At 66.3% G+C, this 56,702-nt stretch carries 50 protein-coding genes (1 of these 50 running past the window's edge); 33 read left to right on the top strand and 17 right to left on the bottom strand.

From position 1 onward, the window contains the following. The 6 genes from xylF to ACQY46_RS01485 form a co-directional block, all read left to right on the top strand. On the top strand, positions 1-916 hold the 3' portion of the coding sequence (gene xylF / locus ACQY46_RS01510) for a D-xylose ABC transporter substrate-binding protein (protein ID WP_428698559.1). 113 nt of this gene lie to the left of the window's left edge; 916 of the gene's 1,029 nt are visible here — the last part of the coding sequence; its start codon lies off the left edge, out of view; it ends in the stop codon at positions 914-916. Between the two features lie 131 nt (positions 917-1,047). Beyond that, positions 1,048-2,343, top strand: coding sequence for a sugar ABC transporter permease (locus ACQY46_RS01505; protein ID WP_428698558.1), 1,296 nt, complete (start codon positions 1,048-1,050; stop codon positions 2,341-2,343). 24 nt (positions 2,344-2,367) lie between these two features. Then, on the top strand, positions 2,368-3,132 hold the full coding sequence (locus tag ACQY46_RS01500; protein WP_336623137.1) for an ATP-binding cassette domain-containing protein: 765 nt from the start codon (positions 2,368-2,370) through the stop codon (positions 3,130-3,132). Between the two features lie 84 nt (positions 3,133-3,216). Continuing rightward, the gene (otsB, locus tag ACQY46_RS01495) at positions 3,217-3,972 is read left to right on the top strand and encodes a trehalose-phosphatase (protein ID WP_428698557.1); all 756 of its coding nucleotides are present in this window, start codon (positions 3,217-3,219) and stop codon (positions 3,970-3,972) included. Next, positions 3,969-5,765 carry a glycoside hydrolase family 15 protein gene (locus ACQY46_RS01490; RefSeq protein WP_428698556.1) on the top strand — a complete coding sequence of 599 codons (1,797 nt, stop codon included), beginning with the start codon at positions 3,969-3,971 and terminating at the stop codon, positions 5,763-5,765. Before otsB ends, ACQY46_RS01490 begins: the two co-directional genes overlap by 4 nt. Positions 5,766-5,852: 87 nt before the next feature. Next, positions 5,853-7,241, top strand: coding sequence for an alpha,alpha-trehalose-phosphate synthase (UDP-forming) (locus tag ACQY46_RS01485; RefSeq protein ID WP_428698555.1), 1,389 nt, complete (start codon positions 5,853-5,855; stop codon positions 7,239-7,241). 102 nt (positions 7,242-7,343) lie between these two features. On the opposite strand, the gene hppD is transcribed toward ACQY46_RS01485, so the two are convergent. Then, positions 7,344-8,456, bottom strand: a complete 1,113-nt coding sequence (gene hppD / locus ACQY46_RS01480; protein WP_428698554.1) for a 4-hydroxyphenylpyruvate dioxygenase — start codon at positions 8,454-8,456, stop codon at positions 7,344-7,346. A gap of 149 nt (positions 8,457-8,605) precedes the next feature. Between hppD and ACQY46_RS01475 the strand changes: the two genes are divergently transcribed. The 8 genes from ACQY46_RS01475 (at position 8,606) to ACQY46_RS01440 (ending at position 18,363) form a co-directional block, all read left to right on the top strand. Beyond that, positions 8,606-9,082: an Lrp/AsnC family transcriptional regulator gene (locus ACQY46_RS01475; protein ID WP_428698553.1), complete on the top strand. Its 477-nt coding sequence runs from the start codon at positions 8,606-8,608 to the stop codon at positions 9,080-9,082. 90 nt (positions 9,083-9,172) lie between these two features. Beyond that, positions 9,173-9,898 (top strand): tellurite resistance TerB family protein, encoded by a 726-nt coding sequence (locus ACQY46_RS01470; RefSeq protein ID WP_428700385.1) that lies wholly within the window; start codon positions 9,173-9,175, stop codon positions 9,896-9,898. A gap of 77 nt (positions 9,899-9,975) precedes the next feature. Then, positions 9,976-11,583, top strand: a complete 1,608-nt coding sequence (locus ACQY46_RS01465) for a GMC family oxidoreductase (protein WP_428698552.1) — start codon at positions 9,976-9,978, stop codon at positions 11,581-11,583. Positions 11,584-11,682: 99 nt separating this feature from the next. Continuing rightward, positions 11,683-13,494: a sensor histidine kinase gene (locus ACQY46_RS01460; RefSeq protein WP_428698551.1), complete on the top strand. Its 1,812-nt coding sequence runs from the start codon at positions 11,683-11,685 to the stop codon at positions 13,492-13,494. A gap of 63 nt (positions 13,495-13,557) precedes the next feature. Next, a complete protein-coding gene (locus ACQY46_RS01455; RefSeq protein ID WP_428698550.1) occupies positions 13,558-14,913 on the top strand; it encodes a sigma-54-dependent transcriptional regulator in 1,356 nt (451 codons plus the stop codon). Between the two features lie 247 nt (positions 14,914-15,160). Then, on the top strand, positions 15,161-16,162 hold the full coding sequence (locus ACQY46_RS01450) for a DctP family TRAP transporter solute-binding subunit (protein ID WP_428698549.1): 1,002 nt from the start codon (positions 15,161-15,163) through the stop codon (positions 16,160-16,162). 164 nt (positions 16,163-16,326) lie between these two features. Further along, positions 16,327-16,947: a TRAP transporter small permease gene (locus ACQY46_RS01445; protein ID WP_428698548.1), complete on the top strand. Its 621-nt coding sequence runs from the start codon at positions 16,327-16,329 to the stop codon at positions 16,945-16,947. Between the two features lie 9 nt (positions 16,948-16,956). Then, the gene (locus tag ACQY46_RS01440) at positions 16,957-18,363 is read left to right on the top strand and encodes a TRAP transporter large permease (RefSeq protein ID WP_428698547.1); all 1,407 of its coding nucleotides are present in this window, start codon (positions 16,957-16,959) and stop codon (positions 18,361-18,363) included. A 129-nt stretch (positions 18,364-18,492) separates the two neighbouring features. Here the strand turns inward: ACQY46_RS01440 and ACQY46_RS01435 are convergent, their stop codons facing one another. The 3 genes from ACQY46_RS01435 to ACQY46_RS01425 form a co-directional block, all read right to left on the bottom strand. Next, positions 18,493-18,774, bottom strand: coding sequence for an SCP2 sterol-binding domain-containing protein (locus ACQY46_RS01435; RefSeq protein ID WP_428698546.1), 282 nt, complete (start codon positions 18,772-18,774; stop codon positions 18,493-18,495). A 149-nt stretch (positions 18,775-18,923) separates the two neighbouring features. Further along, on the bottom strand, positions 18,924-20,723 hold the full coding sequence (locus ACQY46_RS01430; protein WP_428698545.1) for an IlvD/Edd family dehydratase: 1,800 nt from the start codon (positions 20,721-20,723) through the stop codon (positions 18,924-18,926). A 106-nt stretch (positions 20,724-20,829) separates the two neighbouring features. Next, complete coding sequence (locus ACQY46_RS01425; protein WP_428698544.1) at positions 20,830-23,097, bottom strand: heavy metal translocating P-type ATPase; 2,268 nt, start codon at positions 23,095-23,097, stop codon at positions 20,830-20,832. A 458-nt stretch (positions 23,098-23,555) separates the two neighbouring features. On the opposite strand from ACQY46_RS01425, the gene ACQY46_RS01420 reads away from it, so the two are divergent. Then, positions 23,556-24,203: a DUF5701 family protein gene (locus tag ACQY46_RS01420; RefSeq protein WP_428698543.1), complete on the top strand. Its 648-nt coding sequence runs from the start codon at positions 23,556-23,558 to the stop codon at positions 24,201-24,203. Between the two features lie 104 nt (positions 24,204-24,307). Here the strand turns inward: ACQY46_RS01420 and ACQY46_RS01415 are convergent, their stop codons facing one another. From ACQY46_RS01415 to ACQY46_RS01385, 7 genes are all read right to left on the bottom strand, one after another. Next, complete coding sequence (locus tag ACQY46_RS01415) at positions 24,308-25,333, bottom strand: ABC transporter ATP-binding protein (RefSeq protein ID WP_428698542.1); 1,026 nt, start codon at positions 25,331-25,333, stop codon at positions 24,308-24,310. Next, positions 25,330-26,316: an ABC transporter ATP-binding protein gene (locus ACQY46_RS01410; protein WP_428698541.1), complete on the bottom strand. Its 987-nt coding sequence runs from the start codon at positions 26,314-26,316 to the stop codon at positions 25,330-25,332. Before ACQY46_RS01410 ends, ACQY46_RS01415 begins: the two co-directional genes overlap by 4 nt. Before the next feature lie 27 nt (positions 26,317-26,343). Continuing rightward, the gene (locus ACQY46_RS01405; RefSeq protein ID WP_428698540.1) at positions 26,344-27,312 is read right to left on the bottom strand and encodes an ABC transporter permease; all 969 of its coding nucleotides are present in this window, start codon (positions 27,310-27,312) and stop codon (positions 26,344-26,346) included. Positions 27,313-27,321: 9 nt separating this feature from the next. Then, on the bottom strand, positions 27,322-28,299 hold the full coding sequence (locus tag ACQY46_RS01400; protein WP_428698539.1) for an ABC transporter permease: 978 nt from the start codon (positions 28,297-28,299) through the stop codon (positions 27,322-27,324). A 182-nt stretch (positions 28,300-28,481) separates the two neighbouring features. Beyond that, the gene (locus ACQY46_RS01395; RefSeq protein WP_428698538.1) at positions 28,482-30,065 is read right to left on the bottom strand and encodes an ABC transporter substrate-binding protein; all 1,584 of its coding nucleotides are present in this window, start codon (positions 30,063-30,065) and stop codon (positions 28,482-28,484) included. Positions 30,066-30,328: 263 nt separating this feature from the next. After that, the gene (gene argE, locus ACQY46_RS01390) at positions 30,329-31,489 is read right to left on the bottom strand and encodes an acetylornithine deacetylase (protein WP_428698537.1); all 1,161 of its coding nucleotides are present in this window, start codon (positions 31,487-31,489) and stop codon (positions 30,329-30,331) included. Positions 31,490-31,506: 17 nt separating this feature from the next. After that, positions 31,507-33,183 (bottom strand): adenylate/guanylate cyclase domain-containing protein, encoded by a 1,677-nt coding sequence (locus ACQY46_RS01385; protein ID WP_428698536.1) that lies wholly within the window; start codon positions 33,181-33,183, stop codon positions 31,507-31,509. Positions 33,184-33,336: 153 nt separating this feature from the next. Between ACQY46_RS01385 and ACQY46_RS01380 the strand changes: the two genes are divergently transcribed. Next, a complete protein-coding gene (locus ACQY46_RS01380) occupies positions 33,337-33,684 on the top strand; it encodes an ArsC family reductase (protein ID WP_428698535.1) in 348 nt (115 codons plus the stop codon). Between the two features lie 10 nt (positions 33,685-33,694). Here the strand turns inward: ACQY46_RS01380 and ACQY46_RS01375 are convergent, their stop codons facing one another. The 3 genes from ACQY46_RS01375 to ACQY46_RS01365 form a co-directional block, all read right to left on the bottom strand. Continuing rightward, the gene (locus ACQY46_RS01375; protein WP_428698534.1) at positions 33,695-34,498 is read right to left on the bottom strand and encodes a creatininase family protein; all 804 of its coding nucleotides are present in this window, start codon (positions 34,496-34,498) and stop codon (positions 33,695-33,697) included. Between the two features lie 165 nt (positions 34,499-34,663). Further along, positions 34,664-36,007: an 8-oxoguanine deaminase gene (locus ACQY46_RS01370; RefSeq protein WP_428698533.1), complete on the bottom strand. Its 1,344-nt coding sequence runs from the start codon at positions 36,005-36,007 to the stop codon at positions 34,664-34,666. Between the two features lie 206 nt (positions 36,008-36,213). Next, positions 36,214-36,600 (bottom strand): RidA family protein, encoded by a 387-nt coding sequence (locus tag ACQY46_RS01365; RefSeq protein ID WP_428698532.1) that lies wholly within the window; start codon positions 36,598-36,600, stop codon positions 36,214-36,216. 471 nt (positions 36,601-37,071) lie between these two features. On the opposite strand from ACQY46_RS01365, the gene ACQY46_RS01360 reads away from it, so the two are divergent. The 8 genes from ACQY46_RS01360 (at position 37,072) to ACQY46_RS01325 (ending at position 44,504) form a co-directional block, all read left to right on the top strand. Beyond that, positions 37,072-38,097 (top strand): ABC transporter substrate-binding protein, encoded by a 1,026-nt coding sequence (locus ACQY46_RS01360; RefSeq protein ID WP_428698531.1) that lies wholly within the window; start codon positions 37,072-37,074, stop codon positions 38,095-38,097. A gap of 61 nt (positions 38,098-38,158) precedes the next feature. Next, the gene (locus tag ACQY46_RS01355) at positions 38,159-38,977 is read left to right on the top strand and encodes an ABC transporter ATP-binding protein (RefSeq protein ID WP_428698530.1); all 819 of its coding nucleotides are present in this window, start codon (positions 38,159-38,161) and stop codon (positions 38,975-38,977) included. 76 nt (positions 38,978-39,053) lie between these two features. After that, entirely contained in the window at positions 39,054-39,932 is an 879-nt protein-coding gene (locus tag ACQY46_RS01350) for an ABC transporter permease (RefSeq protein WP_428698529.1), read from the top strand. 4 nt (positions 39,933-39,936) lie between these two features. Next, positions 39,937-41,256 (top strand): cytosine deaminase, encoded by a 1,320-nt coding sequence (locus ACQY46_RS01345; RefSeq protein WP_428698528.1) that lies wholly within the window; start codon positions 39,937-39,939, stop codon positions 41,254-41,256. Between the two features lie 2 nt (positions 41,257-41,258). Further along, positions 41,259-42,659: an FAD-binding oxidoreductase gene (locus ACQY46_RS01340; RefSeq protein WP_428698527.1), complete on the top strand. Its 1,401-nt coding sequence runs from the start codon at positions 41,259-41,261 to the stop codon at positions 42,657-42,659. An 8-nt stretch (positions 42,660-42,667) separates the two neighbouring features. Further along, the gene (locus ACQY46_RS01335) at positions 42,668-43,249 is read left to right on the top strand and encodes an NAD(P)H-dependent oxidoreductase (protein ID WP_428698526.1); all 582 of its coding nucleotides are present in this window, start codon (positions 42,668-42,670) and stop codon (positions 43,247-43,249) included. Beyond that, complete coding sequence (locus tag ACQY46_RS01330; RefSeq protein ID WP_428698525.1) at positions 43,249-43,836, top strand: NAD(P)H-dependent oxidoreductase; 588 nt, start codon at positions 43,249-43,251, stop codon at positions 43,834-43,836. The genes ACQY46_RS01335 and ACQY46_RS01330 overlap by 1 nt, the downstream gene beginning before the upstream one ends. A 197-nt stretch (positions 43,837-44,033) precedes the next feature. Further along, positions 44,034-44,504 carry a MarR family winged helix-turn-helix transcriptional regulator gene (locus ACQY46_RS01325; RefSeq protein ID WP_428698524.1) on the top strand — a complete coding sequence of 157 codons (471 nt, stop codon included), beginning with the start codon at positions 44,034-44,036 and terminating at the stop codon, positions 44,502-44,504. A 59-nt stretch (positions 44,505-44,563) separates the two neighbouring features. Here the strand turns inward: ACQY46_RS01325 and chrA are convergent, their stop codons facing one another. Beyond that, entirely contained in the window at positions 44,564-45,892 is a 1,329-nt protein-coding gene (gene chrA / locus ACQY46_RS01320; RefSeq protein WP_428698523.1) for a chromate efflux transporter, read from the bottom strand. Positions 45,893-46,088: 196 nt separating this feature from the next. Here chrA and ACQY46_RS01315 point away from each other — a divergent pair, with 196 nt between their 5' ends. From ACQY46_RS01315 to ACQY46_RS01300, 4 genes are all read left to right on the top strand, one after another. Next, the gene (locus ACQY46_RS01315) at positions 46,089-47,033 is read left to right on the top strand and encodes a DMT family transporter (protein WP_428698522.1); all 945 of its coding nucleotides are present in this window, start codon (positions 46,089-46,091) and stop codon (positions 47,031-47,033) included. A gap of 90 nt (positions 47,034-47,123) precedes the next feature. Beyond that, on the top strand, positions 47,124-48,251 hold the full coding sequence (locus ACQY46_RS01310; RefSeq protein WP_428698521.1) for a LacI family DNA-binding transcriptional regulator: 1,128 nt from the start codon (positions 47,124-47,126) through the stop codon (positions 48,249-48,251). 48 nt (positions 48,252-48,299) lie between these two features. Beyond that, positions 48,300-49,265 (top strand): 2-hydroxyacid dehydrogenase, encoded by a 966-nt coding sequence (locus ACQY46_RS01305; protein ID WP_428698520.1) that lies wholly within the window; start codon positions 48,300-48,302, stop codon positions 49,263-49,265. Positions 49,266-49,489: 224 nt separating this feature from the next. Continuing rightward, complete coding sequence (locus ACQY46_RS01300; protein WP_428698519.1) at positions 49,490-49,930, top strand: hypothetical protein; 441 nt, start codon at positions 49,490-49,492, stop codon at positions 49,928-49,930. Between the two features lie 18 nt (positions 49,931-49,948). On the opposite strand, the gene ACQY46_RS01295 is transcribed toward ACQY46_RS01300, so the two are convergent. Continuing rightward, positions 49,949-51,127: a pyridoxal phosphate-dependent aminotransferase gene (locus tag ACQY46_RS01295; RefSeq protein ID WP_428698518.1), complete on the bottom strand. Its 1,179-nt coding sequence runs from the start codon at positions 51,125-51,127 to the stop codon at positions 49,949-49,951. Between the two features lie 152 nt (positions 51,128-51,279). On the opposite strand from ACQY46_RS01295, the gene ACQY46_RS01290 reads away from it, so the two are divergent. The 5 genes from ACQY46_RS01290 (at position 51,280) to ACQY46_RS01270 (ending at position 55,423) form a co-directional block, all read left to right on the top strand. After that, entirely contained in the window at positions 51,280-51,735 is a 456-nt protein-coding gene (locus ACQY46_RS01290; protein ID WP_428698517.1) for a methylated-DNA--[protein]-cysteine S-methyltransferase, read from the top strand. A gap of 156 nt (positions 51,736-51,891) precedes the next feature. Beyond that, complete coding sequence (locus ACQY46_RS01285) at positions 51,892-52,989, top strand: CobW family GTP-binding protein (RefSeq protein ID WP_428698516.1); 1,098 nt, start codon at positions 51,892-51,894, stop codon at positions 52,987-52,989. Between the two features lie 5 nt (positions 52,990-52,994). Beyond that, positions 52,995-53,981 carry a WD40 repeat domain-containing protein gene (locus tag ACQY46_RS01280; RefSeq protein ID WP_428698514.1) on the top strand — a complete coding sequence of 329 codons (987 nt, stop codon included), beginning with the start codon at positions 52,995-52,997 and terminating at the stop codon, positions 53,979-53,981. 16 nt (positions 53,982-53,997) lie between these two features. After that, the gene (locus tag ACQY46_RS01275; protein WP_428698513.1) at positions 53,998-54,492 is read left to right on the top strand and encodes a DUF2937 family protein; all 495 of its coding nucleotides are present in this window, start codon (positions 53,998-54,000) and stop codon (positions 54,490-54,492) included. Between the two features lie 22 nt (positions 54,493-54,514). Beyond that, positions 54,515-55,423, top strand: coding sequence for a LysR family transcriptional regulator (locus ACQY46_RS01270; protein WP_428698512.1), 909 nt, complete (start codon positions 54,515-54,517; stop codon positions 55,421-55,423). 4 nt (positions 55,424-55,427) lie between these two features. On the opposite strand, the gene ACQY46_RS01265 is transcribed toward ACQY46_RS01270, so the two are convergent. Continuing rightward, positions 55,428-56,504, bottom strand: coding sequence for a Leu/Phe/Val dehydrogenase (locus ACQY46_RS01265; RefSeq protein WP_428698511.1), 1,077 nt, complete (start codon positions 56,502-56,504; stop codon positions 55,428-55,430). Between the last annotated feature and the right edge of the window lie 198 nt (positions 56,505-56,702).

The raw sequence follows: 56,702 nt of genomic DNA, 5'->3' as shown, positions 1-56,702 counted from the left end.
CTGGAAGACGGACGAGGCCGCGATCAAGGGCGCGCTCGAGGCCGCCGGGGCGACCTATGTGTCGGCCGATGCCCAGTCGTCCGCCGCCAAGCAGCTGTCCGACGTGGAAGCGCTGATCGCCCAGGGCGTCGACGCGCTCATCATCCTGGCGCAGGATTCGCAGGCTATCGGCCCGGCCATCCAGGCGGCCGCCAACGAGGGTATTCCCGTCGTCGGCTATGACCGCCTCATCGAGGACGGGCGCGCCTTCTACCTGACCTTCGACAATGTCGAGGTCGGGCGCATGCAGGCCCGCGAGGTCCTGAAGCAGGCGCCGGAAGGCAATTACGTGATGATCAAGGGCTCGCCGACGGATCCGAACGCGGACTTCCTGCGCGGCGGCCAGCAGGAAGTGCTGCAGGCGGCGATCGACGGCGGCAAGATCAAGATCGTCGGCGAAGCCTATACCGACGGCTGGCTTCCCGCCAACGCGCAGCGGAACATGGAGCAGATCCTGACCGCCAACAACAACAAGGTCGATGCCGTGGTCGCCTCGAACGACGGCACGGCCGGCGGCGTGGTGGCGGCGCTGACGGCGCAGGGCATGGAAGGCATTCCGGTCTCCGGACAGGATGGCGATCATGCGGCGCTGAACCGCGTTGCCAAGGGCACTCAGACCGTTTCCGTCTGGAAGGACGCCCGCGAGCTTGGCAAGGTTGCCGGCGAAGTCGCCGTCTCGCTCGCCAAGGGCGGCACCATGGACAGCGTCGAGGGCGCCGGAAAGTGGACCTCTCCGGCCGGCACGGAACTCACCGCCCGCTTCCTGGCGCCGATCCCGGTCACCCGCGAGAACCTCTCGGCGGTGGTGGATGCCGGCTGGATCACCAAGGACGCGCTCTGCCAGGGCGTCAGCGGCGGCCCGGCTCCCTGCAACTGATACCCCCAAGCCTGACCTTGCGACCCTGCCCCGGCCAGAATGCCGGGGCAGGGCCGAACCATGGCGGCTGAAAGCCGGCGCCTGACGCAGGGGCCGAGGGGTGCTACAGTCTCCAAGCGGGAGCTATTCACATGACTGATACCGCGGTGTCCGAACCGAAGACGGCGGCGAGCAGGTCGGTTTTCTCCGCGCTGCAGATCGACACGCGCCTGCTCGGCATGATCGGTGCGTTCGTCGTCCTGTGCCTGGTGTTCAACGTGTTCACCGGCGGCAATTTCCTGACGCCGCGCAACATCTTCAACCTGACGATCCAGACCGTTTCCGTCGCCATCATGGCGACCGGCATGGTGTTCGTCATCGTCACCCGCCACATCGACCTTTCCGTGGGCTCGCTGCTGGCGACCGTCGCCGCCGTCATGGCGATGGTGCAGACACAGGTGCTTCCCGCCGTGTTCGGCCTGGAACTCGGCCATCCGGCGATCTGGATCCTCGCCATTCTCGCCGGCGTCGTCGTCGGCGTCGCCATCGGTGCCTTCCAGGGAGCGCTGATCGGCTATCTCGGCATCCCCGCCTTCATCGTCACCCTTGGTGGCCTGCTCGTCTGGCGCAACGCTGCATGGTTCATCACGGACGGCCAGACCATCGGTCCGCTGGACGAGCGTTTCACCATGATCGGCGGCATCGGCGGCACGCTCGGCGAGACCTGGTCCTGGATATTCGCTCTTGCGGCGGTGGTGACCGCGCTTTCCCTGCAGTTCGCCTCGCGCCGGCGCAAGGCAACGCATGGCTTCCCGGTCAAGCCGGTCTGGGCGGAAATCACGCTCGGCGCAGTCGTCTCCGCCGCGATCCTCGGCTTCATCGCCGTCCTCAACGCCTATCAGGTGCCGGTGCGCGTGCTGCGGCGCGATTTCGCGGCGCGCGGCCTGGAGGTGCCCGAGGGCTACACCGCCTCCTACGGCCTGCCCTATTCGGTGCTGCTGCTGATCGTCGTCGCGGTGTGCATGACGGTGATCGCCCGGCGGACGCGGCTCGGGCGCTATATCTTCGCCGCAGGCGGCAATCCGGACGCGGCCGAGCTTTCCGGCATCAACACGCGCCTTTTGACGGTGAAGGTCTTCGCCATCATGGGCGGGCTCTGCGCGCTGTCGGCGGCAGTGGCGGCCGCCCGCCTCGGCTTCTCGACAAACGACCTGGGCACGCTCGACGAATTGCGCGTCATCGCGGCCGCGGTCATCGGCGGGACGGCGCTGTCGGGCGGGCTCGGCACGATCTACGGCGCCATACTCGGCGCGCTGATCATGCAGTCGCTGCAATCGGGCATGGCAATGGTCGGCGTCGATGCTCCCTTGCAGAACATCGTCGTCGGCGTCGTGCTGGTGGTGGCCGTGCTCGTCGACATCATCTATCGCAAGCGCACGGGAGACTGAGCCATGGCAACTCCCCTCGTGCAGATGCAAGACATCTGCATCTCCTTCGGCGGCGTCCACGCCGTCGACCATGTCAGCGTCGACCTGCATCCGGGGGAAGTGGTCGGGCTGCTCGGCCATAACGGTGCGGGCAAGTCGACCCTGATCAAGGTGCTGTCCGGTGCCTACCAGTGCGACAGCGGCGAGATCCTGATCGACGGCAGGAAGGCGACGATCAACAGCCCGCGCGATGCCCGCGACTACAATATCGAGACGATCTACCAGACGCTGGCGCTCGCCGACAATCTGGATGCCGCCTCCAACCTCTTTCTCGGGCGCGAGATCGTCTCGCCGCTCGGTTTCGTCGACGACGACGCGATGGAGGCTGAGACCCGCAAGATCCTCGCCCGGCTCAACCCGAACTTCCGCAAGTTCAAGGCGCCGGTAAAGGCGCTGTCGGGTGGGCAGCGGCAATCGGTGGCGATTGCCAGGGCCGTCTACTTCAACGCCCGCATCCTGATCATGGACGAACCGACGGCCGCCCTTGGCGTGCAGGAAACGCAGATGGTCTCCGAACTGATCAAGGAGCTGAAGGCGCAGGGGCTCGGCATCTTTCTCATTTCCCACGACATCCACGACGTCTTCGATCTCGCCGACCGTGTCGCGGTGATGAAGAACGGGCAGCTCGTCGGCACGGCGCGCACCACGGACGTGACCAAGGACGAAGTGCTCGGCATGATCATCCTCGGCAAGTGCCCGGACGGCGCAACGCCGGGACCGGGCGCCTTCTCGGAAGAGGCCGCTGCATGATGCGGCGCGGCAAATCGCGCGTCCTGAAGGGTTTTTTCGCTCCGGGCCTTCTCATGGGGAGCAAGGTTTCGTAGGCTTTGGGCCATGAACGCTCCACCGCCTGTCTCCGATGACCTGGCGTTGTTCCTCGATTTCGACGGGACGCTCGTCGAGATCGCGCGGACGCCGGACGCGGTCGAGGCGGAGGCGCGGGTGATCGCCTGCCTCGAGCGCCTGGTCGACCATCTGGACGGCGCCGTTGCCATCGTCAGCGGCCGGCCCATCCACGAGATCGACACGCATCTGGCGCCGCTGTCCCTGCCTTGCGCCGGACTGCACGGGCTGGAGACGCGCCTGCATCCCGATGCCGGGATCGAACGGGCGCCGGTGGGACCCGAACTTGAGACGCTGAAGGCGGCGCTCTCGGGAAGCGGGCTGCTCGGGCGTGGCGTCTCCATCGAGGACAAGGGCGCGGCCATCGCCGTCCACTACCGCATCGCGCCGGATTGCGAAGAGGCCGTTTTCGAGGTGATGCAGGGGGCCATTGTCGACCTGCCCGACCTGCATCTGGTGCGCGGCAAGATGGTGGTCGAGGCCAAGCCCGCCTATCGCGACAAGGGCTGGGCCGTTGCAAGTTTCATGGATATCGATCCGTTCCGCGGCCGCACCCCGGTCTTTGTCGGGGATGACGTGACCGACGAGGACGGGATCCGGGTGGCCGAGGCGATCGGCGGCTTCGGCATCAAGGTGGGTCGCGGCGACAGCCTTGCGCGGTTCCGCCTGCCCGACGTGGAGAGTGTCACCGACTGGCTGGCGCTCGACCTTCCCGCCCACGCAACAGCAAGGAAACCGCAGACATGACACCATCGGAGCCGTCGTCACTCGACCTGGCGATCGTCGGGAACTGCTCGGTGGCGGCGCTGATCGACAAGATGGCCCGCGTCGTGTGGATGTGCCTGCCGCGCTTCGACGGAGACCCGGTCTTCCATGCGCTGCTGGGCACGCGCGGCGCGGCCGGCGACGGGGCCTTCTCGATCGACCTGGAAAATGCCTGCCGCAGCGAGCAGGCCTATATCGAGAACACGGCCGTGGTCGTCACGCGGCTCTACGACGAGGCGGGAAACGCCGTCGAGATCACGGATTTCGCCCCGCGCTTCCAGACCAAGGGGCGGATGTTCCGGCCGACGGGGCTGGTGCGGCGGGTGCGGCCGATCGCCGGCCATCCGCGCATCCGCGTGCGCTGCCGGCCACGGTTCGATCATGGCACGCGGGTGCCGGAGGTCAGCTACGGATCGAACCACATGCGTTTCGTCGGCAATGGCCAGACGGTGCGGCTGACGACGAATGCCTCGATCACCTATGTGCGCGACGAGACACCGTTCCTCCTGGACGGGCCGGTGTCGTTCTATTTCGGGCCGGACGAGAGCCTCACCCATCATCCGGAAACATTGTGCCGGGAGTTCGAGGAGGAGACCGTCCTGCACTGGCGGTTGTGGACGCGCCGGCTGGGACTGCCGCTCGACTATCAGGAAGCGGTGATCCGGGCGGCGGTGACGCTGAAGCTGTGCACCTACGAGGAAACGGGCGCGATCATCGCCGCGGCGACCACCTCGATCCCGGAGGCGGCGAACAGCGGCCGCAACTGGGACTATCGCTATTGCTGGCTGCGGGATGCGTTCTTTGTCGTGCGGGCGCTCAACTCGCTCTCCGAGATGGAGACGATGGAGAACTACCTCCGCTACATCAACAACATCGCCTCGATGACCGGGGCCGATCACGTACAGCCTCTCTATGGCATCGCGCTGGAGGAAAAGCTTGTCGAGACGACCGTGGACCTGCCCGGTTATCGCGGCATGGGGCCGGTCAGGATCGGCAACCAAGCCTATGAGCATTTCCAGCATGACGTCTATGGCAACATCGTGCTTGGCGCCTCGCAGGCGTTCTTCGACAAACGCCTGTTGCGGCAACCCGGGGTCGATGATTTCGAGCGGCTGGAGCGGATCGGCGAGCGGGCCTTTGCCATGCATGACCAGCCCGATGCCGGGCTTTGGGAATTGCGGACACGGGCCAGGGTCCACACCTCCTCGTCGCTGATGTGCTGGGCGGCCTGCGACCGGCTCGCCAAGATCGCCCGCCAGTTCGACCGCATCGAGCGGGCGGTGCTGTGGCAGGAGCGGGCCGACGCCATTCACGCGACGATCCTTGCCCGGGGCTGGAACGAGAAGGTCGGCGCCTTCGTCGAGAGCTTCGAGGGGCAGGATCTCGACGCCAGCCTGCTGCTGATCGCCGAGGTCGGCTTCCTGCCGCCGCAGGACCCGCGTTTCGTCGCCACGGTCGAGCGCATCGGCGAAACGCTGAGGCGCGGCAAGCATCTCTTTCGCTACCATGCCGCCGACGATTTCGGCGCGCCGGAAAACGCCTTCAACATCTGTACCTTCTGGTACATCGACGCGCTTGCCCGGATCGGCCGCAAGGACGAGGCCCGCGAGATCTACGAGACGATGCTCGCCTGCCGCAATCATGTCGGGCTGCTGTCGGAGGACACCAATCCGGCGACCGGGGAATTGTGGGGCAATTTCCCGCAGACCTACTCGATGGTCGGCATCATCAATGGCGCGATGCGGCTATCGGAGGGCTGGGAAAGCCTTGTCTGACGCCGACGACCCGCGCCGGTCGATACCGCTTGCCGGCATGCCCGGCTTTCCGCCGGCCCGGCCGCGCAATCCATCTGGAGGAGCTTGATGTCCCGTCTTGTCGTCGTTTCCAACCGCGTCGGTCCGCTCAAGGATACCGGGCGCGCCGGCGGCCTCGCCGTCGCGCTCGTCGATGCGCTGACGGAGACGGGCGGGCTGTGGTTCGGCTGGAGCGGCGAGGTGTCCGAGGAGGGGTCCTTCGGCAATCTCAAGCAGGCCGGAACCCGCAAGGTCGGCATGGCCACCGTCGACATGACCCAGGCCGACTATGACGAGTTCTACGCGGGGTATTCCAACAAGACGCTGTGGCCGGTGCTGCACTACCGGCTTGACCTTGCCGTGTTCGACCGCCGGCTGGAGGACGGCTACCGGCGGGTGAACGAGCGGTTCGCGACGCGACTGCGCCCGCTGCTCGCGCCGGACGACATCGTCTGGGTGCACGATTACCACTTCCTGCCCTTCGCGGCCGAGCTGCGCGGCATGGGGGTCGAGAACCCGCTTGGCTTCTTCCTGCATATCCCGTTCCCGGCGCCGGAAGTGCTGGCCGGGCTGCCGAACGCGGCGACCCTGGTGCGCCGCATGCTCGCCTATGACGTCATCGGCTTCCAGTCGCGGCGCGACGCCGCCAATTTCCGCCGCTTCGTCGTCGAGGAACTCGACGGAGCGGAGACAGGGGACGGGGAACTGGCCGTCGGCGGCCGGCGGGTGGTCGCGCGGGCCTTCCCGATCGGGATCGACGCGGCAGGCTTTGCCCGGCAGGCGACGACACCGGAGGCGCGCCGCCATACGGGCCGCGCCGAGAAACTCCTTGCGGGGCGCCAACAGATCATCGGCGTCGACCGGATCGACTATTCCAAGGGGCTGCCGGAACGCTTCCGCGCCTTCGGGCGGCTCCTGGACGACTATCCGGAAAACCGGGAGCGGGTGAGCCTGATGCAGGTGGCGCCACCCTCGCGCGCGGAACTCGACGCCTATGCCGAGATCCGCCGCGAGCTGGAGGAACTGACCGGCAACATCAACGGCCGGTTCGCCGATCTCGACTGGACGCCGATCCGCTACATGACACGCTCGTTCACGCGCCGGGCGCTTGCCGGGCTCTATCGGGCAAGCCGGGTGGCGCTGGTGACACCGCTTCGCGACGGCATGAACCTGGTTGCCAAGGAATATGTCGCCGCCCAGAGGGCGGAGGATCCCGGCGTCGTCGTCCTGTCGCGTTTCGCGGGGGCGGCGGAGGGCATGCCGGAGGCGCTGATCGTCAACCCGCATTCCGCCGAAGGCGTTGCGGCAAGCCTGCAGACGGCGCTGAACATGCCGCTCGACGAACGCCGGGACAGATGGCAGGCGATCTTCGACCGGATCTGCGAGAACGATGCCTCGGCCTGGGCGCATTCCTTCCTGGAGACGCTCAGGGAAGCAGGGCGCCGTCGAGCCTCGTGACAACCGGCCCGGCGGCCTTTGTCGCGGCGGCTTTCTCGACAAACAAAAAAGGGAGCGGCGATGGCCGCTCCCCTTTTTTCTGTGCCGTGGCGGGCGCCTGGCCTACTCGGCGGCGTCGGTCTTGATCACGCCGCGGCGGATCTGGTCTTCCTCGATGGATTCAAACAGCGCGCGGAAATTGCCCTCGCCGAACCCCTCGTCGCCCTTGCGCTGGATGAACTCGAAGAAGATCGGGCCGATCACGGTCTTCGAGAAGATCTGCAGGAGAATCTTGGTCATGCCGCCATCGACGACGCCTTCCCCGTCGATCAGGATGCCGTGCTTCTTCATCCGCTCGAGCGGTTCGTCATGCCCGTGCACGCGCTCGCGGGACATCTCGTAGTAGGTTTCCGGCGGGCCGGGCATGAACTTCAGCTCGTTTGCGGCGAGCCTGTCGGTGGCGCCGTAGATGTCGTCGGTGCCGACGGCAATGTGCTGGATGCCCTCGCCCTTGTACTTGCGCAGGTACTCGGCGATCTGGCTGGTGTCGTCCTTGGACTCGTTCAGCGGGATGCGGATCTTGCCGCAGGGCGAGGTGATTGCCCGGCTGACGAGGCCCGTGATACGGCCGTCAATGTCGAAGAAATGGATCTGCCGGAAGCCGAACAGGTCGCGGTAGAAGTCCCACCACTTGTCCATGTTGCCGCGATAGACATTGTGGGTCAGATGGTCGAGGTAATAGAAGCCGACGCCTTCGGGCTTCGGATTGCGTTCGCCCAGCCACTCGAATTCCGCGTCATAGGCCGAACCCTTCTCGCCGTAAGTGTCGATGAAATACAGCAGCGAGCCGCCGATTCCGACGATGGCCGGCACATCGAGGGTCTTGTCGCCGCCGTCATAGGGTGTCGCACCCATCTTCACGGCATGATCGAAGGCGTGTTTGGCATCGACCACGCGCCAGGCCATCGACGGCGCGCAGGGGCCGTGCTCGGCGACGAAGCGGGTGGCGTGCGAGCCGGGTTCGGCGTTCAGCACGTAGGTTATGTCGCCCTGGCGGTAGAGCGTGACGGCCTTCGTCCTGTGGCGGGCGACCGGCACGTAGCCCATGCGACGGAACAGGGCGTCGAGCTTTTCCGGTTCGGGGTGGGCGAACTCGACGAACTCGAACCCGTCCGTGCCGGCGGGATTGGCCTCGTCGATGCTGGCGGGCGGTGCGTCGTGCGGAAACGGTCCCATTCAGTCCTCCTCAGGCGAATATCGGCAGGCCGCATCCGGCCCTTCGGCGCACAGTATGCGTCCGTCTTCGCGCAAGGTGCGTGCAAAATGGATGAAGTTTCGCTATCCAATGCATGATTCATGCGGAAAATTGGTGAAAGTTGCACAAAATGACGGAGTTCGATCCTTTCGACCTGAAACTCCTGGCCTGCCTGCAGGACGATGCGTCGATCACCAACCAGCAGCTGGGCGAGCGGATCGGCCTGTCCGCCTCGCAGGTGTCGCGGCGGCGGCAGCGGCTGGAGGAGGTCGGCATCGTTCGCCGCTACCGGGCCGATATCGACCCCGCGGCGGTCGGTTTCACGGTGGTTGCCTTTGTCGGCGTCGCGCTCAACGCCCATAGCCGCCAGAATGCCCGCCGCTTCCGCGACCTGGTGCGGGCGTTGCCGGAGGTGCAGGAGGCGCATGTCCTGACCGGGGACATGGACTACATGCTGAAGGTGGCTGTGACCGATCTGGCCGCCCTGTCGCGCTTCATCAATGACGAACTCCTGCCGCACGACGCGGTGCGCAATGTGCGTTCCTCGATCGCCATGGAAACGCTGAAGGACGACAACAGGCTTCCCTTCGCCGAGGCCGTGCGCTGAGACGCTTGCACTTTTCGGCGGCACTTCCCACTTCCTTCCTCGTGTCAGGCGCTTCCTGACGAATTGCCACGGGAACGGAGAGACGTGACGATGTTCGACGCGCGCAAGCTGCTTGAAGAGTTCATGGGGCCGGGGTCCGGCCCGGGCGGGTCCGGCGGGTCCGGCGACATGATGGCGCGCGGAAAGGATTACCTGCGCTCGAATTCCGGCGGCCTTGCCGGCGGCGCCCTGGCCGGCGGCCTTGCCGGGCTGCTGCTCGGCACCAAGGGCGGCCGCAAGCTTGGCAAGACGGCGTTGACCTATGGCGGGATGGCGGTGGTCGCCGGTCTCGCCTACAAGGCCTATCAGGATTATCAGGGGTCGCGCGGCCAGGCGGAGCCCCGGCAGGCTCCGGCAGCTGAACCCGTCCTGCCGCCACCGTCGGATTCTCCCTTTGCACCGGAACGCCAGCCGGGCGGCGAAAATGCCTTCGCGCTGACATTGCTGACCGCGATGATCTCGGCCGCGAAGGCCGACGGCCATATCGACGCCGACGAGCAGGCGAGGATCTTCGACCGTCTCGACCAGCTGTCCCTCGACAGCGAAGCGAAAGCCTTCGTCATGGACGAGTTGCGCGCGCCGCTCGACATCGACCGGGTCGTTGCCGGCGCAAAGAGCCCGGAAGCTGCGCTCGAAGTCTATGCCGCCTCGCGGCTTGCGGTCGATCCCGACCACCCGGCCGAGCGCGCCTATCTGCAGATGCTGGCCGCGCGCCTCGGGCTGGAGCCCGGGCTTGTGGAGGAAGTCGACCGGGCCGTTCTGGAGGCCGGTGCCTGAGGGCGGCTGCCGCGGCTTGCCTTTGACACCGCCAGCAGGCATCGTTCCGCTCCGGATTGGCCTGGAGCGGAGGGGATATGCAGGACCTGGGCGAGTGGGACTACGTGATCGTGGGTGCGGGCTCTGCCGGCTGTGTGCTGGCGAACCGGCTTTCCGCCGATCCGCAGGTCAAGGTCCTGTTGCTGGAGGCGGGTGGCAAGGACGACTACATCTGGATCCACATCCCGGTCGGTTACCTCTACTGCATGGGCAACCCGCGCACCGACTGGGGTTTCCGGACGGCACCGGAAGCGGGCCTCAACGGCCGGGCGCTCGCCTATCCGCGCGGCCGGGTGCTCGGCGGATGTTCGTCCATCAACGGCATGATCTACATGCGCGGCCAGGCGCGCGACTATGACGGCTGGCGGCAGGCGGGCCTTCCCGGCTGGGGCTGGGACGACGTGCTGCCGCTGTTCCGCCGGGCCGAGGATCATTATGCGCTTTCCGACGAGATGCACGGGCAGGGCGGCGAATGCCGGGTCGAGGAGCAGCGGCTGTCCTGGGACATTCTCGATGCGGTGCGCGATGCCTGCGAGGAAGTCGGCATTCCCAAGGTGGACGATTTCAACCGCGGCGACAATTTCGGCTCGTCTTATTTTCAGGTCACCCAGCGCGGCGGTGTCCGCTGGACGGCCGCCAAGGGATACCTGAAACCGGTCATGAGCCGGCAAAACCTCAAGGTTGTGACCCGGGCCCAGGTCTCCCGCCTGGTCGTCGAGGAGGGACGGGCAAGCGGTCTCGAGCTGACGGTTGACGGAGCGCCTGCACGGGTGCGCGTCGCCGGCGAGGTGGTGCTCTCCGCCGGGGCGATCGGCTCCCCGCATCTGCTTGAGCTGTCCGGCATCGGCGACCCGCAGATGCTCGCCCGCCACGGCATCGACACGCTTGTCGAAAGCCCGCAAGTGGGCCGGAACCTGCAGGATCACCTGCAGATCCGCACGGTGTTCAAGGTCAGCGGCGCGGTGACGCTGAACCAGCTTGCCGCCAATCTCTGGGGCAAGGCGAAGATCGCGGCCCGTTACGCCTTGTCGCGCTCGGGCCCGATGTCGATGGCGCCCTCGCAGCTTGGCGTCTTCGCACGCTCCGATCCCGCCTTCGAGACGGCCAATATCGAGTATCACGTGCAGCCGCTGTCGCTCGACAAGTTCGGCGATCCGCTGCATTCCTTCCCGGCGATTACGCTCAGCGTCTGCAACCTCAGGCCCGAAAGCCGGGGGTCGGTGCACCTTGCCTCGCGCGATCCGATGGCGCATCCCGAGATCCGGCCGAACTACCTGTCGGCGGAAGCGGACCGCAAGGTTGCCGCGGACAGCATCCGGCTGACCCGCCGGATCATGGCCGCCGACACGATGAGCCGCCATGCGCCGGTGGAACACCTTCCCGGCCCGCTGGTGCGCAGCGACGAGGACCTGGCCCGGGCGGCGGGCGACATCGGCACGACCATCTTCCATCCGGCGGGGACCTGCCGGATGGGGGCGGACGACCAGGCCGTTGTCGATGCCCGGCTGAGGCTGCGCGGTCTGGCGGGCTTGCGCGTCGCCGATGCCTCGGTGATGCCGACGATCACTTCGGGCAACACCGCGGCGCCGACGATGATGATCGCCGAGAAGGCCGCCGAAATGATACGGGCCGACCGGCGAGCCTGACGTCGCCCTCGCGCATTTGTGCGCGAAAGCCGGTGCGGCTAGGATCGGCCGACGACGCGGGGGAAAACGCCTTCGCATCGATCGCCGTTGGATGGTGGCATGAGGACATATTTTCGCAAGGCGCAGCGCAACACCCTGCACGTGCTGGTGTTGTGCCTTGCCTTGCCCGTTACGGCCGGGATCGGGTGGGTCACCTGGGAACTGGCGACCCGTCTCTTCGCGGCCGAAGTCGCGACCCGGGCGCAGGCCCTGCTCTCCGTGCAGTCGGCGACACTGGAGCGGCAACTGGACAAGTTCCGCCTGCTGCCGCCGCTGCTGGCGCTGCGGCCCGACATTCGTGACATCATCCTTGACGGGGACCGCGCCGCCGGGGAACGCGTGGCGGCGATCGCGGCCGGCATGGCGGGCGCTCGAGAGGTTGCCTTCCTCGACACGCGCGGCGAAGTAGTGGCGTCCAGCCATCTTGCGCCGCGCCCCGAACCCGGCGGCAGGGAGGCGGTCGGACCGGTGCCGCTGACCGAGGCCCTGCAGGGCAGGCTCGGACGCGCCTATCGGCGCGGCACGGGCGGCGCGCCGGGCAGCTATGTCTTCGCCTCGGCGGTTCGGGCCGGGCCGGACGTGATCGGCGTGGTCCTCGTGCGGGTCAGCCTGGCGGAGGTGGAGCAGGCCTGGGCGCTCAGCCCGGCCCCGATCCTGGCGATCGACGAGGCCGGCGAGATCGTCGCCACCAATCGCCCGGCATGGCGCGGACACCGGGCGGCGGCGCGGCTGGAGCGCCAGGGCCGCGCGCGGGTGCCGCAGACCGGCGACGGAGCGGCGGCGGCGGCCACCGACGCGACCTATGTCACCTTCAAGGACGCGCCCGGCAAGGGGCCCTATCTGATGATGGCCCGCACATTGCCGGTCCTCGACTGGCGCATCGCAGCCTTTGCCGATACCGCCGATGCGCGCTCGCAGGGTAACAAGGTCGCGGCGATCGCGGTTCTGGTCTGCCTGCTTTTGAGCGGCGTGGCCTGGGTGGCGGCCGACCGCCGGGTCGCCGTCATGCGGCGCATGCGCGAGGACCGGCTTTCCGCACTCCGGCTGGAGCGCAAGGTGCGCACGCGCACACGCGATCTTTCGGAGGCGAACGCACGCCTGGCGCGCGAGGTTGCCGAGCGCGAGGCGGCGGAAGCGGAGCTGCGCCACATGCAGGCCGATCTGGTGCAGGCGGCGAAAATGGCGACGCTCGGCCAGATGTCGGCGGCGCTTTCGCACGAGTTCAACCAGCCGCTCGCCGCGATCCGTTCGAATGCCGACAATGCCAAGCTGTTCCTGGAGCGCGGCATGGGCGAGCGGGTCGAGGCCGGGCTCGACCGGATCATCGCGATGGTCGAGCGCATGGCGGAGATCTCCCGCGTGTTGAAAGGCTTCAGCCGGCGGGCGGGCACGGACCTGAAGGCGACGGCGCTGAAGCCGGTGATCGACGAGACGGTGATGCTCCTGTCGCCACGCGTCAAGCACGGCGGCGCGCGCCTGGAGGCGAGGCATCTCGACGGGGCGCTGCAGGTGATCGGCGGGCATGTGCGGCTGGAGCAGGTGGTGCTCAACCTTGCCGCCAACGCGCTCGATGCGGTGGAGGATCGCGGCGACGGCGTCGTCACCATCACGACACGCATGGAGGCGGGGCAGGCGGTGATCGAGGTGCGCGACAACGGGCCGGGCGTTGCCGACGAACTGCTCGGCAAGGTCTTCGATCCGTTCTTCACCACCAAGGATGTCGGCAAGGGGCTGGGCCTCGGGCTTTCGATCGCCTACAAGATCGTCCACGATTTTTCCGGAAGCCTGAGCGTCGGTGCGGCGGAGGGCGGCGGCGCGGTCTTCACGGTAAGGCTGCCGCTCGTCCAGGGCCTGAGCGACGCCGCGCAGTAGCGAGGCGGTCCCGCCGAGAGGGCATCCGGTCCGGCGACGCGCCCTTGGGGGGACGAGACTTTCATGGACAAGGCAAGGGTACTGCTGGTCGACGACGAGCCGGATCTGCGCGAGGCGCTGAGCGAGGGACTGGAGCTCGCCGGGCATTGCGTCTCGACTTTTTCCGGAGCCTCCGGCGTCGTCGGGCATCTGGGCCGCGATTTCTACGGCGTTCTGGTCACCGATATCCGGATGCCGCAGAGCGACGGGCTGGAACTGATGCGCAAGGCGCTGGAGATCGACGCCGCGCTGCCGGTGATCCTGATCACCGGCCACGGCGACGTGCCGCTCGCCGTCCAGGCGATGCGCGCGGGCGCCTATGATTTCATCGAGAAGCCGTTTCCGGTGAACCGCCTTTCGACGGTCATCGAGCGGGCGCTGGAAAAGCGCCGGCTGGTGCTGGAAAACCGGGCCTTGCGCGAGCAGCTTGCCGACCGTTCGGGAATGGAGGGCCGCCTCGTCGGCCGTTCGCCGCCGATGGAGCGGCTGCGCAGTCTGGTGGGGGCGCTTGCCGGTACGGATGCGGACGTGCTGATCATCGGCGAGACAGGCGCCGGCAAGGAGGTGGTGGCGCGGGCCCTGCACGAGGAAGGCCACAGGCGCAACGGGCCCTTCGTTGCGCTCAATTGCGGCGGGTTGCCGGCGGAGATCATCGAATCGGAGCTGTTCGGGCACGAGAAGGGCGCCTTCACCGGCGCCGCGCGCCAGCGGATCGGCAAGCTGGAGCATGCCCATGGCGGGACGGTGTTTCTCGACGAGATCGAGTCGATGCCGCTCGACCTGCAGGTCAAGCTGCTCCGGGTGATCGAGACGCGCAGCATCGAGCGGCTCGGGTCCAACGCCTCGATCCCGCTCGACGTCCGCTTCCTGGCGGCGACCAAGGAGGACCTGGAAGCGGCGGGAAACAGCGGCCGTTTCCGCAAGGACCTGTTCTACAGGCTCAATGTCGTCACGCTGGAAATCCCGCCGCTCAGGGCCCGCAAGGAAGACATCCCGTTGCTGTTCCACCATCTGACGCGCGAGGCACGGGCCCGCTACCGGCGGGAAATTCCCGACGCGAGCACCACCTATATCGCGACGCTGATGGCGCGCGACTGGCCGGGAAACGTGCGCGAGTTGCGCAATGTGGCCGACCGGTTCGTGCTCGGGCTGGAAGCGCTCGACCCGCTGGAGGCGGAAGTCGGGCGGAGCCTGTCGGAGCGTGTGGCGGCCTATGAGAAGGCGGTGATCGCCGAAGAGCTCGCCCGCAACGAGGGCAGCCTGAAGGCGACCTACGAGGGGCTCGGCCTGTCCCGCAAGGCGCTCTACGAGAAAATCCGCCGGCACGGGCTGGAGCGCGACGGGGCGTCCGTCGAGGACGGGGGCGCGGCCGACATATAGCCGCCATCGGCGCGGCCTATGTGTCGTCCTCCACCCATTGCCGTGCATTGATGGGTCGGAATCTACCCATTCGACATGGATGACCGGATCGGCGATACTGGCGGATGCCTTGAAACGCGCCGCTTTGCCCATGTTCGGAGCACGTGGCACGACTGTTGCTATCATTTTGACGCGACTGGTCCGGCGCCTTGCCGGACCCCATTGCCGCGCGCGTTGCGCCCGGCCAATCATGTCTGGGAGGACATCCATGAAGAAGTTCGCAACGGCCGCAGTCGCGGCCGCATGTTTCGCATTCTCCGCTCCGGCGCTTGCCGACTGCGACGATGGCGAGATGGTCATCAAGTTCAGCCACGTGGTGGCTGCGACCGGTCATCCCAAGGGCGATGCCGCGACGCTGCTCGCCAATCGCGTCAACGAGGAGATGAACGGCAAGGCCTGCATGCAGGTGTTCCCGAACTCCCAGCTTTTCGATGACGACAAGGTCATGGAAGCGCTGCTGCTCGGCGACGTTCAGCTGGCTGCCCCGTCGCTGTCGAAGTTCGAGGCCTACACGCTCAAGTACCGCCTCTTCGACCTGCCGTTCCTGTTCAACGACCTGTCGTCGATCGACCGCTTCGCCGTCTCCGACGCCGGCAAGGGCCTGCTCAACTCGATGACCGATGTCGGGTTCGTCGGCCTTGGCTACTGGAGCTCGGGCATGAAGCAGTTCTCGGCCAACAAGCCGCTGCTGGTGCCGAGCGACGCCGCCGGGCTGAAGTTCCGCATCCAGACCTCCGATGTTGCCGAGGCGATGATCTCGGCCATGGGTGCCAATGCCCAGAAGCTCGCCTTCAAGGAAGTCTACGGCGCGCTGCAGACGGGTGTGGTCGACGGTCAGGAGAACTCCTGGTCGAACATCTACACGCAGAAGTTCTTCGAGGTGCAGGACGGCATCACCGAGACCAACCACCAGCTTCTCGCCTATCTGCTGGTGACGTCCGACGAGTGGCTGAACGGTCTCGATGCCGACGTGCGCGAGCAGTTCCTGACCATCGTCAACGAGGTCACGATGGCGGCCAACGCCGAGGTCGCGAGCAAGGAAGCGGCCAACCGGCAGAAGATCCTCGACGCGGGCAGCGAGATCCGCGTTCTGACCGCCGAGCAGCGCAAGGCCTGGGGCGATGCCATGAAGCCGGTCTGGGACAAGTTCCGCGGCGACATCGGCGAGGACCTGATCGAGGCGGCGCAGGCTTCGAACAGCGCAAGCTGACCGAGGCAAGGGCTTTCCCGGAAGACACCGCCGCAGGCGGGCGTCCTCCGGGAGCCATGACGGGGTGACAGGATCGGGCGTGGCCGACGGCGCAGATCGCCGGGGCCATGCCCGATCCGGCCTTTGGAATGTTCCCGACAAAAGAGAAAAATTGGGGGGAAGCGATGCAACGCGTCGACAACTGGGTCACGCGCTTCGAGGAGAACGTGATCGCGTTCCTGCTCGCCGCGATGACCATCGTCTCCTTCACGCAGGTGGTGGCCCGCTACGGCTTCAATTCCGGCTGGACCGGAGCCCTTGAGTTCACTCGCATCCTGTTCGCCTGGCTGATCCTGTTCGGCATGAGCTACGGCGTGAAGATCGGCGCCCATCTTGGCGTCGATGCGGTCATCCGGCTGTTTCCGGCGCCGGTGTTCAGGGCGATCGCGGTCTTCGGGGCGCTGTGCGGCGTCGCCTATGCGGTGATCCTGCTTTATGCCGACTGGCTGCAGATCTTCGGCATCGAGACGCGCGGCGGGGCGATCGACTACTGGTCGCGCATGTTCAAGATCGGCATCGGTCTCGACGACCTGCGCTATCCCGAGCTCATTCAGGAGATGTTCGGCACCAAGGAGCGTGTCCAGCGCTGGATCGCCTATCTGATCCTGCCCGTGGGCCTGGCGCTGTTTGCATTTCGCTGCATCCAGGCGGCCCTGCAGATCATTCGCGGAGAACGCGAGATGATGATCGCCGCCCATGAAGCGGAAGAGCTTGTCGCCGAAAACAAAGACGTCCTGAAAGACTAAGAGGCAGCCATGGAAGCCGGTGTTCTGTTCATCATGGTTCTCGGGCTGCTGTTTCTCGGCGTCCCGATTTCCATCTCGCTGGGCCTGTCCAGCATTCTCACGATCGCATTCTTCTCGCAGGACTCCATGTCCTCGGTGGCGCTGCAGCTGTTCACGGCCTCGCAGAACTACACATTGCTTGCGATCCCGTTCTTCATCCTCGCCTCGACCTTCATGTCGACGGGCGGCGTCGCGCGGCGCATCATCCGTTTCGCGATCGCCTGCGTCGGCCATCTGCGCGGCGGCATGGCCATTGCCGCGGTGTTTTCCTGCATGCTCTTTGCCGCGCTTTCCGGCTCCTCGCCGGCAACCGTGGTCGCGATCGGCACGATCGCCATCGCCGGCATGCGGCAGGTGGGCTACACCAAGGAATTCGCGGCCGGCGTGATCGCCAATGCGGGCACGCTCGGCATCCTCATCCCGCCGTCGATCGTCATGGTCGTCTATGCGGCAGCGACGGATGTCTCGGTCGGTCGCATGTTCCTGGCCGGCGTCATTCCCGGCCTGGTCGCCGGCCTGATGCTGATGATCGCGATCTATGTGAACGCCCGCATCAAGAACATGCCGAAGCAGCCCTTCGCCGGTCTGGGCGAGATGGGCTCTGCGGCGGGCGAAGCGGCGTTCGGCCTGTTGCTCATCATCATCATCCTGGGCGGCATTTATGGCGGCATCTTCACGCCGACGGAGGCCGCATCCGTTGCCGCCGTCTATGCCTACCTGATCGCGATCTTCATCTATCGCGACATGGGGCCGCTGAAGGGCGTGCCGATGCGCAGGGACGGGGAGAGCGTTGCGACCGCCGTCGGCCGGAACCTGTGGCTGACGGTGGTGTATTTCTTCCCCGCCTGTGTCCATGCGGATACCCGCAAGGCGCTCGTCGATGCGGCGAAGACGACGATCATGCTGATGTTCATCATCGTCAACGCGCTGCTCTTCGCCCATACGCTGACGGCGGAACGCATTCCGCAGGCGATCACCGACTGGATGATCGGCGCGGGCTTCACCTGGTTCACCTTCCTGATCGCGGTCAACGTCCTGCTCCTGATCGGCGGCCAGTTCATGGAGCCCTCGGGCCTGCTCTTGATCGTCGCTCCGGTGGTGTTCCCGATCGGCATGGCGCTGGGCGTCGACCCGATCCATCTCGGCATCATCATGGTGGTGAACATGGAGATCGGCATGATCACGCCGCCGATCGGCCTCAACCTGTTCGTCACATCGGGAATAACAGGGATGAGCCTGATCCAGGTCGTCAAGGCGGCAGCGCCCTTCGTCGTGATCCTGTTCATCTTCCTGATCCTGGTGACCTATGTGCCGGCACTGTCGACCTGGCTGCCCTACTGGCTGATGGGTCCGGAGATCGTCACGCGGACAGGCTGACGTTCAGCCCGCACATCTTGCGGGCTCCCGCAAAGAAAGACCCCGGCGATGCGAGGCATTGCCGGGGTCTTTTCATGTCGGACATTGTTCCGGGGTCACCTTGCGGACATGCCGCGGGACCGGTCGGCATCAGACGATGCTGCCGAGCTTCATGGCGACGCTCATGTCGCCGGCGACCTTGATCTTGCCGGACATGAACGCCATCGTCGGGTTCAACTCGCCGGCGAGGAGATCGGCGAGGTTCTCCTGCGAGATGGTGATGGTGCAGTCGGCGTCCTTGTCCTCGTTGGTGACGTCCGATCCCTGGACAAAGATCACGCCGGCATCGCCGCAGTCGAATTTCACGCTGTCGGAGATGCCGCCGCCGGCCACCTTGCCGCGCACCGCCTCGGTCAGTTCGTTCAGGCTCATGTCATGTCTCCCTGTCGCCGGATCCGTCCGGCAGGCCGGCCCCCAGAAAGCATGACGCTTACGTAACCGTCAAGATCGACCTTGCGGGAAATCCACCGGGTCAGGGCGTGGGCTCATGCCGGTTCTCGCCAGAATCATGAGTTCACGCCCTAGTGGTTGTCGCGCGGCGTGCCCTTCGTGCGGGAGACGTCGCGATAGGCGACCGCCGGCTTCAGCACCATGCCCTTGTCGAACTGGTCGACGAGGGCCCGCTGGATTTCCTGCCAGGGGGTCTGGTGGGCGGGATAGGGGAAGCCGCCGCTCGCCTCGAGCGCGGCCCGCCGTCCGGCAAGTTCCGCGTCGCTGATCAGGATGTTCGCGGTGCAGGCTTTCAGGTCGATGCGCACCCGGTCGCCCGTCTTGAGCAAGGCAAGCCCGCCGCCGGCGGCAGCTTCCGGGGCCGCGTTGAGGATCGAGGCGGAACCGGACGTGCCGGACTGGCGCCCGTCGCCGATGCAGGGCATGGCGTGAATGCCGCGCTTGATGAGGGCTGCCGGCGGCTGCATGTTGACGACTTCGGCACCGCCCGGATAGCCGATCGGGCCGGTGCCGCGAATGAACAGCAGGCAGTGCTCGTCGATCTCGAGCGCCGGATCGTCAATGCGGTGATGATAGTCCTCAGGCCCCTCGAAGACGATGGCGCGGCCCTCGAAGGCCTCGGGATCGTTCGGGTTGGACAGGTAGCGGTCGCGGAATTCCTTCGAGATGACGCTGGTCTTCATGATCGCGCTGTCGAAGAGATTGCCCTTCAGGTTGAGGAAGCCGGCCTTGTCGACCATCGGCTCGCTAACCGGCCGGATGACGCGGGTGTCGAGATTTTCCGCTGTGCTGCAATTGTCGCCGATGCTGCGGCCGTTGACCGTCAGGGCCTGCGGATGGGGCAGCATGTCCGCCTTCATCAGCTCCGCGACAACGGCCGGTACGCCGCCGGCATGATGATAGTCCTCGCCCAGATATTCGCCCGCCGGCTGCATGTTGACGATCAGCGGGACGTGATGGCCGATGCGCTGCCAGTCGTCATTGTCGAGCGGCACGCCGAGATGGCTGGCGACGGCATTGAGATGAACCGGGGCATTGGTCGAGCCGCCGATGGCGGAGTTCACGACGATGGCATTCTCGAAGGCCTCGCGGGTCATGATGTCGGACGGGCGCAGGTCCTCCCAGACCATGTCGACGATCCTGAGGCCGGTCTGGTAGGACATCTGCGCGCGTTCGCGATATGTGGCGGGTATGGCGGCCGAGCCCGGCAGCTGCATGCCAAGCACCTCGGCCAGCGAGTTCATGGTCGTCGCGGTGCCCATCGTGTTGCAATAGCCGACCGACGGGGCGGAGGAGGCGACGAGATCCATGAAGCCGGCATAGTCGATCTCGCCGGCGGCCAGCATCTCGCGCGCCTTCCACACGATGGTGCCCGAGCCGGTGCGTTCGCCCCGGTGCCAGCCGTTCAGCATCGGGCCGACCGACAGGGCGATGGCGGGAATGTTGACGGTCGCCGCCGCCATCAGGCAGGCAGGCGTGGTCTTGTCGCAACCGATGGTGAGAACGACGCCGTCGATGGGATAGCCGTAGAGAAGTTCCACAAGGCCGAGATAGGCAAGGTTGCGGTCGAGCGAGGCGGTCGGCCGCTTGCCGGTCTCCTGGATCGGATGGACGGGGAATTCGAAACAGATGCCGCCGGCTTCCCGGATGCCCTCGCGCACGCGTTTCGCCAGCTCGATGTGATGGCGGTTGCAAGGGGAGAGATCCGAGCCGGTCTGGGCGATGCCGATGATCGGCTTGCCCGACTGCAGTTCCTCGCGGGTCAGGCCGTAGTTCAGGTAGCGCTCGATGTAGAGCGCCGTCATCCCGGGATCGTCGGGATTGTCGAACCAGGCGCGGGAACGAAGGGCTTTCGGGTCTCTGGCGGTCATTCCTGTCTCCGGGCTCGTGGCTGGGTCCTTTATTTGTAATACAAGATCCGGCCCGTCAATGACCGTTTTCCTTTGGCCCGATTGCCCTTCGCTTCCGTATCGCCTGTCAGCTCGCCCTGGCCTTCCAGCGTCGCAGAAGCGCGGCATTGGTGACGACCGACACCGAGGACAGCGCCATGGCGGCGCCGGCAAAGGCGGGGGTCAGGAGGCCGAACGCGGCGAGCGGAATGCCGACCACGTTGTAGACGAAGGCCCAGAAGAGGTTCTGCCGGATCTTCCGCGCCGTTGCCCTGGAGATGCCGATCGCATCGGCGACAAGGTCGGGCCGGGACCGCATCAGGGTGATGCCGGCGGTCTCCATCGCCACTTCCGCGCCGGAGCCCATCGCGATGCCGATGCTGGCCCCCGCAAGGGCCGGCGCGTCGTTGACGCCGTCGCCGACCATGGCGACGACACGGCCCTGCGAGATGAGCTCGGCAACCGTTTCCGACTTGCCTTCCGGGGGAACCCCGGCAATGACGCGGGCGATGCCGACCCGGTCGGCCACGGTGCGGGCGACCGCTTCCGTGTCACCGGTGAGCATGACGCTTTCGATGCCGAGCTCGCGCAGCCGGGCCACGGCTTCCGGTGTCTCCTCGCGTACCATGTCGGCCATGGCGATGACGCCGACGGCGCGCCCGGCGACGACGATGCTGGCGCAGGTCTTGCCGTCGGCCTCGAATTCACGTGCGATCTGACGGGTCAGGAACGTGTCTATGCCATGGGCCTCGAGCAGGCGCTGGTTGCCGATCAGGACGGTTTCCCCGGCGATTTCCGCGATGATGCCCTGTCCGGGAACGGCGCGGAAGGACGAAGGCTGGGAGACCTGCAGGCCGCGCTTGCGTGCCTCCCCGACGATGGCCGAGGCCAGCGGGTGCTCGCTGGGCTGCTGGGCGGTCGCGGCGATCCGCAGGATCCGGTCCGGATTGCTGTCGAAGGCGCGGATGTCGGTGACCCGGGGCGCGCCCAGCGTCAGCGTGCCGGTCTTGTCGAAGACCACCGTGTCCACCTTGTGGGCGACCTCCAGGGCCTCGATGTCGCGAATGAGAATGCCGGCACGGGCCGCCGCACCCGTTCCCGCGACGAGCGCCGTCGGGGTGGCCAGGCCAAGCGCACAGGGGCAGGCGATGACGAGGACGGCGACCGCCGCGCCGACGGTCGCATCGAGGCTGGCGCCGGTGAGCCACCAGCCGACAAAGGTGGCGATGGCGACGACGACAACGACCGGCACGAACACCGCCGAGACCTGATCGACGAGCTTCTGGACCGGCGCCTTTGACCCTTGCGCCGCCTCGACGAGGCGGATGATGGCGGCAAGCTTGCTGTCGCCGCCAAGCGCGGTGGCCTCGAGCGTGAGCGAGCCGGATCCGTTGACGGTGCCGCCGATCACCGGGCTGCCGGCGGTCTTGGCGACAGGCAGGCTTTCGCCGGTCAGCAGCGCCTCGTCGACCTCGCTTTCGCCGGCAAGCACGGTGCCGTCGACCGGAACACGCTCGCCCGGCTTCACCACGATATGGTCGCCGGGGAAGAGATGCTCGACGGGAACCGTTTCCAGCGTGTCGCCGGTCAGGCGGTGGGCCACCTGCGGCCGCAGGTCGCTGAGCGCGCGGACCGCCGCTGTCGTGGTGCGCTTGGCCCGCGCCTCCAGCAGCTTGCCGAACAGGATCAGCGTGAGGATCACGGCCGAAGCCTCGAAATAGAGATGGCCGGGGGCCTCGGGCCAGGCCAGCACGGTCAGCGCGAGGCTGTAGCCATAGGCTGCCGTCGTGCCCAGCACGACGAGCACGTCCATGTTGGCGCCGCCATTCGCCAGCGCCTTCCAGGCACCGATATAGAAGCGGCGGCCGACAAGGACCTGGACGATGCCGGCCAGAACCGCCTGGAGCCAGGCCGGCGGCATCAGCATCACGCCGAAGGGCGCGCCGACCATGCCGGCGACCATCGGTACGGACAGCAGGGCGGAGAGCACCAGCAGCATGAGTGTGCGGCGCTCCTGCGACCGGGCGCGTGCCTCGTTCTCGTCCTGCCGGCGCTTTTCCTGCTGCCAGCCGGTCGGCCGCTCGCTGGCGGTGTAACCGGTCGCCTCGATGGCGGCGACGATTTCGGCGGCCCCGAGACTGCCGTCGGTTTCCACCAGCGCGGTTTCAAGCGGCAGGTTCACCGAGGCGCGCAGGATGCCGGGCTTGCGCGCCAGCACCTTCTCGATGCGTGCCGAACACGCGGCGCAGGTCATGCCTCCGACATCGAGATGGAAGACGGCGCCGTCGCGCGGGGGCTCGGTGGCCTGGCCAGGAGCGCCTGCGGGGGCGCCGGCCTGGAGCGTTGCCTGTGACATTTGACGGATCTCCGGTGCGGGGGTCCGGCCGCTGCCGGACATGCCCTGATCAACTCCAGAGCAGGAGATAGGCCTTCCAGTCAATGGAAGGTCAAGGCCGGAAATACCTGGTCCCGAGGTGAAGGGCGACCAGAGGGCTGATCCGCTCGCCGTCCGACGGCGGCGGCAGGTCACGCGCGTTGGAAAACCCTTCGGAAAGGGGGGCGATCCAGAGCAGCCCCTCGGGGCCAGGCATCGGCTAGGCATCGGCCCGGTTATCCCGGGGTTCTTCGGAAACCGGAGGGTCGCATGATCCGGGCTTCGCGCGCCGCATGCGGGAGCTGCGAAGGATGCCGGTACGAGGGCGATCTTGCGAGATGGAACAAAATGGCAACGTGAATTCCCGGTTGGGCCCCTTAAATAGAGGAGGAACCCGGTGCCTTGACCCCGTTTGATGCCATCCCAGGAGCGCAGCCATAATGTCCCTTCTCCAACGGAGCGCCTGTCTCGAACGCCAGGCGAAGACGCTTCTGGACAATGGATTTCACGAGCTATGTGGTTTTGCAGAAGAGGATTTCCTGTCGAGAGTGCAACGGCTGGCTTCATCGCCCGGCTCTGCCGGGGAGATCCCGGTCTCGGGCAATGTCCCGCTATGCATCGCCTTTCGTCCCGGCCTTGTGAACCTTTCGGGTGCGATGGCGCGGATCGAAGCAAAATCCGCGACAGGCGTCGTGGAAATGACGCCCCTGTCGCCCGATGCTTTTCAGGCGATTGACGGAATTCAGCTTCCTGGAGGTGAACTTTATCTCCTGCTCGACATCGACACCGGCCGCGATCTCCTGAACGTCAGTCCGGAGGAGGCGCTGGCGATCATCAGACGACGGGGCAGAACGCCCCTGACCATGGAGGAGGGGGTCGCGCTCGCGATCCAACATCCGGAGCTGTTGACGGACAAGAAAAACTTCAACTGCATTCAAATGCCCGGCTCGCGGAAAGCGGGCGATCAGCGCGTACCGTCCATCTGGTTCAGCAAAGGCCGTCCGCGCCTGGGCTGGTGCTGGGACAGGAACGTCCACACCTGGCTGGGTTCAGCTTCCGCGGCCTTGCGCGTAGGCGGACAGCTGTAGAGCGCCCTGCTCGCCGCACTTGTGCCCCGGCCTGCCGGTTTGCCTTGCCGGTCTGCCGGTTCTCTGCCCGGGTCCTTCCGGCGGGCCTTTCCGGCGGTGGGCGCTCAGGGCGCCGTGCGGCCTTCCTCGACCGCGTGGCAGGCAACGCCCATTCCGCCGTCGTTGCGGAAGACGGGCAACTCGCTTGCGCAGCGCGCGTTGGCGAGCGGGCAACGGGGATGGAAGGCGCATCCGGTCGGCGGGCTGATCGGGTTGGGGATCTCTCCCTCCACCGCGCGGCGGGGCTGTCCGGTCATCTCCAGGTCGGGGATCGCGGCGAGCAGCATGCGGGTATAGGGATGGCGCGGATTGCGGAAGAGGTCGCGGCTTTCCGCGACCTCGACCAGCCGGCCGAGATACATGACGCCGATGCGCCGGGCCATGTGGCGAACGACGGCGAGGTCGTGGCTGATGAAGAGATAGGTAAGCTGGAACTCGTCCTGCAGGTCCTTCATCAGGTTGAGGATCTGCGCCTGGACCGAGACATCGAGCGCGGAGGTCGGTTCGTCGCAAACGAGGAATTCGGGCTTTGAGGCAAGCGCACGCGCGATGCAGATGCGCTGGCGCTGGCCGCCGGAGAACTCGTGCGGATACTTGGCGCCGTCGCGCGGATGCAGGCGGACGAGCTCGAGCAGTTCCCCGACACGGGCGGAAATCGCCTGTTCCGATTTCTCCAGGGCGAAAGCCCGGATCGGCTCGGCGATGATCCGGTCGACCCGCCATCGCGGGTTGAGGCTTGCGTAGGGATCCTGGAAGATCATCTGGATGCGCCGACGCAGGTCGCGCATTTCCACGCCCGACTGCTTGCGCGAGCGCATGTCGACGCCCTCGATGCGGATCTCGCCGGAACTGGCCTCCAGCAGTCCGACCACCATCTTGGCGACGGTGGACTTGCCGGAACCGGATTCGCCGACAAGGGCGAAGGTCTCGCCGCGGTCGATCGAGAAGGAGATCTCCTGCGCCGCCTTGAGGAAGGCCCTGGGCGAGCGTTCCAGCACCCGGTTCAGCCAGGGCTTGGAGACGTCGAAGGTTCGCGACAGGGCGGTGACCTCGACGACCGCGGACGCTTCGGTGGTGCTGGCGCTCGTCATCCGGCCGCCCTTTCGGTTTCAAGGAGTTTCCAGCACGCGGCCTGGCTTTCGCCGGCGGCGATCAACTGGGGGCGCTCGGCCCTGCACCGGTCCATGACCAGCGAGCAGCGCGGGTTGAAGGCACAGCCCGTGGGGATCGAATCGAGCCTTGGCATGGAGCCGGGGATCTGGGTGAGCCGCTCGTGATCGCCGGTGAGGGAGGGAATCGCCCCCATCAGGCCGATCGTGTAGGGGTGGCTTGGCGACTTGATGACGTCGCGAACGGGTCCGATCTCGGCGATCCGGCCGGAATACATCACGGCGACCCGGTCGGCGGTTTCGGCGATCACGCCCATGTCGTGGGTGATCAGCATGACGGCCGTGCCATGGTCGCGGCAGATGCGCTGCAGCAGGCGGATGATCTGCGCCTGGACGGAGACGTCGAGCGCCGTGGTCGGTTCGTCGGCGATGACGAGTTCCGGTTCGGCGCACAGCGCCAGCGCGATGACGACGCGCTGGCGCATGCCGCCGGAAAACTGGTGCGGATAGGCGGTCAGGCGCTGGCCGGCGGCCGGGATGCCAACCTCCTCGAGCAGCGCGACGGCCCGGTCGCGCGCCTCGCGCTCCGACACCGGCAGATGCGTGAGGATCGTCTCGATGATCTGGTCGCCGATGGTGAAGAGCGGATTGAGGCTCGTCAGCGGGTCCTGGAAGACCATGCCGATGCGCTTGCCGCGCAGCTTGCGCATGGCCGGCTGGGAGAGGTTGTCGATGCGTTCGCCCTTGAGGCGGATCTCGCCGCCGGCGATGCGCCCGGGAGGCTCCAGAAGGCCGATGACGGCCGTGCCGGTGATCGACTTGCCGGCGCCGGATTCGCCGACGACACCGAGCACCTCGCCTTCGCGCAGGTCGAAGGAAATGCCGTCGATGGCGGTGAGGATGCCGCGCCGCGTCGGGAACTCGACGCGCAGGTCCTTCACGGAGAGCAGGGGGGGCTGGGTCATTTTCCGCCGTTTCGCTTCGTGTTCATGTCAGCGCAGCTTCGGATTGAGCGCGTCGCGCAGCCAGTCGCCAAGCAGGTTCACGGCGAGCACCAGGACGGCAAGCGCGCATCCGGGGAACATCGCGATCCACCATTCGCCGGAGAACAGGAAATCGTTGCCGATCCGCACCAGCGTGCCGAGCGAGGGCTGCGTCGGGGGAATGCCGACACCGAGGAAGGAGAGCGTCGCCTCGGTGATGATGGCGAGGCCGAGATTGATCGTGGCGATGACCAGAACCGGCCCGATCACGTTGGGCAGCACATGCCGGACCATGATCAGGAAGGGAGGGATGCCGATCAGGCGGGCCGCCTGGACATATTCCTTGTTGCGCTCGACCAGGGTCGAGCCGCGCACGGTTCGGGCGAACTGCACCCAGAAGGACAGCGCGATGGAGAAGACAAGGATCCAGAAGGCGAAACGCTCGCGGTCGAGATTGCCGAACAGGGCGCGGGCGACGCCGTCGACAAGCAGCGCGATCAGGATCGCGGGGAAGGTGAGCTGGACCTCCGCGACGCGCATGATGATGGCGTCGACCCTGCCGCCGACATAGCCGGCGATCAGCCCGAGCAGCACGCCAACGACGGCGGCGAACAGAACCGACAGGAAACCGACCGCCAGGGAGATGCGGGCGCCGTAGAGAATGCCGGAAAAGATGTCCCGTCCCTGGTCGTCCGTGCCGAGCAGGAAACGCGGATCGTAATATTCCATGCCGATCGGCGGCACCCGGGCATCGAGGATCGAGATGCTGGCGAGGTCGAAGGGGTTGTGCGGGGCAAGCCAGGGTGCGAAGGCGGCGCCGACGAAGAAGACAAGCGTCACGATGGCCGAGACGATCGTGATCTTGGAGCGCAGGAAGGAGTGGAGGATGTCGCTGTCGAGGAAGCGCGCGAGCATGCCGCGCGGAACCGGGCCGGCCGGCACGGGTTCCTTGGCTTCCTCTCCGGTGGCGGGTGTCATGGGCGGCTCCTAGTGCGTCGCGCGCTCGGCGCGCAGGCGCGGGTCGACCTGGAAATAGAGCAGGTCGACGATCAGGTTGATGGTCACGAACAGGAAGGCGATCAGCATCAGGTAGGCGGCCATGATCGGGATATCGACATTCTGCACCGACTGCAGGAACAGAAGGCCCATGCCAGGCCACTGGAACACCGTTTCGGTGATGATCGCGAAGGCGATGATGGAGCCAAGTTGCAGGCCGGTGATGGTGATCACGGGAACGAGCGTGTTCTTCAATGCGTGGCGGAAGTTGACGCTGCGCTGGCGCAGGCCGCGGGCGCGGGCGAACTTGATGTAGTCCGTGCGGATCACCTCCAGCATTTCCGAACGCACCAGACGCATGATCAGGGTCATCTGGAACAGGCCGAGCGTGATGGCCGGCAGGATCAGCGCCTTGATGCCGCCCCATGTGAGCAGGCCGGTCGACCACCAGCCCAGCTGGACGACGTCGCCGCGGCCGAAACTGGGCAACCATTGCAAGGTGACCGAGAACAGGAAGATCAGAAGGATGCCGATGAAGAAGGTCGGCAGCGAGATGCCGATCAGGGAGATCGACAGGAACAGTTTCGACAGGATGCTGTCCCGGTGAAGCCCGGTATAGACGCCCATCGGTATGCCGACGAAGAGGGCGAAGATCGCCGAGACGATGGACAGTTCCAGCGTGGCGGGCAGGCGACGGCCGATCAGTTCGGCGACGGGCTGGCGGAACTGGTAGGAGGTGCCGAAGTCGAACTGCGCCGCATTGACAATGAAGCGTCCGAACTGGGTCAGCATCGGATCGTTCAGCCCGAGCCGCTCGCGCAGGGCCTCGCGCTGTTCCGGTGTCGTCTCGACGCCGACCATCTGGTTGACGGGGTCACCGACGAAGCGGAACAGGGTGAAGGAAATCAGTGCCACCACGAGCATGACCAGGATGGCCTGGACAAGGCGGCGTATGGTGAAGGCAAGCATGGTGCCCCTGCTTCGGCTGGACGTGTTCGGCCGGACCTGGCTGCGCGCGGATACCGGCATGAGAGCGCGCTGGCGCCCGTGATCGAGACAGCCGGCGAATGCCGACCGGCCTGTCCCCGACCGATCTCAAAAAGCGGCAGCCCGGTCACGGTGACCGGGCTGCCGAACACGCAGTGGCTACGTCAGTTCTTCACGACCCAGCGGAAGTGGAACTGGTTGTCGGCGCGCTGTGCCACCTCAACCTTGTCCGACACGCCCCAGGCGAGACCCTGCTGGTGAAGCGGGATATGCGAGACGTCGTCGTGAATGATCGTGAAGGCCTGGGCGATGAGCTCATCGCGCTTCACGGGGTCGTTCTCGACGAGGATCTGCGCGGACAGTTCGTCGACCTTCGGGTTGCAGTAGCCACCCAGGTTGAACGGGCCGCCCTTGCCCTTGTCGTCACGGCAGCCGGTGATGTTGTGGAGAACATTCCAGCTGTCGAACGAGCCCGGCGTCCAGCCGAGCAGGTAGAACGACGTGTCGTAGCCGTTCGAGGCCAGCACCTTGGCGAAATACTGTGCCTTGGGCTGGGCGTTCAGGTCGATCTTGATCCCGACGCGGGCCAGGAAGGAGGCAACCGCCTGGCAGATCGCCTCGTCGTTGACGTAGCGGTCGTTCGGGCAGTCCATGCCGACCGAGAACCCGTCGCCATAGCCGGCTTCCGCGAGCAGGGCCTTGGCCGCTTCCGGATCATAGGGATAGCGCTCGAACTCGTCGGAGCGCGAGTACTGGAACGGCGAGATCAGAAGCGCCGACGGCGTCGACAGGCCGCGCATCACCTTGTCGCTGATCGCGTTGATGTCGATGGCCTGGTAGAAGGCCTTGCGCACCCGCACGTCCTGGAACGGGTTCTTGCCCTTGACGCTGGAGTAGAGCAGCTCGTCGCGCTTCTGGTCGAAGCCGAGGAAGATCGTGCGCAGCTCCGGACCGGTCAGCGCCTTGGTGCCGGCATTGTCGTTGACGCGTTTGATGTCCTGCACCGGGATCGGATAGACCATGTCGAGCTCGCCCGACAGCAGCGCGGCGACGCGCGTGGCGTCGGAGCCGATCGGGGTGAACTCGACGCGATCGATGTTGCCCTTGGCCGTGTCCCACCAGTTCTCGTTCTTCTCGAACACGGTCTTCACGCCGGCTTCGTGGCTGACGATCTTGAACGAGCCCGTGCCGTTGGCGTTGAGCGCGGCGTGGTTCGGCGTGGTGTCGGATGCGGAGGTGACCTTCACGGCGTTGTTCGCCTCGGTCCACTCCTTGTCCATGATGTACCAGGTGTCCCACTCGTAGTGCAGGATCGGGTTCGGACCGGTCAGGACGAAGTCGACCGTGTGGTCGTCGACCTTCTCGACCTTGACGTCGGCGCCGATGCGGGTGGTCAGGTCGGAGCCTTCCGAGCGCACGCGCTCGGCGGAGAAGACCACGTCATCGGCGGTGAAGTCGTTGCCGTTGTGGAATTTCACACCCTTGCGCAGATGGAAGCGCCAGCGATTCGGCTCGACCACTTCCCAGCTCTCGGCGAGGGCGGGTTCGATGGTCAGGTCCGGCGCGCGGCGGGTCAGGCCTTCATAGACGTTGCCGTGCGAGCCGAGCGTGAAGGTCTCGTTGAGCGTGTAGGGATCGAGCTGGTTGAGCGTTCCCTGGAAGGCGTATCGGAGCGTTTCGGCCGATGCGGCCGTTCCCATCAGCGTCGCTGCGAGCGCCGCGGTGGCCACTGTCGTTTTGATGCGCATAGTCCCCTCATGACTTTTCGTTCTGGAAGGCCGGGTTTCGCGCCGGTTTCTCCGGCGTCGTTCCCTGTGCCTCTGGAGCTGTCATGGCGACAGCCCGGAACCTGCATCTAAGCAAGCCCGCGAGCCCTCGTCCAGCGTGCTTTGCCGACGGCTGCACAGGGGTGGAAAGTTGCGCAACGTAAGCTCGTGCGGGAACCGCACATCTCTGCCGGATACGGAGGACGGGCGGGTGCGGTGCCGATGTGGACTACCCCGGCGGGCAGTTAGCGCGAAAGGTCCGCGATCAGGCGCGAGACGAAGCGTTCGCCGGCGGCAAGCTGGGCGATCTCGATGAATTCGTCGGGCTGGTGGGCCTGATCGATCGAGCCCGGGCCGCAGACGACGGAGGAGATGCCGCGCTCCTGGAACTGGCCGGCTTCCGTGCCATAGACGACCATGTGCCGGCCGTTGTCGCCGGTCAGTCGTCGTGCCAGACCTTCGGCGAGGCCGTCGGCCTCCTCGGCAAGGGCGGGCGAATCCGCGATGCACTCGATGGTCACGCCCGTGTCGGGACGAACCTGCCGCATCGCCGGCTCTATCGTGTCACGGACGAATTCCCCGAGCCGTGCCTGCCACATCTGGCGGGTCTCGCCCGGCACGGTTCGCACATCGACGACGAACTTGCAGGACCGAGCCATGATGTTGGAGGCGGTGCCGCCCTCGATCACGCCGCAATGAAGGGTGGTGAAGGGCGGGTCCATGACGAGGCCGGGATCCGCGCGCTCCTGGTTCTCGCGGGTCCGGTCGTCGAGCCAGGTTATGATCCGCGCGGCATTGGCGATCGCCGAGACGCCGCGATCCCACTGGCTCGAATGGACGGAATGGCCGCGTACCGACACCTGCAGCAGGGCGGTGCCCTTGTGCGCGGTGATCACCTGCATGCTGCTCGGTTCTCCGATGACGGCCATCGCCGGGCGCGGGCCGCCGGACAACATGTCGTCGATCATCGGCGGGGCGCCCAGGCAGCCAAGCTCCTCGTCATAGGACAGGGCGAGATGAACGGGCCTGGCCAGTGGGGCCGTCGCCATGTCCGGCACGGCGGCCAGCATCAGCGCCGCGAACCCCTTCATGTCGCATGTGCCGCGTCCGTAGAGGCGACCGTCGGCCTCGCGCAGCGTGAAGGGGTCGCTCGACCACGTCTGCCCCTCGACCGGGACGACATCCGTATGCGCGGACAGGACGACGCCATTGTCGAGGGCGGGTCCGACGACCGCATGCAGGGCCGCCTTGGTGCCGGTCGCATCGGGCACGCGCGTCGAGGCGATGCCGTGTCCGGCGAGGTAGCTCTCGACAAACTCGATGAGGTCGAGATTGCTGCGCGTGGAAACCGTCGGAAAGGAAACGAGACGCGCCAGCATCTCCTGTGCGGAGTAACGTTCGGCCATGATCGTGGGGACCCGTGTCAGGCGGGGAGAGAAGGTGTCTTGCCCAGAGTATCGACCAGCCGGAGCGGCGGGTCGAGAGCGAAAACGCGCAAGGGTTCCTGCCGCCCGCGAATGGCGATCTCCGTTTCCTCGGCCGTGTCGCAAGCATAGCCGGCTGTCTGCATGACCGTCTGCGACACGACCAGTGCACGGCCGAACTCCTTCGAGGCGCCTTCCAGCCGGCTGGCGGTGTTGACCACGTCGCCGAGCGCGGTGATGCGGCCGCTGGCGCCGTTGCCGTTGACCGCCCCGATACGCCCGAGGATGACCTGGCCGGCATGCAGCCCCATGCCGATGCGCAAAGGCGCCTCGAGCTGCGAGGCAAGCTCCTCGTTGAGCTGGGCGATGCTTTCGGCAATGGCATTGGTGGCGGCCAGCGCGTTGCGGCAGCCCGCCTGAATGCCGTCGCTCATGCCGAAGATCGCCATCACCCCGTCGCCGATGAATTTGTCCACATATCCTCCACAGGCCTCGATGGCGCGTCCGGTCTCGCCGAGATAGCGGTTGAGGATGAACACGACGTCGTAGGACAGGCGGGTTTCGGCGAGGCCGGTGAAGTTTCTCAGGTCGACGAAGAGAATGGCCGCCGGCTGCTCCACGCCCCAGTGGTAGGCGTCGCCTGCGGCCCCGGCGACACGCGCGGCACCGCGCGCGGGAACGAGGGGCTGCACCCGCAGGTTCGCCTGCGGGCGGATCTGGCAGGCGAGGCGCACATTGGCGTCCGCACCGATGCGGGACAGGACCCTGGCTTCGGTGGCCGAGGCCTCGGGCAAGGTCTGTGCGCCATCGAGGATCCGGGTCCTGCAGGTCGAGCAGCGCGCCCGGCCGCCGCAGACATCGGCATGGGGGATGCCGTTCATCCGGCTGATCTCGAGGAGCGTGGGGCCGGGGGCGACGCGCAAGGTTCGGTCACCGGGATAGGCGATTTCGATGCTCCTGGCGAAGCGGCGCATGACGACGCGGGCGACAAGCACGACGGCAACGAGGGCAAGCAGCAGCAGGAACCCGCGCTGCAGGGCGATGATCAGCGGATCGGACCAGGCGGTCATCTCGCGGGTAAGGGGGAAGGGCGGGTTTTCGGTCAGGCGCAGGCGCTGGGCCGCGGCGGTCCAGCCCCAGGTGGCGAGCAGGGGCACGAGCAGCGCCACCGCGAACACAAGCAGGCGCCAGCGCGGGTAACCGGGCTTCACCCTGAGCCAGAAATGCAGGCCGATCATGCCGTGGCTCCAGACCAGCAGCATCAGGAGTGTCTGGTTGAAGACCAGGCCCGGCCACAGAATGGTGAGGACATTGCGGTAGCTGTCCTCGTAGCCGAAACGCGCGGCCAGGCCGCCCGTTCCCAGCGCATGCGGGATCAGCAGGAAGGGAATGCACAGGCCCAGAAGCAATTGCGCCCATTGCCATGCGGAAAGGCGCAAGGTGCGCCGGCGGGCGGTTTTCCACAGTGCCAGCGCGACATGGACGATCAGGGCTGCGAGCAGAAGCGCTTCGCCGGGCGGACTGCGCCAGACCGCCAGGAAAGCGATCCTCCCGTTCTCCATCGCCGCGAGCGACCAGATGCCGAGCGCATGATTGAGAAAGTGGGTGAAGGCGAATGTCAGCAACACAAGGCCGCTTGCAAGACGCAGGCGCTGGCGCAGCGTTGCACCGTCCATCCTGCCGGCTCCTCCTGTATGCCCGGTCATCGCTCCCGTCTCCTTGCGTCTTCCGGCCGGCGGGACCGGTCCCGGTCTTGACGCCCAAGGCCCGGATGCCCATCTTCGCCAGCCGGGCCGTCAGGCCGACCCCGCAACCCGGAGGCTCCCGAGATGACCGCCACCCTTTACGGTATAGCCAATTGCGACACGGTGAAGAAGGCCCGGCGTTTCCTGGACGAGCGCGGCACCGGATATGTCTTCCACGACTACAAGAAGGCGGGTGCCGATCCGGCCCTGCTTGCCCGGTTTGTCGGTGCGTTCGGCTGGGAGCCGGTCGTCAACCGGCGCGGCACCACGTGGCGCAAGATCGACGAGGCAACGCGCGCCGCCGTGGTCGATGCCGCCTCGGCGATCGCCGTTCTTGCGGCCAATCCATCGGCCATCAAGCGGCCGATCATCGAGATGGACGGCCGCTGGATGATCGGTTTCGACGAGGCCTCCTGGTCGACGCTTCCCTGAACGGTTGGTCTTACGGCTTCCACAGCCGTTCGATGTCGAAGGCGTGGATGTCCTTGAGCAGGTCGACGAAACCGCGCGCGGCGTGATCGAGCGAGGCCTCGCCCTTGACGGCGGTCGCGGCGGCGGCGTTGCCGACCGTGCCGGCCGGGTTGAGATCCTGCGCCTTCCAGCCGAACTGGGCCGGCCCGTGTCCGCGCAGGTGCTTGAACTCGCGAATGAAGTCGAGCTGTGCCGAATGGAAGTCCGCCGCCTTCGACATGTCCACGAGATCGGGGCGCAGATAGAGCATGATCGACGTCTCGATGTCGCCGCCATGGATGCCGTAGGCGAATTCCTCGTCGGGGAAGATGCCGTGCGGCTGGCCGAAGCGGGACCAGCCGGTCGCGGTGACCAGCATGTCGTGCTTCACCCGCAATTCGCGCGCGACGATGTCCATGATCGGCACGTTGCCGCCATGCGAGGTGACGAGCACGAGCTTGCGGATGCCGGCACGGGCGACGCTGTCGCCGATTTCCTCCCAGGCACGGGTCACCGTATCCCAGGAAAGGGTCAGGGTGCCGGGCGAGGAAATGTGCTCGTTGGACTTGCCGATGGCCTGCACGGGAAGAAATGTTGCCGGCAGGTCCTGCGGCAAGAGCTCCAGCACGCGCGATACCTGGCCCTCGGCGATGCAGGTGTCGGTGAATACGGGCAGATGCGGCCCGTGCTGCTCGATGGCGGCAATCGGAAGGATCGCGATCCACGACGAGGTGTCGGCCCCGGCGAATGTGTGGGCGCTCATCTCGTGCCAGAAGCGGCGGGGAAGGTCGGACATGGCTGGAAATCCGTTTCGTAAGGACTGTGTCTGGAACTGCGCTGCAGGAGGTGAGTCAGGAGGTGAGTGACCTTAGCGCCAGAGGACCGGTGCGTCACGGCCAAGCTCCGCCGCCTCCCGGGCGCATCGGCACGATCATCGCGTGAGCATGCCGATGCGGATGTTTCAGAGGCCTTCGAGGAAGCGCCTGGCCGCCTCGCCGTGCTCGTGGCGCAACTGGCCGACATCCATGTTGACCGGCAGGCCGTCGGTCACTTTCCAGTTGCCCCCGACCATCACGCGGGAGGCGGCATGCGCGCCGCACAGCACCAGCGCGGCGAGCGGGTCGCCGGATCCGGAAAAGCGCAGCTCGTCGAGCGTGTAGAAGGCCAGGTCCGCCTGCTTGCCCGGCGCGATGGCACCGAGATCCTTGCGCCCCAAGCAGCGGGCCGAGCCTTCCGTCGCCCAGCGATAGGTGTCGAAATGGGTGACGGAGGCTGCGTCATAGGTGAGCCGGTTGATCATCAGCGCGTGGCGCAGGCTCTCCATCAGGTTGGAATTGTCGTTCGAGGCCGAACCGTCGACGCCGAGCCCGACCGGGCAGCCGGCCGCCTCAAGTTCCTTGGTGCGGCACTGGCCCGAGGCCAGCGTCATGTTCGAGGTCGGACAGTGGCAGACACCGACGCAGGCATGACCAAGGCGCCGTATCTCGTCATCGTTGAAATGAATGCCGTGGGCGAGCCAGACACGCTCGTTGAGCCAGCCGCATTCCTCCAGATAGTCGACCGGCCGGCACTGGAAATGGTGCAGGCAATAATCGTCCTCGTCGATGGTCTCGCCGAGATGGGTGTGCAGGCGGCAGTCGAAGCGCTCGGCCAGCGCGACGCTTTCGCGCATCAAGCGCTTGGTGACGGTGAAGGGCGCGCAAGGGGCAAGCGCCACCTGGATCATCGCCCCTTCGGACGTGTCGTGGTAGCGCGAGAGCACCCGCTCGCAGTCGGCCAGGATCGTGTCCTCGTCCTGGACGACCGTGTCGGGCGGCAGGCCGCCATCCTTCTGGCTGAGGTTCATGGAACCGCGGGTGACCGTCATGCGGATGCCAAGGCGGGTTGCTTCCTCCACCTGGATGTCGATGGCGTTCTCGAGGCCGGCGGGAAAGAGATAGTGATGGTCCGCCGCGGCCGTGCAGCCCGACATCAGCAGTTCCGTCAGGGCCAGGCGGGTGCCCATCCGGAAGGTTTCCGGCGTGACGTTTTTCGCCCAGATCGGATAGAGCGCCTGGAGCCAGGGAAACAGCTCCTTGTTGATGGCGCTCGGATGGGCCCGCGTCAGGGTCTGGAAGAAATGGTGGTGGGTGTTGATGAGGCCGGGAATGACGACCTCGCGCGAGGCGTCGACGGTCTCGTTCACGGGTTGCGACGGCGCGCGGCCGGCGGGGATGCATTCGGCGATCCGCCCGTCCTCGACGACGATGCCGCCGCCGGCGTTTTCCGCAAGGATTGCAAGCGGGTTCTTGATCCACATGCGCATGAATGTGCGTCCTGTTGTCGGCTCGACCTGCAGGCTTTGATAGCAGCCTCGCGGCCGCCCGAGTTCCGCACAGGGAAGTGGGGTCCAAGCATGGTTCCCGAGCGCGGGCGGCCGGCGGCAAGGCCGGGCAGCCCGATGTCGGGATGACGGAAATCTAGCAGACCTGGAAAGATCGCGGCAATGCGGGAGTTGCGTGCCGTGCCCTGTCAGGGAGCGCTGGCGATGACCTCGATCTCGACCACGAATTCCGGGCGGGCGAAGCCGGAGACGATCATCAGGGTCGAGGCCGGCGGCGGCGAACCGGTGAATTCGTCCCGTGTCTTCATGTAGCCGGGCAGGTGCTCGCGGCCGGTGACGAAGGCGTTGATGCGCACGATGTCCGAAAGGTCCATGCCGGCCTCGGCCAGGATCGCGGCGATGTTGGCGAAGCAAAGGCGCGTCTGGCCCTCGACGTCGGGGGGGACGTCGCCTTGCGAATCAATGCCGAGCTGGCCCGAGCAGACGACGAGGCGATGTCCGGCCGGGATCTCGACCGCGTGGCTGTAGCGGGCGAAGGGCGGCGCGATGCTGCCGGGGGTGAGTGCCTTGGTCATGATGTTTCCTCGATCTTTCGATTGCCGTCGCGGCGACTTGCTGTCCCGACCCTAGGAGACCGCCGGTGTTTTGGGAATCCGCCGGAGGTACCGTGCTGATCACTTATCGGGCGTTAGATGTTGTTTCGATGCCGCTTTTTTGTGCGGGCAACCTGGGGTACTGTTCGTCAAGCCTGTCACGTAACCGGTGTCGGCGGGGGCGCGCTGCAGCGTTTGCCACTGTCGATCGCGCGGATGCGAAAGAAACAGCGAGCGGGGATGGCGAATTGTCAGTTCTGACTGTACCGGCATCCCTTTTGGCATATCGATTGCTGTGTGGGAGTTGATGGCTTTCTTCAGGGTGCCGGGCAGGTGAACAATGCCGCGTGGCTCTCACGCGGGGGCAACGGCACGCCGCCAATCGGGACGGGATGACCGGTTCGGAAGAAAAGCCGGCACGCAATTGCATCATTTCTGGAGGCGAACAGCATCATGCGGACAGTTTCAAAGAATGCCCTGCTGGCGGGCGCGGCCCTGGCGGCGCTTGCCGTTTCGGGCCCCGGCGCCGCGGCGCAGGAAAAAGTGACCTTCGGCACCAACTGGCTGGCCCAGGCCGAGCACGGCGGCTACTATCAGGCGGTCGCGGACGGTACCTATGCCGCCTGCGGTCTCGATGTTTCCATCGTCTCCGGCGGACCGCAGGTCAACAACCGGGCGCTGATGCTTGCCGGCAAGATCGATTTCCTGATGGGCGGCAACATGCTGCAGGCATTTTATGCACAGCGCGAGGGCATCCCGATCGTCGTGGTGGCCGCGGACTTCCAGAAGGAGCCGCAGGTCATCATCACCCATCCGGGCAAGTACGAGAGCTTCGAGAGCCTGGCCGGCGCGGCGCCGCTGCTGATCGGCGACAACGGCTTTGCCTCCTACTACCAGTGGATGATCTCGGAATACGGGTTCACCGTCGAGCAACGCCGCCCCTACACGTTCAACCCGGCGCCGTTCCTTGCCGATCCGACCGCCGGCCAGCAGGGCTACGTGACGTCCGAGCCTTATGCGGTCGAGCGCGAGGGGGGCTTCAAGCCGGACATCTTCCTGATCGCGGATTACGGCTTCAGCACCTACGCGACCACGGTCGAGACGATGGCCGACACGGTCGCCAACCGGTCCGAGGTCGTGAAATGCTTTGTCGAGGGTTCGGCCATCGGCTGGACCAATTATCTTTATGGCGACAACTCCGCCGCCAACGAGATGATCATCAAGGACAATCCGGAGATGAGCGCCGAGCAGATCGCCTTTTCGATCGACAAGATGAAGGAGTTCGGCATCGTCGATTCCGGCGATACCGAAACGCTCGGCATCGGCGCCATGACCGACGAGCGCATGACGGACTTCTACGAGAAGATGGTCAAGGCGGGCGTCATCGAGGAAGGTCTCGACCTCAAGGCGACCTACACGCTCGAATTCGTCAACAAGGGCGTCGGGGTCGACCTGAAGAAGAAGCTGACAGGGAACTGAGGCTGTTGACCCAGATGCTCGCGAGCCGGCCGGAACGGCCGGAAGACAGGGGAGCTAGCGCGTGATCGCAGCCGGCTCCGGTCTCGCGGGGAGCGAAAGCTCCCCGCGAACGCCCATCGTGTCCCTGCAGCGGGTCACGAAAACCTTCTCCAACGCCACTGTCGCGCTCAAGGACATGACGCTCGATATCGGGCAGGGCGAGTTCGTCAGCCTGCTTGGGCCCTCGGGCTGCGGCAAGTCCACGGCCTTGAGGATCATCGCCGGACTTTCGGGTGCCAGTGGCGGCCGGCTGGTCTGGCCGAACGAACGTCCGGGATCGAAGGATCACGAGATCAGCTTCGTCTTCCAGGAGCCGACCCTGATGCCGTGGGCGACGGTCTTCGCCAATGTCCACCTGCCGCTGAAGCTCAAGGGCGAGAGCGCCGGGCAGGCGCGCGTCCGGGTCATGGAAGCGCTGGAGATGGTCGGCCTGGAAGGCTTTGCCGACAGCTATCCGCGGGAGCTTTCCGGCGGCATGAAGATGCGTGTCTCCATCGCCCGGGCGCTGGTGACGAAGCCGAAGCTGCTGTTGATGGACGAGCCCTTTGCCGCGCTCGACGAGATCACCCGCTTCCGTCTCAACAACGATTTGTTACGACTGTGGGAGGAGTTCGGCTGGACCGTCATCTTCGTCACCCATTCGGTGTTCGAGAGCGTCTACCTCTCGAACCGGATCGTCGTGATGGCGGCCCGCCCCGGCCGGGTGGTCGCCGATCTTGCCGTCAACGCGCCTTATCCCCGCGACGAAACCTTCCGCACCTCGCATGCCTATTCCGACCACTGCCGCCAGGCGTCGGATGCACTGCAGGCGGCGATGGGAGGAGATGACGGGCAACACTGAGCGGTTCGGGCGGTCTCTCCGTCCGGGTCCGCACAGCACGCCACCATCCCTTCCGGAGACAGACAGGACCGACCGCATGACGGCCAACACGGATATGTCCCAACGGCCAGACCAGGCCGACGACACGCCGCCGATCGACCCGGCGGAAGCGCGCAAGGCACGCCGCGCGCGGATCGACCGCGTCGCGCGCTGGCTGCTGCCGGTGCTCGTCATGCTGGGGACCGTCGGTCTCTGGCAGTGGTATGTGGATGCCTACAACGTTCCCCACTACATCCTGCCCGGGCCGGACCGGGTGGTCGAGGCGCTGGTCAAGGACTGGTCGACACTGTGGCCGGCCCTTTTGATCACGCTGCAGATCACGCTCGGCGCGCTGATCATCGCCACGATTGGCGGTGTCGGCCTTGCGGTCCTCTTCGCCCAGTCGAAATGGGTGGAGATGTCGTTCTTTCCCTATGCGGTGATCCTGCAGGTGACGCCGGTGATCGTCATCGCGCCGCTGATTTTCATCTACGTTCCCTCCAAGATCGCGGGCCTGCTGATCTGCGCCTGGATCGTGGCGTTCTTCCCGATCCTGTCGAACACGACGCTGGGGCTGAACTCGGCCGATCACAACCTGCGCAACCTGTTCCAGCTCTATGGCGCCAGCCGCTGGCAGACCCTGCGCTACCTTCGCCTGCCGGCGGCGCTTCCCTACTTTCTCGGGGGGCTGAAGATCGCCGGCGGCCTGTCGCTGATCGGCGCCATCGTCGCCGAATTCGTCGCCGGAACCGGCGGGCTCGGCTCGGGCCTCGCCTTCAAGATCCTGGAGGCAAGCTACCGGCTGAACATCCCGCGCATGTTCGCCGCGATCCTGCTGATCTCGGCCACCGGCATTATCATCTTCGCCAGTCTCAGCATCCTTTCGCACCTGATGCTGCGTCACTGGCATGAGAGCGCGATCAAGCGGGACACATGACGAAATGAGCGATGCAGCGCGGCTCAACCTCCCGGAAAGCGGCTATGTGCTGGCCAACGCGACGGTGCCGAGCGCCGTCACGTCCGGCACGATCAACCACATGGGCGACGGGCTCGGGCGCGCGGACCTGCTGATCGAACGCGGCGAGATCGTTTCCGTCGCGCCGTGCGGCCTGCTTGTCGGGCGCGACGACGTGCCGGCCATCGATCTCGACGGCGGGCTTGTCCTGCCGGCCTTCGTCGACATGCACACCCATCTCGACAAGGGGCATATCTGGCCCCGAAAGCCCAATCCCGACGGAACCTTTCCCGGCGCCCTGACCGCGGTGTCGGAGGACCGTCCGGCCCGCTGGTCGGCGGGCGACCTGCGCCGTCGCATGGATTTCGCCCTGCGCACCGCCCATGCGCACGGTACGGCGATGATACGGACCCATCTGGACAGCATTCCTCCCCAGGAAACGATCAGCTGGCCGGTCTTCCAGGAGGTGCGCCGCGACTGGGCGGACAGGGTCGAGATACAGGCCTCGGCGCTCTATGGCGTGGATAGCCTGCTGCAACCGGGATTTCTCGATCATATCGCCGATATCGTTCGCGATGCGGGCGGCACGCTGGGTGCCGTCACCTACATGATCGAGGGGCTCGAGAGCTGCCTCGATGCGCTGTTCCAGGCGGCATCCCGCCGCGGGCTCGATCTCGATTTTCATGTCGACGAGACCGCCGACCCGCAGGCCCGCTCGTTGCGCCTGATCGCGGAAGCGGCCCTGCGCAACCGCTTCAAGGGCCGGATCGTCTGCGGTCACTGCTGCTCGCTGGCGCTGCAGGATGCCGAGGAGGTGGACCGCACGCTCGACCTCGTCGCCAGGGCCGGCATCGGCGTCGTGTCGCTGCCGCTTTGCAACATGTACCTGATGGACCGCCAGGCCGGGCGAACACCGCGCTGGCGCGGTGTCACCCTGCTGCACGAGATGCGCGCGCGCGGCATCCCGGTGGCGGTTGCCTCCGACAACACCCGCGATCCCTTCTACGCCTATGGCGACCTCGACATGGTCGAGGTGTTCACCCAGGCGGTGCGCATCCTGCACCTCGACCATCCGGTCGGCGACTGGATCCGCACCGTGACCGTGACGCCGGCGCAGATGCTCGGCGATCCGATGCGCGGACGTATCGATGCCGGCCTGCCCGCCGACCTCGTCCTGTTTTCGGCCCGCAACTGGAACGAGCTCTGCTCCCGGCCGTCCGGACCGCGGCGCGTGCTGCGCGCCGGGCACGAGATCAGCCGCGACCTGCCGGACTACCGTGAACTCGACGACCTGATGGAGCCCTGATCATGTACGACATCGCCGCGCTGAAAGCCGCCCTGGAGGGACTGGCGATCGAGGACAACCCGCAGATCGTCCGGCAGAAGAGCCGCGACTTCTTCTGGTATTCGCCGGTGCTGAAGCGCCAGCTCGAGGATGTCACGGCGGATATCGTGGTCAGCGCGAAAAGCGAGGCGGAGGTGATCCGCGTGCTCGCCGCCTGCCATGAACTGGACATTCCGGTGACGACGCGCGGGGCGGGCACGGGCAATTACGGCCAGGCGATGCCCCTGTCCGGCGGCGTGGTGCTCAACCTGGCCGAAATGAACGGGGTGATCGAGGTCGGCACGGGCTTCGTGCGGGCGCAGGCCGGTGCGATCATGTCCGCGATCGACGATGCGGTGCGCCCCTCGGGCCAGGAGTTGAGGATGCACCCCTCGACCTATCGCACGGCGACGATCGGCGGCTTCGTTGCCGGAGGGTCCGGCGGCGTCGGCTCGATCAACTGGGGCGGCCTGCGCGACTTCGGCAACATCATCGAGCTGAAGGTGGTGACGATGGAGGCCGAGCCGCGCGTGCTGACGCTCACCGGGGCCGAATTGCACAAGGTCAGCCATGCCTATGGCACCAACGGCATCATCACCGAGGTGACGGTTCCGCTGACGGCGGCCTATGACTGGGTCGACGTGCTGGTGACGTTCTCCGATTTCGCCGGTGCCGCGCGATACGCCGATGCGCTCGCCAACCAGGACGGCATCCTGACCAAGGAGATCGCGCCGATCGGTGCGCCCCTGCCGCACGACTATTTCCTGAGGCATCGCAAGTTCGTGCGCGCCGACCAGTCGGTCTGCGCGGTGATGGTCGCGCCTTTCGCGATGGATGCCTTCGTCGCCTTCACCAGCCGCCATGGCGAGGCCGCCATCGTCTACCGCTCCGACACCGCCTCCGCGGAGGAGAGCAAGGGGCTGCCGCCGGTCTATGAACTGACCTGGAACCACACCACCTTGCGCGGCCTGCGGGTCGATCCGAGCATCACCTATCTGCAGGTCCTCTATCCGTTCCCCGATCACGTCCAGAAGGCATCGCGGCTGGCCGAGCTCCTCGGCGACGAGGTGCCGGGACACCTGGAATTCGTGCGTTTCGACGGCAAGATCACCTGCTTCGGCCTGCCCATCGTGCGCTACACGAGCGAGGAACGGCTGAACGAGATCATCCGCATCCACGAGGATATGGGCTGTCCGATCTTCAATCCGCATCGTTACACGCTGGAGGAAGGCGGCATGAAGCAGACCGACGCGGTGCAGCTTGCCTTCAAGCGCGAGGCGGATCCCAAGGGCCTTCTCAATCCCGGCAAGATGATCGCCTGGGAGAACCCGGATTTCGATTTCACCTCGGAAAAGACCTATCTCTTCCCCGGCCTCGGGCGTTAGGTCTTGCGATGCGGGTGCTTCTGATTCATGCGCATCCGGTGGAGGAGAGCTTTTCGGCCGCGTTGAAGGCGGAGGCGCTGCGGGCGCTGGTTGCCGCCGGCCACAGCGTCGAGGAATGCGATCTTTATCGCCGCGGCTTCGATCCGGTGCTGACCCGTGAGGAGCGTGTCGCCTATCACGATCTTGAGACGAATCGCGATCCGGTCGAAAGCTATGTCGAACAGTTGCTGAGGGCCGAGGCGGTCGTGCTTGTCTATCCGGTCTGGAACTTCGGCTTCCCGGCGATCCTGAAGGGCTATTTCGATCGTGTTTTCCTGCCCGGGGTCTCGTTCCGGATGAAAGACGGCAAGGTGGTTCCCAACCTGCGGCACATTCGCCGGCTGGTGGCCATCACGACTTATGGCGGCAGCCGGTTTCGCGCCTTTCTGGTCGGCGATCCGCCGCGCAAGCTGGTGTGCCGGGTGCTGCGCGCACTGATCGCGCGCTCAGGGCGGGCGACTTATCTGGCGCTCTATGACATGAACCGCAAGGATGCGGCTGGCCGGGCGGCATTCCTCGCCCGGGTGGGAGATGAACTGAAGAGACTTTGATGCGCATACTGCTCGTCTATTGCCATCCGTCGGAGGAGAGTTTCTCCGCCGCCCTGCGAAACACCGCCATCGAGACGCTGACCGCCGGCGGGCACGAGTTGCGGGTGACCGATCTCCACGCGCAGGGCTTCGATCCCGTGATGGGCGAGGCGGAATGGCGCTGCTATGCCGACCCGGACTGCAACCGCAACCCCGTTGCCGCGCATGTCGACGACATCCTGTGGGCGGAGGCGCTGCTCTTCGTCTATCCGACCTGGTGGTTCGGGCTGCCGGCCATGCTGAAAGGGTATCTCGACCGGGTCTGGATCCCGCATGTGACCTTCGACATCCCGACCGCGACATCGGGGATGCGGCCGCGCATGCAGCATATTCGCAAGATCGGGGTGATCACCACCTGCGGAGCGTCATGGTTCGTCTCCAAGATGATGGGCGAACCTGGCCGCCGCACGATCCTGCGCGGCATCCGGGCGCTTTGCCTGCCGCGGTGCCGGGTCCGCTATCTCGCCCACTACAACATGGACAGCTCGACCCCGGAAAGCCGGACACGCTACTTGGGCAAAGTGAACCGGTTTCTCTCCGGTTGGTAAGCCGTCTTGCGAGACGCGCCGTGCCTACCCAGACCCTGTCGGTTTTCCTGATAGGGTCGAATCCGCTTTGATATTCAGCCGGCCCCGGCTCATTATGGCGTGCAGCCTGCGGGCGCGCCGCGAACCGGCTTAGGGAATTTTCGGCGGTTTCGTTCGGTGTCATCAAGCTTTCATTTGCCGGCGTTAGAAGGCGGGACATGGCGTTCAATTACAAAAAGAGCGTGACGTTTCGCCTGGCGCAAACCGCCAAGGCCCATCGTTCGCGCGCAGGCACCCACCTCTCCCGGATCGGTCTCCATCCGGGTCAGGAATCCGTTCTCAAGGTGCTGGCCGACGAAGACGGCCAGACGATGAGCAAGCTGGCCGCGACCTTGTCGGTGCAACCGCCGACGGTGACCAAGATGGTGACACGCCTGTCGGCGCAGGGGTTCCTGCGGCGCGCGGCATCGGAGACCGATGGCCGCCTGGCCAGGGTGTTTCTCACCGACGAAGGCCGTGCTCTCGTGGAGACGGTCGACAAGACATGGAAGCGGCTGGAGCGGGAAGCGCTTGCCGGGCTCGACGACAAGGACCGCAAGAAGCTGCGCAAGCTGCTGCGCCAGGTCGAGAAGAACCTGGGTTCGCGCACGGTCGACGATCTCGATCTGGAGCCTGACGAGGCCGACTGACGGGAGCCGGTCGCCTGACGGCGCTGGGAGGGCCGACGGCCGCGCCTTCCGGGACGGCGTCAGCCGGCCAGGCTCGCCAGATGCAGGCCGAGGCCGGCAAGGCCGCAGACGACGACGATTTCCGCCACTCCGCGCTTCAGCCTGAAGAGAAGAAGCGCGGCCAGCGCCGCCAGCACGAGCACCACCGGGTCGAAGCTTGCGATGTCCGGCAGGGGCATGGAGAGCGGCCCCCATTCCAGCGTGCCCACATCCGAAAACAGGACATTCAGCGCGAACCAGGCCGACAGGTTGAGGATCGTGCCGACAACGGCTGCGGTGACCGCGGTGAGTGCGCGCGACAGCCAGGCCACCGTCCGGATACGCTCGACGAAGGGCGCGCCGAGCAGGATGAAGAGGAAGCTTGGCGCGAAGGTGACCCAGGTCGTCATCATCGCCGCGAGCAGCCCGCCAAGGGCGGGGGAGAGCGGCGCCGGGTCCCGGTAGCCGCCGAGGAAGCCGACGAACTGCGTTACCAGGATGAGCGGGCCGGGGGTCGTCTCGGCAAGGCCGAGACCGTCAAGCATCTCCCCGGGCGTCAGCCAGCCCCGCGCCTCGACTGCGACCTGCGCCATGTAGCTGAGCAGCGCATAGGCCCCGCCGAAACTGACCAGCGCCATCGTCGAGAAGAAGCCGGCTACCTCTACGAGGACATGCTGCGGAGAAAGCAGCAGCATGGCGGTGCCGACGGGAAGTCCCCACAGGCACAGACCGACCGCAAGACCGGCAAGAGCCGAGGGGCGGGCCGGCGTCCGCTCGGCCTGAAGCATGTGCGGCGCAGTCGCCGCGGGCAACGGCGCGGCGGGGGCAAAGGCGATGCCGGCAAGTGCCGCGGCGATCACGACGGCGGGGAAGGGCAGCTTGAACAGGAACAGCGCCAGGAAGGACAGGCCGGCCACCGTCCACGCCAGCGGCGATGCGAGGGCGCGGCCGCCGAGGCGCGCGAGCGCCTGCAGGACGATGGCGAGCACGGCCGCCTTGATACCGTGGAACAGGCTCTCTACCAGCGGGCTGGAGCCGAAGCCGACATAGAGAAACGACAGCGCCAGCATGGCAAGGGCGCCGGGCAGGATGAAGAGCAGCCCGGCGACAAGGCCGCCGCGAACACCCCCCACCATCCATCCGCAATAGGTGGCCAGCTGCTGGGCCTCGGGACCCGGCAACAGCATGCAGTAGTTGAGCGCGTTGAGGAAACGGTCCTCGTCGACCTTCTTGCCCTCGGCGACGAATTCCTTGTGTATCAGCGCTATCTGGGCCGCGGGCCCGCCGAAGGACGCCAGTCCGATTGCCAGCGAGCGTCTGGCCAGCCAGGCCCGTTGATCACGAGCATCTTCGCTCAAGCGCTCGACCATTGGCGGGAGTTCCTTGCGCGGGCGGCATGCCCGGGTTGAGCGTAGCGCATAGCGGCCCTGCGTTTCCGCTACATGACAAATCGCGACTTTCGCCCGAGTATTCTATATGTAGGACAAATACTCGGCCACAGGCCGGGGCGAGACCGGGTGTGTCGACCAGACGGCGTCCGCCGGATGACGAATGGGGTAGACACCGTTGAGTTCCACGCAGCAGGCGGGCACGGCCCGCAAAGGCCTGATCCCCGAGCGGTTTGTCGGTATTGCCCTCATTTCCTTCGCGTTCCTTTGCTTTTCCGGGCTTGATACGACAGCCAAGTATCTCGGCCAGTCGCTGCCGGCGGAGCAGATCGTGTGGATGCGCTTCGTCACCCATGTGATCTATGCGGTGCTGCTGTTTCGCCTCTGGCGCATGCCCCATGTGCTGAAAAGCCGGCGCTGGGGATTACAGATCTTCAGGGCACTGTGCCTGCTCGGCTCCACCGTCTTCAATTTTTTCGCCGTGCGCCACATGCAGCTGGCGGAAACCGTCTCGATCATGTTCGCCGCACCCTTCGTGGTGACGGCGCTGGCCGGACCGCTGCTCAATGAATGGGCCGGACTGAGACGCTGGATGGCGATCATTGTCGGCTTCATCGGCGTTCTCGTGGTGACGCGGCCCGGGCTTGGCGAGATGCACTGGGCGGCGATCCTGTCGGTCTGCTCGATGCTGAGCTACGCGCTCTACGCGCTGACGACGCGCATGCTGGCGCAGACCGAATCGCCGCTCGGCATGCTGCTGATCTCCGCGGCCGTGGCGGCAACCGCGATCACGCCATTCGGCGTCTCCGCCTGGGTTCCGCCGGCGGACGCCTGGACCTGGATCCTGCTGCTGTCGACCGGAGCCTGGGGCGGCATCGGCCATTTCGCGCTGATCCGGGCGCATGTCCTGGCGCCGGCACCGGTGCTGGCGCCCTTCATGTATACCCAGATCATCTGGATGACGGGGCTGGGCTATCTCGTCTTCAACGACGTGCCGGGCGTCTTCACCATCATCGGCGCCTCGATCGTCGTCGGCTCCGGCCTCTACATCCTCTACCGGGAGCGCAAGATCTCGCGCGGCGAGGCGGCCGCGGATGCCGCGGGCGGCAGCGTGGGCGGCTAGGATACGGGGAGGGGCTGCTGCCGCGCGGGCTCTTGTGCGACCGCCCTGCATCGGGGATCTTTTCATCGACCCAATATCGGGATGCACGTCTTGAGCGAAACACCACCTGCCAGCGGCGACGCGAGGGATCCGAAGGATCGCGACGACGGCGGAACGTCCCGGGATACGGGACGTTCCGCGCATCGCACCGGTCCGCGCCGGATCACGCTTGGCGACATGGCGGCGGAACTCAACGTCTCTACGGCGACCGTCTCGCTGGCGCTGCGTAATTCGCCGCTGGTGGCGAGCGAGACGCGCGAGCGGATCAAGGCGCATGCGCGCGGCGTCGGCTACATCTACAACCGCTCGGCGGCCGCCCTCAGGACGGCCCGCTCCAACATGGTGGGCGTGGCGGTCCACGATATCCTCAACCCGTATTTCGCCGAGGTGTTTCGTGCGCTGGAGGATGAACTCGGCCGGGAGGAGCAGGTTGTCCTGATCTGCAATCACCGGGACGACGTGACGCGGCAACGCGGCTTCATCGACAGCCTGCTGCAGCATCGCATCGACGGCCTCGTCCTGTGCGCCTCTGTCGATACCCGGCCCGAGGAGATCAACGAGCTTGTCGCCAGCGGCATCCCGGTGACCCTGATCTGCCGGGACGTGGAAGAGGCGCGGGCTCCGGTGGTGCGCGGCGACGATATTGCCGGCGGACGGATGCTGACCGGGCATTTCATCGAGCGGGGTCACGAGCGGATCGCGATGGTCGGCGGGCGTCGCCGCAGTTCCGCCGGCCGCGATCGCAATCTCGGCTGGCGGCAGGCGCTGGTCGAGGCCGGCATGGATCCGGATGCGCAGATCGATATCCCCGAACTGATGACCCAGGCAGACGGCCGTGACGCGGTGTCGGGCCTGCTTGCCTCCCGCCTGCCGCCGACCGCCATCTTCGGCTTCAACGACCTGATCGCCCAGGGGCTCGTTTCCGGGCTGCGACGTGCCGGCATCGAGCCGGGTGCGGGCATGGCGATCGGCGGTTATGATGACACGGATGCTGCGGTTGGCGGGTCGCCGGCGCTGACGTCGGTGTGGAACAGTCCGGACCAGATCGGGCGCGAGGCGGCCGGGCTGATCCTGCGGCAGATCGGCGGCGAGGCGGTTGGCGACGAGCGTCGCCTGATCATGCCGCGCCTCAACATTCGCGAGAGCTCTCCGCCACCGGGCGGGCAATCAAGGGGCTGAAACGCCTGCTTTCCTTCCCCCACCACAGTCACATTCAGGGAGACATTCATGGCCTTGGCCGAAATCCTCATGCTCGGACGGATGCTGCCGATCGTCGAGACCAGTCTTGATGCGGACTTCACCGTTCACAAGGTTGCCGCCGCCGATGTGGCATCGCTCGACCCGGCGCTGTGCGCCAGGGTGCGTGCGGTGGCGGGCGGTGCGCATGTTCCGGTCAACGCGGCGCTCATCGACAGGCTGCCGGCGCTCGAGATCGTCGCCAATTTCGGTGTCGGCTACGATTCCGTCGACGCGCGCTACTGTGCCGGGAAGGGCGTCTGCGTGACCAATACGCCCGACGTGCTGACCGAGGAAGTCGCCGACACCGCGCTCGGGCTTTTGCTGATGACGGCGCGCGAGTTCGGCGCGGCCGAACGCTATCTGCGCGCCGGGCGCTGGACCGGCGGCCCCTATCCGCTGACACGCGCCACCTTGCGCGGCCGCAAGCTCGGCATCCTCGGGCTCGGCCGGATCGGCAAGGCGATCGCGGCGCGCGCCGAGGCGTTCGGGCTGGAGATCCATTACCACGGCCGGTCGCGCCAGCAGGGTGTTGCCTACACCTATCACGACAGCCTGGAAGGGCTGGCGCGGGCCTGCGATACCTTGATGGTCGTGGCGCCGGGCGGCGCGGAGACGCGCGGGATCGTCAACGCACGCATTCTCGCGGCGCTGGGCCCGGAGGGGATCGTGATCAATGTGGGGCGCGGCACTGTGATCGACGAAGCGGCGCTGATCACGGCGCTGCAGGAGGGAACCATCCTGTCCGCCGGTCTCGACGTGTTCGAGGACGAGCCCCGCGTCCCCCAGGCGCTCATCGACATGGACCGGGTGACCTTGCTGCCGCATGTGGGATCGGCCTCGCGTCACACGCGCGACGGGATGGGCCGGCTGGTCGTTGACAATCTCCTGTCGTGGTTCCGCGAGGGGAAGCCGCTGACGCCGGTTGCCGAGACGCCGTTCGTCAAGCGCGGTTAAACAAGCTTAACGAAGCGTTAATGCATTCGCGTCATTCTGCGAGAGTTGCAGGACAGGCGACAGACATGGACCGGTTGCAATGCAATCGCCCGTGAGACCTTTCCGGCAACGACCGCAGGATGGCGGGCGGCAGGCTGCCGACCCGCGATCCGCCTGATGTCGCGCCAGATACCGGCCATCGGAACCATCCGGCCGGATCCCGCGCAAGCAGCGGAGCCTCGATCATGGGCCGTTATCTCAGCCGTCTTGGCGCGCTCGTAAGTGCCGCGCTTTTCTCCCTGGTTTTCTTCGGCACGGGACTGGTCGGCGCGGAGACGGTGGAGCATGGGCTCGCCGGGCCCTGGCGTCTGGCGGACGAGGTGTCCGGCGCCAGTTGCGCGCTCTACCTGCATGCCGAACAGGCGGGAGGCGCGGCGCCGGCCGGCCTCTTCCGCGCCGAGGTGACGTCCTGCGGCGCGGGCCTTGCCTCCGGCATGGCGTCTCTTTCCTGGCGCACCCTTCCGCAGGGCGGCATGGAACTGGTCGCCCCGGATGGCGCCCTGATCGCGGCCTTCGACGTGGGCGAGCGCGAAGGCTTGTCCTCCGTCGCGCCCGCCGGCGTTTTCCTCGTCCTGATGCCGGAAGCGCCGGTCGAGCTCTCGAGCCTCATTCCCGGCGCTCGCTGATACGACGGAATCAGGCAACTAGCCGCGCGCCTGCGCCAGGAATTCGCCCATGCGCTGCAGCGCGCGTGTGATGTTTTCCGCCGAGTTGGCATAGGACAAGCGGATATATCCCTCACCCAGGATGCCGAAGTCCGGCCCGCCGATAACGGCGACGCCCGCCTCCTCGAGCAGAGCAGAGGCAAGCGGTTTCGCCTTCCAGCCCGTACCGGAAATATTGGGGAAGGCGTAGAAGGCACCCATCGGCGTGCGTGCCGAAACGCCGGGCAGGGCGTTCAGCCCCTCGACCACCAGCTTCCGGCGCTTGTCGAACTCCACCATCATGGCCGCGACCGCATCCTGCGGCCCCTCGAGCGCGGCGAGACCGGCGAATTGCGCCGGCGCGTTGACGCAGGACCAGCAGTTGACGGCAAGCTTGCGGGCCTTGTCGATGAGCTGGTCCGGCCAGACCGCGTAGCCCATCCGCCAGCCGGTCATGGCATAGGTCTTCGACCAGCCGTCGAGCAGGATCAGCCGGTCGCGGATCGCCTCGAATTCCAGCAGCGAGCAATGCACCGCACCATCATAGGTCATCTGCCCGTAGATCTCGTCGGACAGGATGGCAATGTCGGGACGGGCCTCCAGCCCGGCGACGAGCTTTTCGATCTCGGCGCGCGGGGTGACGCCGCCGGTCGGATTGGCGGGCGAGTTGACGATGACGAGGCGTGTGCGCGGTGTCAGCAGCGACAGGGTTTCCTCGGCCGAGAAGGCGAAATCGTTTTCCTCGCGGATCGGCACGGGCACGGGCGTCGCGCCGGTGAACTCGATCATCGAGCGGTAGATCGGAAAGCCGGGATCCGGATAGAGGATCTCGGCGCCGGGCTCGCCGAACATCAGGATCGCCATGAACATGGTGACCTTGCCGCCGGGCACGACCACCACGTTGTCCGGATTGACCGATGCTCCAAGGCGCCGGTCGATGTCGGCGGCGACACCCTCGCGCAAGGGGAGGATGCCGGTTGCCGGCGTGTAGCCGTGATGGCCGTCCCGCAGCGCCTTCACGGCCGCCTCGACCACATGTTCAGGCGTGCGGAAATCGGGCTGCCCGATGCCCAGATTGATGATATCGCGTCCCTGTGCGGCGAGCGCGGTGGCACGGGCGAGGACGGCGAAGGCGTTTTCCTCACCGATCCTGTTGAAGCCCTCGATGGTTTTCAGCAATGGTTCCTCCCGGTCTCGCCAGCCCCGCTGCCGTGAGTGTCGTGGGGCTGCGCGCTGCGCGTTGCCGTTGTTTTAGCCGGACGGGTGGATTTGCGAAAGCCGGTCGCCTTGCCGGACGCCGCCCCGCTGCCCGGGCACCTGGAGGAGAAGTCATGGCCGCCATGCATATCGAAACGCCGGTCGGCACGCTCGAGGTCGAGGAGCGCGACGGGGCGATCGTGCGGCTCGGCTGGGGCCGGGGGGGCGAACCCGTCGCGACGCCGCTGCTGGAGGAGGCGCTTCGCCAGATCGGGGCTTATTTCGCCGGCACGTTGCGGGACTTCGACCTGCCGCTGGCACCCGCGGGAAACGCGTTCCAGCAGGCGGTGCATCGCGAGATGCTGGCGATCCCCTATGGCAGCACGCGCAGCTACGGGGAAATAGCCGAGCGGCTTTCCACCTATGGCCAGCCGGTGGGGCAGGCCTGCGGGGCCAATCCGATACCGCTGATCATTCCCTGCCACCGGGTTCTCTCGGCAACCGGTCTCGGGGGGTATTCCGGCGCCGGCGGCCTCGACACGAAGATCGCGCTGCTCAAGCACGAGGGCGGGTTTCCGTTCCTGCTGTGACGTTGGCGGCGACCGCCCGGAGCGCGGCTTTTGCCAAGAACGCGAAATTTCGGTAGTCCCAAGGCAACGACACCCCATATCCTCCGGCAAAGGCCGCCGGCATCGGCCCGATCGATGCACCGCCGGCCCGCGCGGATGCGAACCCAGGCAAGACCCATGACCCTCTCCCAGGACAGCAAGATCCCCGTCACCGTGCTGACCGGCTATCTCGGCGCCGGCAAGACGACCCTTCTCAACCGGATCCTCAGCGAGAATCACGGCGTTCGATATGCGGTGATCGTCAACGAGTTCGGCGAGATCGGCATCGACAACGACCTGCTCGTGGAATCCGACGAGGAAATCTTCGAGATGAACAACGGTTGCATCTGCTGCACCGTGCGCGGCGACCTGATCCGCACGGTGGAGAACCTGATGAAGCGGAAAGGCTCGTTCGACGCGATCGTTGTCGAGACGACCGGGGTCGCCGATCCGGCGCCGGTGGCGCAGACCTTCTTCATGGATGACGATGTGCGGTCCAAGGCGAAGCTCGATGCGGTCGTCACCGTGGTCGATTGCCGGCATGTGCTGGCCCGGCTGGCCGACACGTCCGAGGCGGAAGACCAGATCGCCTTCGCCGACGTGATCCTGCTCAACAAGACCGATCTCGTCACCGCCGAGGAACTGAAGGCGGTGGAGGCCCGGATCCAGGCGATCAACCCTTACGCCGTACTGCAGCGGAGCGAGCGCTGCGCGGTACCGCTCGACAGCGTGCTCAACCGTGGCGCCTTCGACCTTGACCGGATCCTGTCGCTCGATCCGCATTTCCTTGAGGAGGCCGAGCACAGCCACGAATGCGGCCCCGATTGCGATCACGACCATCACCACCACGATCATGATCACGGCCATGACCACCATCACGGGCACGGCCACCATCATCACGACGAGGGGCATCACGACGAGGGGCATCACGACGAGGCGACGCATTCGGTGAAGAGCGTGTCGATGACGGCCGGCGAACTCGATCCGCAAGTGTTCTTCCGCTGGATCGGCGACATGACCCAGACCCAGGGGCCCAACATTCTCCGCCTCAAGGGCATCATGGCCTTCCAGGACGATCCGCAGCGCTATGTGGTGCAGGGCGTGCACATGATCGTCGAAGGCGATCACCAGCGCGACTGGAAAGAGGCAGAGGCGCGTGTCAGCCGGCTGGTGGTGATCGGCCGCGAGCTCGACTTCGACGCCATCCAGACGGCCTTCAAGGCCTGCGAGGCCTGACGGCAATGGTCAGTGTCGCTCCTCTCGATCCCGGCGGATATGTCGTCGCGACAACATTCCTGCGCGACCAGCCGGTCTTTGCCGTCGGCGACGGCTCGGTCGTCATGCTGTCGGATTCTGGAGAACGCCGCATCACCATGCACGAGGGCGGTATCCTCGCCGCCTGCCGGACGCTGGAGGGGGATGCGCTCATCACCGGCGGGGACGATGGTACCGTGCGGCGGATGTCGGCGGAGGGCGTCGTCGAAACCCTGGCGGAGCTGCCGCGCAAGTGGATCGACCTGCTCGCCGCCGGGCCCCAGGGCAGCGTCGCCTTCGGCGCGGGCCGTATCGCGCAGGTGCGGCTTGCCTCCGGCGAGATCCGAGACTTCTCGCAGGACCGCGCCGTTGGCGGGCTGGCCTTCGCGCCCAGGGGCCTGCGGCTGGCGGTCGCCCGCTACGACGGCGCCACGTTGCAATTCGTCAATGCCACCGCCGAGGCGCAGGAACTGGCCTGGAAAGGGGCGCACAAGGGCGTCGTGTTCTCGCCGGACGGCAAGTATCTGGTGACGTGCATGCAGGAAAACGCGCTGCATGGCTGGCGGCTTGCCGACGGGCAGGACATGCGCATGACCGGCTATCCGGGCAAGGTAAAATCGGTGAGCTGGTCGGCGAAGGGCCGCTATCTGGCGACATCGGGTGCCAACGCGGCGATCCTCTGGCCGTTCTTCGGCAAGACGGGGCCGATGGGGCAGCAGCCGTTGCAGCTCGGCGCGCGCTCGGACCAGCTTGTCACCCATGTGGCCTGTCATCCGGAGGAAGAGGTGGTCGCGATCGGCTACCAGGACGGCATGGTGCTGGCCGTCCGCTTCTCCGACAATCGGGAAGTGCTGTTGCGACGGCCGGGCGAAGGGGAGATCAGCGCGCTCGCGTGGGACGGGGCCGGGTTCCGCCTGGCATTCGGGACAAGTGCGGGCGAGGCCGGGATAATCTCCCTCGACGGGTCCGCGTAACAGGAAGGTTCACCACATGATCGCACGCACGCTTGCGCTGGCGCTTGCCCTGGTCGGCGGTGTGACGACCTCGCAGCTTCCCGAGTTCGCGCAGCAGTATCGGCAGCGCCTCGGCGGTGCGATCGATGCGCTGACCCAGGTCGTGGACGATTTCCGCGAGGATGCGGCGCGCCAGGGGCTCAGCTTGCAGGAGGCGATCGGCAGGCTCTCGCGGACCAGCGACGATTTCGTCGCCACCCAGGGCGCACGCGTCGAACGCTCGGTCGAACGGCTCGATGCCCTGGTGCGTCAGCGCGATGCCTTGCGCGAGGCGGGACCGTTCCAGCGCCTCACCGTGTTCCTGCGCGATCTCGATCCGCAACTGGCGCAGGCGACATTCGAGGATTTCGAACCGGCGGTTCCGGCAACGGCGGAAGGCGCGGTCGCTGCCGGCGGCGGTTTCCTGGGCCTGTTGCTGACATTCGGCCTGCTTGGCCGGATCGTCCGGCGGATGCGGCGCAGGCCCGGTTGAGCCGGGCGGGAAAGGGCGAACCATGGATACACTCAGCCGGATGCGCTGTTTTCTCAAGGTCGTCGACGCGGGAGGTTTCTCGGCCGCGGCGCGCGAGCTTGGCCGTTCGAAGGCGCTGGTGTCGAAATATGTGGGCGAGCTGGAGGATGAACTCGGCGCACGGCTGCTGAACCGGACGACGCGGCAGATCTCGATGACCGAGGTCGGCCATGCCTTCTACAAGGAGGCGAACGACATCCTCACCCGTATCGATGACCTGAAGGCCTCGATCCAGAATACCCACCAGCAGGCGCGCGGCACGCTGCGCGTTTCCGCGCCGCGTTCGATGGGCGACGATTTTCTCAATCCGGCGATCATGGCGTTTCTCGTCGCCGAGCCGGAGATCTCCATCGACCTGCGGCTGGAAGATCGGTTCGTGGATCTGGTGGAGGAGGGGTTCGACGCGGCGATCCGGGTGACGGAACTGACCGATTCCAGCCTGATCGCGCGCAAGCTGGCGCCGTTTCGCGGCGTGGTCTGTGCCTCGCCCGCGGCGATCGCCCGCTTTGGCCGCCCCGCCCATCCGCAGGACCTTGCCGACCTGCCCTGCATCATCGACAACAACTACCGCTTCCGGAACAACTGGCAGTTCCAGGTCGACGGATCCCGCATCAACGTGCCGGTCAAGGGCAGGGTGGAGGTGAACAGCGCCCAGGCGGCGCGTGTCGCCGCGCTGGAGGGTCTCGGCTTCCTGCGCACCCCTTACGCGTTCGTGCACAAGGAAATCACCGAAGGCAGGCTGGAGCAGATGCTGTCCGATTTTCATCCCGACGGGCAGGCGATCTATGTCGTCTACCCGCATCGGCGGCACCTTTCGGGAAAGGTGCGCACCTTTGTCGATTTTCTTGGCGAGTGGTTTGCCGAGAAGCGCCGCCGGGGCGAGGTCTGCTGAGCGCTCAGGCGGCCGCGAGGCGCTCCTCGGCGATGCGGTCGGCGACGTTCTGCGTCGGCAGGCCGCGCTCCGCGGCCCTTTCGTAGATGCGCAGGAGCGTTCCGCCGATGGCCTCCACCTTCTCGCGTACCAACCGGTCGTCGCCGCCCGGCGCGGCGAGCGCGATGGAAATGACGCCGCCGGCATTGATGGCATAGTCGGGCGCATGCAGGATGCCGCGCGCGCGCAGCATCTCGCCATGGCGTTCTTCTGCGAGCTGGTTGTTGGCGGCTCCCGCGACGATGGCGGCGCGGATTTCGGGGATGGTGGCATCGTTGAGGCCCGCACCCAGCGCGCAGGGCGCGAAGACGTCGGCCTCGACCGCGTGGGCACGGTCCGGCGCGACAACGCTCGCGCCGAGGTCCGAGGCGGCCTGCTCCAGCGCCGGCTGGTGCAAGTCCGCCACGATCAGGCGGGCGCCGGCCGCGCGCAACTGCCGGGCGAGGTCCATGCCGACATGGCCGAGACCCTGGACGCAGACGGTGCGGCCCTCGAGACTGTCGGATCCGAAACGGTGGCGCAGCGAGGCCCTGATGCCGACGAACACGCCGAGCGCGGTATAGGGCGAGGGGTCGCCGAGGCCGGTGGCCCGGGTGCCGCGCACGTGGTCGGTCTCCCGCGCAACGATCTCCATGTCCGCTGCGCTGATGCCGACATCCTCGGCGGTGATGTAGGTGCCGCCGAGGCGCCCGACCTGGCGGCCGAAGGCGGCGAGGAGCGCCGGCGACTTGTCCTTGCGGGCGTCGGCGATGATCACCGCCTTGCCGCCGCCGAGATCAAGCCCGGCCAGGGCGTTCTTGTAGGTCATGCCGCGCGACAGGCGCAACGCGTCTGTCAGCGCCTCCGCCCCGTTTGCATAGGCCCACATGCGGCAGCCGCCGAGCGCCGGTCCAAGGCGAGTGTCGTGGACCGCGATGATGGTGCGCAGTCCGCTTGCCGCGTCAAAACCATGCACGACCTGTTCATGGCCGCGGAATTCAGGATGCGTGAACACGTCCGCCTCCACGGGTTTCAGGTCTCGGCTCGCTACCGGGGCATTCATGAGACTCTCCTCGAAAAAATCGGAAGGGGGCGGCCATGTGGCCGTTCGCGCCAAGGCGGCACGGCGAGGGCCGCACTCCCGTTCGCAAGATGTTCCGCGTCCGGAAAATATACGTCGCATGAAGGGGAATTTCGGTCTTTTCTGCCCATATAATGTGCTTTCTGATCAAGTTTTCATCTCTCAGGCACGGGTAGATCG

The sequence above is a fragment of the Stappia sp. genome, from assembly GCF_965276915.1.
Taxonomy (GTDB): domain Bacteria; phylum Pseudomonadota; class Alphaproteobacteria; order Rhizobiales; family Stappiaceae; genus Stappia.
The sequence above is the reverse complement of the archived record's forward strand: the minus strand, read 5'-3'. Positions and strand labels throughout refer to the sequence as shown.

Bases quoted from the DNA above. Each gene is read 5' to 3' on its own strand.
- ACQY46_RS01505 (WP_428698558.1), top strand. From the start codon at position 1,048: ATGACTGATACCGCGGTGTCCGAACCGAAGACGGCGGCGAGCAGGTCG.
- ACQY46_RS01500 (WP_336623137.1), top strand. From the start codon at position 2,368: ATGCAAGACATCTGCATCTCCTTCGGCGGCGTCCACGCCGTCGACCAT.
- otsB (WP_428698557.1), top strand. From the start codon at position 3,217: ATGAACGCTCCACCGCCTGTCTCCGATGACCTGGCGTTGTTCCTCGAT.
- ACQY46_RS01490 (WP_428698556.1), top strand. From the start codon at position 3,969: ATGACACCATCGGAGCCGTCGTCACTCGACCTGGCGATCGTCGGGAAC.
- ACQY46_RS01485 (WP_428698555.1), top strand. From the start codon at position 5,853: ATGTCCCGTCTTGTCGTCGTTTCCAACCGCGTCGGTCCGCTCAAGGAT.
- hppD (WP_428698554.1), bottom strand. From the start codon at position 8,456: ATGGGACCGTTTCCGCACGACGCACCGCCCGCCAGCATCGACGAGGCC.
- ACQY46_RS01475 (WP_428698553.1), top strand. From the start codon at position 8,606: ATGACGGAGTTCGATCCTTTCGACCTGAAACTCCTGGCCTGCCTGCAG.
- ACQY46_RS01470 (WP_428700385.1), top strand. From the start codon at position 9,173: ATGTTCGACGCGCGCAAGCTGCTTGAAGAGTTCATGGGGCCGGGGTCC.
- ACQY46_RS01465 (WP_428698552.1), top strand. From the start codon at position 9,976: ATGCAGGACCTGGGCGAGTGGGACTACGTGATCGTGGGTGCGGGCTCT.
- ACQY46_RS01460 (WP_428698551.1), top strand. From the start codon at position 11,683: ATGAGGACATATTTTCGCAAGGCGCAGCGCAACACCCTGCACGTGCTG.
- ACQY46_RS01455 (WP_428698550.1), top strand. From the start codon at position 13,558: ATGGACAAGGCAAGGGTACTGCTGGTCGACGACGAGCCGGATCTGCGC.
- ACQY46_RS01450 (WP_428698549.1), top strand. From the start codon at position 15,161: ATGAAGAAGTTCGCAACGGCCGCAGTCGCGGCCGCATGTTTCGCATTC.
- ACQY46_RS01445 (WP_428698548.1), top strand. From the start codon at position 16,327: ATGCAACGCGTCGACAACTGGGTCACGCGCTTCGAGGAGAACGTGATC.
- ACQY46_RS01440 (WP_428698547.1), top strand. From the start codon at position 16,957: ATGGAAGCCGGTGTTCTGTTCATCATGGTTCTCGGGCTGCTGTTTCTC.
- ACQY46_RS01435 (WP_428698546.1), bottom strand. From the start codon at position 18,774: ATGAGCCTGAACGAACTGACCGAGGCGGTGCGCGGCAAGGTGGCCGGC.
- ACQY46_RS01430 (WP_428698545.1), bottom strand. From the start codon at position 20,723: ATGACCGCCAGAGACCCGAAAGCCCTTCGTTCCCGCGCCTGGTTCGAC.
- ACQY46_RS01425 (WP_428698544.1), bottom strand. From the start codon at position 23,097: ATGTCACAGGCAACGCTCCAGGCCGGCGCCCCCGCAGGCGCTCCTGGC.
- ACQY46_RS01420 (WP_428698543.1), top strand. From the start codon at position 23,556: ATGTCCCTTCTCCAACGGAGCGCCTGTCTCGAACGCCAGGCGAAGACG.
- ACQY46_RS01415 (WP_428698542.1), bottom strand. From the start codon at position 25,333: ATGACGAGCGCCAGCACCACCGAAGCGTCCGCGGTCGTCGAGGTCACC.
- ACQY46_RS01410 (WP_428698541.1), bottom strand. From the start codon at position 26,316: ATGACCCAGCCCCCCCTGCTCTCCGTGAAGGACCTGCGCGTCGAGTTC.
- ACQY46_RS01405 (WP_428698540.1), bottom strand. From the start codon at position 27,312: ATGACACCCGCCACCGGAGAGGAAGCCAAGGAACCCGTGCCGGCCGGC.
- ACQY46_RS01400 (WP_428698539.1), bottom strand. From the start codon at position 28,299: ATGCTTGCCTTCACCATACGCCGCCTTGTCCAGGCCATCCTGGTCATG.
- ACQY46_RS01395 (WP_428698538.1), bottom strand. From the start codon at position 30,065: ATGCGCATCAAAACGACAGTGGCCACCGCGGCGCTCGCAGCGACGCTG.
- argE (WP_428698537.1), bottom strand. From the start codon at position 31,489: ATGGCCGAACGTTACTCCGCACAGGAGATGCTGGCGCGTCTCGTTTCC.
- ACQY46_RS01385 (WP_428698536.1), bottom strand. From the start codon at position 33,183: ATGGACGGTGCAACGCTGCGCCAGCGCCTGCGTCTTGCAAGCGGCCTT.
- ACQY46_RS01380 (WP_428698535.1), top strand. From the start codon at position 33,337: ATGACCGCCACCCTTTACGGTATAGCCAATTGCGACACGGTGAAGAAG.
- ACQY46_RS01375 (WP_428698534.1), bottom strand. From the start codon at position 34,498: ATGTCCGACCTTCCCCGCCGCTTCTGGCACGAGATGAGCGCCCACACA.
- ACQY46_RS01370 (WP_428698533.1), bottom strand. From the start codon at position 36,007: ATGCGCATGTGGATCAAGAACCCGCTTGCAATCCTTGCGGAAAACGCC.
- ACQY46_RS01365 (WP_428698532.1), bottom strand. From the start codon at position 36,600: ATGACCAAGGCACTCACCCCCGGCAGCATCGCGCCGCCCTTCGCCCGC.
- ACQY46_RS01360 (WP_428698531.1), top strand. From the start codon at position 37,072: ATGCGGACAGTTTCAAAGAATGCCCTGCTGGCGGGCGCGGCCCTGGCG.
- ACQY46_RS01350 (WP_428698529.1), top strand. From the start codon at position 39,054: ATGACGGCCAACACGGATATGTCCCAACGGCCAGACCAGGCCGACGAC.
- ACQY46_RS01345 (WP_428698528.1), top strand. From the start codon at position 39,937: ATGAGCGATGCAGCGCGGCTCAACCTCCCGGAAAGCGGCTATGTGCTG.
- ACQY46_RS01340 (WP_428698527.1), top strand. From the start codon at position 41,259: ATGTACGACATCGCCGCGCTGAAAGCCGCCCTGGAGGGACTGGCGATC.
- ACQY46_RS01335 (WP_428698526.1), top strand. From the start codon at position 42,668: ATGCGGGTGCTTCTGATTCATGCGCATCCGGTGGAGGAGAGCTTTTCG.
- ACQY46_RS01330 (WP_428698525.1), top strand. From the start codon at position 43,249: ATGCGCATACTGCTCGTCTATTGCCATCCGTCGGAGGAGAGTTTCTCC.
- ACQY46_RS01325 (WP_428698524.1), top strand. From the start codon at position 44,034: ATGGCGTTCAATTACAAAAAGAGCGTGACGTTTCGCCTGGCGCAAACC.
- chrA (WP_428698523.1), bottom strand. From the start codon at position 45,892: ATGGTCGAGCGCTTGAGCGAAGATGCTCGTGATCAACGGGCCTGGCTG.
- ACQY46_RS01305 (WP_428698520.1), top strand. From the start codon at position 48,300: ATGGCCTTGGCCGAAATCCTCATGCTCGGACGGATGCTGCCGATCGTC.
- ACQY46_RS01300 (WP_428698519.1), top strand. From the start codon at position 49,490: ATGGGCCGTTATCTCAGCCGTCTTGGCGCGCTCGTAAGTGCCGCGCTT.
- ACQY46_RS01290 (WP_428698517.1), top strand. From the start codon at position 51,280: ATGGCCGCCATGCATATCGAAACGCCGGTCGGCACGCTCGAGGTCGAG.
- ACQY46_RS01285 (WP_428698516.1), top strand. From the start codon at position 51,892: ATGACCCTCTCCCAGGACAGCAAGATCCCCGTCACCGTGCTGACCGGC.
- ACQY46_RS01280 (WP_428698514.1), top strand. From the start codon at position 52,995: ATGGTCAGTGTCGCTCCTCTCGATCCCGGCGGATATGTCGTCGCGACA.
- ACQY46_RS01275 (WP_428698513.1), top strand. From the start codon at position 53,998: ATGATCGCACGCACGCTTGCGCTGGCGCTTGCCCTGGTCGGCGGTGTG.
- ACQY46_RS01270 (WP_428698512.1), top strand. From the start codon at position 54,515: ATGGATACACTCAGCCGGATGCGCTGTTTTCTCAAGGTCGTCGACGCG.
- ACQY46_RS01265 (WP_428698511.1), bottom strand. From the start codon at position 56,504: ATGAATGCCCCGGTAGCGAGCCGAGACCTGAAACCCGTGGAGGCGGAC.